50 protein-coding genes and 1 pseudogene (1 of these 51 running past the window's edge) are annotated in these 56,927 nt (G+C 63.4%); 28 read left to right on the top strand and 23 right to left on the bottom strand.

The genetic code is table 11. The annotated features are described in order from the left end of the window. Positions 1-324: the end of an EamA family transporter gene (locus ACX80E_RS10180; RefSeq protein WP_459301802.1), read on the top strand. Its footprint begins 711 nt before the window's first position; the window shows 324 of its 1,035 coding nt (coding positions 712-1,035); the start codon falls outside the window, past its left edge; its stop codon occupies positions 322-324. A gap of 66 nt (positions 325-390) precedes the next feature. On the opposite strand, the gene ACX80E_RS10175 is transcribed toward ACX80E_RS10180, so the two are convergent. The 3 genes from ACX80E_RS10175 to ACX80E_RS10165 are packed head-to-tail and all read right to left on the bottom strand — an operon-like array spanning position 391 to position 3,267. Then, positions 391-2,685, bottom strand: coding sequence for a heavy metal translocating P-type ATPase (locus ACX80E_RS10175; protein WP_459301801.1), 2,295 nt, complete (start codon positions 2,683-2,685; stop codon positions 391-393). A gap of 25 nt (positions 2,686-2,710) precedes the next feature. After that, on the bottom strand, positions 2,711-2,935 hold the full coding sequence (locus ACX80E_RS10170; protein ID WP_459301800.1) for a heavy-metal-associated domain-containing protein: 225 nt from the start codon (positions 2,933-2,935) through the stop codon (positions 2,711-2,713). 5 nt (positions 2,936-2,940) lie between these two features. After that, complete coding sequence (locus ACX80E_RS10165; protein WP_459301799.1) at positions 2,941-3,267, bottom strand: metal-sensitive transcriptional regulator; 327 nt, start codon at positions 3,265-3,267, stop codon at positions 2,941-2,943. 162 nt (positions 3,268-3,429) lie between these two features. Between ACX80E_RS10165 and ACX80E_RS10160 the strand changes: the two genes are divergently transcribed. Both ACX80E_RS10160 and ACX80E_RS10155 read left to right on the top strand, forming a co-directional pair. Then, the gene (locus ACX80E_RS10160) at positions 3,430-4,572 is read left to right on the top strand and encodes a WD40/YVTN/BNR-like repeat-containing protein (RefSeq protein WP_459301798.1); all 1,143 of its coding nucleotides are present in this window, start codon (positions 3,430-3,432) and stop codon (positions 4,570-4,572) included. A 12-nt stretch (positions 4,573-4,584) separates the two neighbouring features. Further along, positions 4,585-4,872, top strand: coding sequence for a MoaD/ThiS family protein (locus ACX80E_RS10155; protein WP_459301797.1), 288 nt, complete (start codon positions 4,585-4,587; stop codon positions 4,870-4,872). A 90-nt stretch (positions 4,873-4,962) separates the two neighbouring features. Here ACX80E_RS10155 and ACX80E_RS10150 read toward each other — a convergent pair whose 3' ends face one another. From ACX80E_RS10150 to ACX80E_RS10135, 4 genes are all read right to left on the bottom strand, one after another. Then, positions 4,963-6,003 (bottom strand): NAD(P)-dependent alcohol dehydrogenase, encoded by a 1,041-nt coding sequence (locus ACX80E_RS10150; RefSeq protein WP_459301796.1) that lies wholly within the window; start codon positions 6,001-6,003, stop codon positions 4,963-4,965. 3 nt (positions 6,004-6,006) lie between these two features. Next, positions 6,007-6,879 (bottom strand): carbohydrate ABC transporter permease, encoded by an 873-nt coding sequence (locus ACX80E_RS10145; RefSeq protein ID WP_459301795.1) that lies wholly within the window; start codon positions 6,877-6,879, stop codon positions 6,007-6,009. Positions 6,880-6,882: 3 nt separating this feature from the next. Continuing rightward, a complete protein-coding gene (locus tag ACX80E_RS10140; protein WP_459301821.1) occupies positions 6,883-7,758 on the bottom strand; it encodes a carbohydrate ABC transporter permease in 876 nt (291 codons plus the stop codon). A 71-nt stretch (positions 7,759-7,829) separates the two neighbouring features. After that, positions 7,830-9,218: an ABC transporter substrate-binding protein gene (locus tag ACX80E_RS10135; RefSeq protein WP_459301794.1), complete on the bottom strand. Its 1,389-nt coding sequence runs from the start codon at positions 9,216-9,218 to the stop codon at positions 7,830-7,832. A gap of 126 nt (positions 9,219-9,344) precedes the next feature. Between ACX80E_RS10135 and ACX80E_RS10130 the strand changes: the two genes are divergently transcribed. Beyond that, positions 9,345-10,298, top strand: coding sequence for a sugar-binding transcriptional regulator (locus ACX80E_RS10130; RefSeq protein WP_459301793.1), 954 nt, complete (start codon positions 9,345-9,347; stop codon positions 10,296-10,298). Then, a complete protein-coding gene (gene xylB, locus ACX80E_RS10125) occupies positions 10,295-11,701 on the top strand; it encodes a xylulokinase (protein ID WP_459301792.1) in 1,407 nt (468 codons plus the stop codon). The genes ACX80E_RS10130 and xylB overlap by 4 nt, the downstream gene beginning before the upstream one ends. Here xylB and ACX80E_RS10120 read toward each other — a convergent pair. Next, complete coding sequence (locus ACX80E_RS10120) at positions 11,625-13,154, bottom strand: mannitol dehydrogenase family protein (RefSeq protein ID WP_459301791.1); 1,530 nt, start codon at positions 13,152-13,154, stop codon at positions 11,625-11,627. The genes xylB and ACX80E_RS10120 overlap by 77 nt on opposite strands. Positions 13,155-13,301: 147 nt before the next feature. On the opposite strand from ACX80E_RS10120, the gene ACX80E_RS10115 reads away from it, so the two are divergent. The 3 genes from ACX80E_RS10115 (at position 13,302) to rlmN (ending at position 16,904) form a co-directional block, all read left to right on the top strand. Beyond that, positions 13,302-15,050 (top strand): pyruvate dehydrogenase, encoded by a 1,749-nt coding sequence (locus ACX80E_RS10115; protein ID WP_459301790.1) that lies wholly within the window; start codon positions 13,302-13,304, stop codon positions 15,048-15,050. 40 nt (positions 15,051-15,090) lie between these two features. After that, positions 15,091-15,555, top strand: a complete 465-nt coding sequence (locus ACX80E_RS10110) for a DUF1304 domain-containing protein (RefSeq protein WP_459301789.1) — start codon at positions 15,091-15,093, stop codon at positions 15,553-15,555. A gap of 89 nt (positions 15,556-15,644) precedes the next feature. Then, positions 15,645-16,904, top strand: a complete 1,260-nt coding sequence (gene rlmN / locus ACX80E_RS10105; RefSeq protein WP_459301788.1) for a 23S rRNA (adenine(2503)-C(2))-methyltransferase RlmN — start codon at positions 15,645-15,647, stop codon at positions 16,902-16,904. A 52-nt stretch (positions 16,905-16,956) separates the two neighbouring features. Here the strand turns inward: rlmN and ACX80E_RS10100 are convergent, their stop codons facing one another. Beyond that, positions 16,957-17,643, bottom strand: coding sequence for a peptidyl-tRNA hydrolase (locus tag ACX80E_RS10100; RefSeq protein ID WP_459301787.1), 687 nt, complete (start codon positions 17,641-17,643; stop codon positions 16,957-16,959). 100 nt (positions 17,644-17,743) lie between these two features. Here ACX80E_RS10100 and ACX80E_RS10095 point away from each other — a divergent pair. Next, a pseudogene (locus ACX80E_RS10095) lies at positions 17,744-18,954 on the top strand (aminotransferase class I/II-fold pyridoxal phosphate-dependent enzyme). 24 nt (positions 18,955-18,978) lie between these two features. On the opposite strand, the gene ACX80E_RS10090 reads toward ACX80E_RS10095, so the two are convergent. After that, complete coding sequence (locus ACX80E_RS10090) at positions 18,979-19,413, bottom strand: acyl-CoA thioesterase (RefSeq protein ID WP_459301786.1); 435 nt, start codon at positions 19,411-19,413, stop codon at positions 18,979-18,981. A 206-nt stretch (positions 19,414-19,619) separates the two neighbouring features. Here ACX80E_RS10090 and ACX80E_RS10085 point away from each other — a divergent pair, with 206 nt between their 5' ends. Further along, positions 19,620-20,069: a hypothetical protein gene (locus ACX80E_RS10085; RefSeq protein WP_459301785.1), complete on the top strand. Its 450-nt coding sequence runs from the start codon at positions 19,620-19,622 to the stop codon at positions 20,067-20,069. 112 nt (positions 20,070-20,181) lie between these two features. Then, positions 20,182-21,015, top strand: coding sequence for a nuclease-related domain-containing protein (locus ACX80E_RS10080; protein WP_459301784.1), 834 nt, complete (start codon positions 20,182-20,184; stop codon positions 21,013-21,015). A 137-nt stretch (positions 21,016-21,152) separates the two neighbouring features. On the opposite strand, the gene purB is transcribed toward ACX80E_RS10080, so the two are convergent. Further along, a complete protein-coding gene (purB, locus tag ACX80E_RS10075) occupies positions 21,153-22,595 on the bottom strand; it encodes an adenylosuccinate lyase (protein ID WP_459301783.1) in 1,443 nt (480 codons plus the stop codon). A gap of 138 nt (positions 22,596-22,733) precedes the next feature. Here purB and ACX80E_RS10070 point away from each other — a divergent pair, with 138 nt between their 5' ends. Both ACX80E_RS10070 and ACX80E_RS10065 read left to right on the top strand, forming a co-directional pair. Next, positions 22,734-23,069 carry a hypothetical protein gene (locus ACX80E_RS10070; protein ID WP_459301782.1) on the top strand — a complete coding sequence of 112 codons (336 nt, stop codon included), beginning with the start codon at positions 22,734-22,736 and terminating at the stop codon, positions 23,067-23,069. An 81-nt stretch (positions 23,070-23,150) separates the two neighbouring features. Further along, positions 23,151-24,746, top strand: coding sequence for a hypothetical protein (locus ACX80E_RS10065; protein ID WP_459301781.1), 1,596 nt, complete (start codon positions 23,151-23,153; stop codon positions 24,744-24,746). 35 nt (positions 24,747-24,781) lie between these two features. On the opposite strand, the gene ACX80E_RS10060 is transcribed toward ACX80E_RS10065, so the two are convergent. Continuing rightward, on the bottom strand, positions 24,782-25,186 hold the full coding sequence (locus tag ACX80E_RS10060; protein ID WP_459301780.1) for a phage holin family protein: 405 nt from the start codon (positions 25,184-25,186) through the stop codon (positions 24,782-24,784). Between the two features lie 66 nt (positions 25,187-25,252). Here ACX80E_RS10060 and ACX80E_RS10055 point away from each other — a divergent pair, with 66 nt between their 5' ends. The 5 genes from ACX80E_RS10055 (at position 25,253) to ACX80E_RS10035 (ending at position 32,283) form a co-directional block, all read left to right on the top strand. Further along, the gene (locus ACX80E_RS10055) at positions 25,253-26,374 is read left to right on the top strand and encodes a histidinol-phosphate transaminase (RefSeq protein WP_459301779.1); all 1,122 of its coding nucleotides are present in this window, start codon (positions 25,253-25,255) and stop codon (positions 26,372-26,374) included. A gap of 165 nt (positions 26,375-26,539) precedes the next feature. Continuing rightward, positions 26,540-27,709: a pyruvate dehydrogenase (acetyl-transferring) E1 component subunit alpha gene (pdhA, locus tag ACX80E_RS10050; RefSeq protein ID WP_459301778.1), complete on the top strand. Its 1,170-nt coding sequence runs from the start codon at positions 26,540-26,542 to the stop codon at positions 27,707-27,709. Continuing rightward, entirely contained in the window at positions 27,706-28,680 is a 975-nt protein-coding gene (locus ACX80E_RS10045) for an alpha-ketoacid dehydrogenase subunit beta (RefSeq protein ID WP_459301777.1), read from the top strand. Before pdhA ends, ACX80E_RS10045 begins: the two co-directional genes overlap by 4 nt. Before the next feature lie 13 nt (positions 28,681-28,693). After that, positions 28,694-30,052: a dihydrolipoamide acetyltransferase family protein gene (locus ACX80E_RS10040; protein WP_459301776.1), complete on the top strand. Its 1,359-nt coding sequence runs from the start codon at positions 28,694-28,696 to the stop codon at positions 30,050-30,052. Positions 30,053-30,255: 203 nt separating this feature from the next. After that, the gene (locus ACX80E_RS10035; RefSeq protein WP_459301775.1) at positions 30,256-32,283 is read left to right on the top strand and encodes a hypothetical protein; all 2,028 of its coding nucleotides are present in this window, start codon (positions 30,256-30,258) and stop codon (positions 32,281-32,283) included. Positions 32,284-32,319: 36 nt separating this feature from the next. Here the strand turns inward: ACX80E_RS10035 and ACX80E_RS10030 are convergent, their stop codons facing one another. The 3 genes from ACX80E_RS10030 to ald form a co-directional block, all read right to left on the bottom strand. After that, a complete protein-coding gene (locus ACX80E_RS10030) occupies positions 32,320-33,648 on the bottom strand; it encodes an aminotransferase-like domain-containing protein (protein ID WP_459301774.1) in 1,329 nt (442 codons plus the stop codon). A 59-nt stretch (positions 33,649-33,707) separates the two neighbouring features. Then, entirely contained in the window at positions 33,708-34,361 is a 654-nt protein-coding gene (locus ACX80E_RS10025) for a hypothetical protein (protein WP_459301773.1), read from the bottom strand. 250 nt (positions 34,362-34,611) lie between these two features. After that, the gene (gene ald / locus ACX80E_RS10020) at positions 34,612-35,724 is read right to left on the bottom strand and encodes an alanine dehydrogenase (protein WP_459301772.1); all 1,113 of its coding nucleotides are present in this window, start codon (positions 35,722-35,724) and stop codon (positions 34,612-34,614) included. A 220-nt stretch (positions 35,725-35,944) separates the two neighbouring features. Between ald and ACX80E_RS10015 the strand changes: the two genes are divergently transcribed. Continuing rightward, complete coding sequence (locus ACX80E_RS10015; protein ID WP_459301771.1) at positions 35,945-37,171, top strand: PucR family transcriptional regulator; 1,227 nt, start codon at positions 35,945-35,947, stop codon at positions 37,169-37,171. A gap of 20 nt (positions 37,172-37,191) precedes the next feature. Here ACX80E_RS10015 and ACX80E_RS10010 read toward each other — a convergent pair whose 3' ends face one another. Then, positions 37,192-37,560, bottom strand: coding sequence for a helix-turn-helix domain-containing protein (locus tag ACX80E_RS10010; RefSeq protein WP_459301770.1), 369 nt, complete (start codon positions 37,558-37,560; stop codon positions 37,192-37,194). 36 nt (positions 37,561-37,596) lie between these two features. On the opposite strand from ACX80E_RS10010, the gene ACX80E_RS10005 reads away from it, so the two are divergent. From ACX80E_RS10005 to ACX80E_RS09995, 3 genes are all read left to right on the top strand, one after another. Further along, positions 37,597-38,631, top strand: coding sequence for a Gfo/Idh/MocA family protein (locus ACX80E_RS10005; protein WP_459301769.1), 1,035 nt, complete (start codon positions 37,597-37,599; stop codon positions 38,629-38,631). Between the two features lie 80 nt (positions 38,632-38,711). Further along, positions 38,712-39,989: an MFS transporter gene (locus ACX80E_RS10000; protein WP_459301768.1), complete on the top strand. Its 1,278-nt coding sequence runs from the start codon at positions 38,712-38,714 to the stop codon at positions 39,987-39,989. A gap of 109 nt (positions 39,990-40,098) precedes the next feature. Then, complete coding sequence (locus ACX80E_RS09995; protein WP_459301767.1) at positions 40,099-40,785, top strand: biliverdin-producing heme oxygenase; 687 nt, start codon at positions 40,099-40,101, stop codon at positions 40,783-40,785. A 63-nt stretch (positions 40,786-40,848) separates the two neighbouring features. Here the strand turns inward: ACX80E_RS09995 and ACX80E_RS09990 are convergent, their stop codons facing one another. Next, a complete protein-coding gene (locus ACX80E_RS09990; protein WP_459301766.1) occupies positions 40,849-42,258 on the bottom strand; it encodes a DUF2079 domain-containing protein in 1,410 nt (469 codons plus the stop codon). A gap of 130 nt (positions 42,259-42,388) precedes the next feature. On the opposite strand from ACX80E_RS09990, the gene ACX80E_RS09985 reads away from it, so the two are divergent. Then, positions 42,389-42,889 (top strand): DUF456 domain-containing protein, encoded by a 501-nt coding sequence (locus ACX80E_RS09985; protein WP_459301765.1) that lies wholly within the window; start codon positions 42,389-42,391, stop codon positions 42,887-42,889. Between the two features lie 8 nt (positions 42,890-42,897). On the opposite strand, the gene ACX80E_RS09980 is transcribed toward ACX80E_RS09985, so the two are convergent. Next, complete coding sequence (locus tag ACX80E_RS09980) at positions 42,898-43,356, bottom strand: hypothetical protein (RefSeq protein WP_459301764.1); 459 nt, start codon at positions 43,354-43,356, stop codon at positions 42,898-42,900. Between the two features lie 157 nt (positions 43,357-43,513). On the opposite strand from ACX80E_RS09980, the gene ACX80E_RS09975 reads away from it, so the two are divergent. From ACX80E_RS09975 to ACX80E_RS09965, 3 genes are all read left to right on the top strand, one after another. Then, positions 43,514-44,098, top strand: a complete 585-nt coding sequence (locus ACX80E_RS09975; RefSeq protein WP_459301763.1) for a GNAT family N-acetyltransferase — start codon at positions 43,514-43,516, stop codon at positions 44,096-44,098. Positions 44,099-44,178: 80 nt separating this feature from the next. Next, entirely contained in the window at positions 44,179-44,670 is a 492-nt protein-coding gene (locus tag ACX80E_RS09970) for an acyl-CoA thioesterase (protein ID WP_459301762.1), read from the top strand. A gap of 97 nt (positions 44,671-44,767) precedes the next feature. Further along, entirely contained in the window at positions 44,768-45,223 is a 456-nt protein-coding gene (locus tag ACX80E_RS09965; protein ID WP_459301761.1) for a hypothetical protein, read from the top strand. A gap of 50 nt (positions 45,224-45,273) precedes the next feature. Here the strand turns inward: ACX80E_RS09965 and rraA are convergent, their stop codons facing one another. Next, on the bottom strand, positions 45,274-45,750 hold the full coding sequence (rraA, locus tag ACX80E_RS09960) for a ribonuclease E activity regulator RraA (RefSeq protein ID WP_459301760.1): 477 nt from the start codon (positions 45,748-45,750) through the stop codon (positions 45,274-45,276). Between the two features lie 534 nt (positions 45,751-46,284). Here rraA and ACX80E_RS09955 point away from each other — a divergent pair. Next, the gene (locus ACX80E_RS09955) at positions 46,285-46,710 is read left to right on the top strand and encodes a universal stress protein (RefSeq protein WP_459301759.1); all 426 of its coding nucleotides are present in this window, start codon (positions 46,285-46,287) and stop codon (positions 46,708-46,710) included. 408 nt (positions 46,711-47,118) lie between these two features. Here ACX80E_RS09955 and ACX80E_RS09950 read toward each other — a convergent pair whose 3' ends face one another. The 3 genes from ACX80E_RS09950 to ACX80E_RS09940 form a co-directional block, all read right to left on the bottom strand. Then, positions 47,119-49,071, bottom strand: a complete 1,953-nt coding sequence (locus ACX80E_RS09950) for an acyl-CoA dehydrogenase family protein (protein ID WP_459301758.1) — start codon at positions 49,069-49,071, stop codon at positions 47,119-47,121. Between the two features lie 201 nt (positions 49,072-49,272). Continuing rightward, complete coding sequence (locus ACX80E_RS09945) at positions 49,273-50,547, bottom strand: glycoside hydrolase 5 family protein (RefSeq protein WP_459301757.1); 1,275 nt, start codon at positions 50,545-50,547, stop codon at positions 49,273-49,275. Continuing rightward, entirely contained in the window at positions 50,544-53,684 is a 3,141-nt protein-coding gene (locus ACX80E_RS09940; protein ID WP_459301756.1) for an alpha-mannosidase, read from the bottom strand. The genes ACX80E_RS09945 and ACX80E_RS09940 overlap by 4 nt, the downstream gene beginning before the upstream one ends. A gap of 550 nt (positions 53,685-54,234) precedes the next feature. On the opposite strand from ACX80E_RS09940, the gene ACX80E_RS09935 reads away from it, so the two are divergent. Continuing rightward, positions 54,235-55,368, top strand: a complete 1,134-nt coding sequence (locus ACX80E_RS09935) for a serine hydrolase domain-containing protein (RefSeq protein WP_459301755.1) — start codon at positions 54,235-54,237, stop codon at positions 55,366-55,368. Between the two features lie 146 nt (positions 55,369-55,514). Here ACX80E_RS09935 and ACX80E_RS09930 read toward each other — a convergent pair whose 3' ends face one another. Continuing rightward, a complete protein-coding gene (locus ACX80E_RS09930) occupies positions 55,515-56,726 on the bottom strand; it encodes an IS4 family transposase (RefSeq protein ID WP_459301754.1) in 1,212 nt (403 codons plus the stop codon). Positions 56,727-56,927 lie beyond the last annotated feature (201 nt).

Genomic DNA, 56,927 nt, shown 5'->3' with positions numbered 1-56,927 from the left:
TGGTTTGTGCCGGTTTTGGGGCTGGTGCTGGTGACAACTGTGTTTGCCTATGTGGTGGGCATTATTTCCACGCGCGGGCTGGGGTCCAGGGTGGCGTCCTTTGTGGCGTTGTTCGAGGTCCTCTTTGCCGTCATTTGGGCGTGGATCTTGCTGGGGGAGTTGCCCCAGGTGATCCAGCTGCTGGGCGGACTGTTCATTATGTTTGGGGTGGTCATGGTCCGTCTTGACGAACTACGCGGGCCGTTCAGGCGCGGCGGCCGCTACGCCGTGGACCTTGCCGTGGCCGGTGCGCGGGGCCAAGATGCGCTGGCCACGCGCGACTAGCTAGCTGTCGTCAGGGGCAGGGAGGTCCGGCGGTATCCCGCCGGACCTCCCCTTATTACCCAGCAGCTATTTACCGAAGCGGCGCAGCCGCAACGAGTTCGCCACCACCAGCACGGAGCTGGCTGCCATGGCCGCGCCGGCGATCATCGGGTTCAGCAAGCCAAGCGCCGCCACCGGGATCCCAATCGCGTTGTAGAAGAACGCCCAGAACAGGTTCGTCTTGATGGTCCCGAGCGTCCTCCGTGACAGGGCAATGGCTGTGGCCACCTGACCCAAGTCGTTGCCCATGACTGTCAGGTCTGCCGCTTCAATGGCAACATCAGTTCCCGAGCCCATGGCGATGCCCAGATCGGCCTGGGCCAGGGCTGCAGCGTCATTGACGCCGTCGCCCGCCATGGCCACCGTGGCCCCGGCGGCCTGCAACGTTTTCACGGCCGTCACCTTGCCCTCGGGCAGGACGTCGGCAAACACATCCGCGGGCGCTATTCCCACGGTTGCTGCCACCTGGGCGGCCACGGCGGCGTTGTCACCGGTGAGCAGGATGGGCCGCAAGCCCAGTGCCTTGAGCGTGGCAATGGCCGCAATGGAGCCGGCCTTGATGGTGTCCTTCAGTGCAATCAAACCAGCAGCCTCGCCATCCACCGCCACCCAGATGGCTGTGGTGCCGCGCTGTTGTTGCTTTACCAGCGCTGCGCGGTCGGCGTCGGAAAGCTCGACGCCGTTTTCCTCTAGCCAGCCTGCCCGGCCGGCCAGTACAGTGCTGCCTTCGATCGTGGCACGCACGCCGCCGCCGGGGGCTGAACTGAAGTCCTTGACCTCAGGCAACTCGCCCCGGCTCCGGGCGTGCTCGGCAATGGCGTGCGCGATGGGGTGTTCGCTGTGGGATTCCACGGCCCCGGCCAGGCGCAGGACGGTGGCCTCGGGTACCCTGGCGAGAGTCACGACGTCGACCACGCTCAACTTGCCCTCGGTGACAGTGCCCGTCTTGTCCAGCAGGATGGTGTCCACCGTGCGGGTGTCCTCCAGGACCTGGGGGCCCTTGATCAGGATGCCCAGTTGGGCGGCCCGGCCGGTTCCCGTGAGCAGCCCAACGGGTGTGGCCAATCCCAGGGCGCAAGGGCACGCGATGATGAGAACGGCAACGGCGGCTGTGAACGCGGCCTGACTGTCGCCGCTAAAAATCAGCCACAGGGCAAAGGTGATGACGGCGATGACCAGCACGATCGGCACGAACACTGCACTGATCCTGTCCGCCAGGCGCGCGATCGGGGCCTTGCCGGCCTGTGCTGCGCTGACCAGCTTGCCCATCTGGGCCAGTGTCGTTTCTGCCCCGATCCGGGTGGCCCGCACCAACAGCCGGCCGGAGGTGTTGATGGTGGCACCCGTGACAGGGGTATCAACCGTGACATCCACCGGCAGGGACTCGCCGGTAATCAGGGACGTGTCCACTGCCGAGGTGCCGGCCGTGATGATGCCGTCCGTGGCGATCTTTTCGCCGGGGCGGACCACGAAGATCTCACCCACTGCCAGCTGGTCCGCGGCGATCTTCACCTCGACGCCGTCGCGCAGCACCGTGGCTTCCTTGGCGCCAAGGCTCAGCAGCGCCTTGAGGGCGTCGCCGGCCTTGGCTTTCGCCTTGGCCTCCAGGTAGCGGCCCAACAGCAGGAACGTCACCACCACCGCCGAGACCTCAAAGTACAGCGGGGCGTGCCCGCTCATGTGTGCGCCGTGCGCTGTAAGCATCGGCTCCATGAACAAGGTGACGGTGGAGAAAAGGAACGCCGCACTGACGCCAATGGAGACCAGGGTGTCCATGGTGGAGGCGAAGTGCCGGGCGTTGATGGCTGCGGCCCGGTGGAACGGCCAGGCCGACCACGTCACCACCGGCAGTGTCAGGGCGCCCACCACCCAGCCCCAGTGCGGGAATTGGAGTGCCGGGAACATAGAGATCAGGAAAACCGGGATGGTGAGAATGGCGGCCAGGATCAGCCGCGGACGCAAAGTTGCGGCGGTTCCGCCGTGCGCCATGTGGTCGCTGTGGTCCATGCCGTCGTGCCCGGCGCCGTGGTTCATGCCCTGGTGGGAGTCGTGCGAACCCGGCGCTGCGGCGTCGTGCTTGAGCCTGGCTGTGTAGCCGGTTGCGTTGACGGTGTCGATGATTTGTTGGTTGGAAATGCCGGCGGGGACCGTGACCTGGGCTGTTTCCAGCGGGAGGTTCACGGAAGCGCTGACGCCTTCGAGTTTGCCCAACTTGCGCTCAACCCGGCTGACGCATGAGGCACAGGTCATGCCTGCAATGTCGAGCTCGACCATGCGGGGGCCGGGTGTGGCGGTTTGGGTCAAAATGTCTGAGGCGCTCATGGCGCTCCTTTGCCTTGGTAGGTGGTTAGGCGTTGTTGGCGACCATGAGGTAGCCGGCCTCGGCGATGGCCTCGCTGATTTCCGCGGGGTCGAGCGTCAGGGTGGAGGTGATGGTGACTTCCGAGATGCCGCCTCCGTTGAGGTCCACAGAAACGGTCTCCACGCCCTTGAGTTCGGTTAGTTCTTCGGTGACGGAGCTGACGCAGTGCCCGCAGGTCATGCCTGAAACGTTGATGGTGGTGGTGTTCATGTTGGCTAGCTCCTGAGTAGGCGGGAAATGGCGGCGGTGGCTTCGGCAACCTTTTCGGAGACGATCTCCGGGTTGCCGCTTTCCTGCGATTCGTTGGCGGCGTTGACCACGCAATGGGCAATGTGGTCCTCGAGGAGGCCGATGCTCACCGCGTGTAGTGCCTTATTGACGGCGGCCATCTGGGTGAGGATGTCGATGCAGTACTTGTCCTCCTCAACCATCCGGGCGATGCCGCGAACCTGGCCCTCCGCGCGCTTGAGGCGGCGCAGGTAGGCCTGTTTATCCTCGCTGTAGCCGTGTGGGCCAGCGTGCTCTGTTTCTGTGGTTGTCATGACCCAAATTTATACCCCCATAGGGTATGTGTCAAGTACCCCATGGGGGTATGTCGGAGGCTTTCTTGACGTGGCCACGCCCGTCCCTGCTGGGTGTCGGATGCGGAAGTTACTGACCAGTAACCCTTGTTGCCACGGTGCATGGGTGGTCGAATTTAACCCATGACGAGCAATGAGACGCAGTCGAAGTCCGTGGAGGCACAGTCGCCAGCCCAGCCAATCACTACGCTGCTGGCTGTGGGAACCAAGAAGGGTCTATGGCTGGGAACCAGTGCGGACAGGTCAAACTTCACTTTTAGTGGTCCGCACTTTTTGATGCAGGAGATTCCTAGCATCGGGATCGACACCAGGGACGGCAAAACCCGAATCCTGGTGGGCCTGCGCAGCGAGCATTGGGGGCCAACAGTGGCCCACTCGGACGACTTTGGCGCCACCTGGCAGGAGCCCGATCATGGCGCCATCACGTTCCCCGCCGACACTGACGCCGCGCTGGAGCGTGTCTGGCAGATCCAGCCGGACAGTGCCGACCGCCCGGGAGTCGTGTGGGCCGGATGCGAGCCCATCTCGGTGTGGAAGTCCACCGACGGTGGCGAGCATTTTGAGCTCAACAGGGGGCTCTGGGACCATCCGCACCGCCCCGAATGGGGTGCCGGATTTGGCGGTGCGGCAGCACACACGGTTCTGCCAAGTCCCAGCGACCCCGGAACCATCCATGTTGCCATGAGTACCGGCGGGGTCTACAGGAGCACAGATGCCGGGGAGACGTGGGTGGCGCGGAACAAGGGCATTTCGGCATATTTCATGCCCGACCCGCTGCCCGAATTTGGCCAGTGCGTGCACAAGGTGGCCCGCGACCCCAACAATCCGGACACGCTCTACGCGCAGAACCATCACGGTGTGTACCGCAGCGACGACGCCGGCGACACCTGGACTTCCATTGCAGACGGGCTGCCCACAGACTTTGGTTTCACCATGCTGACCCACCCCAGCCGTTCCGGGACGGCATGGGTTGTCCCGATCATGGCCGACGGGGAACGGATTCCGCCAGGTGGCCAGCTTGCTGTCCACCGGACTGACGACGGCGGGTCGTCCTGGCGGCGGCTGGCCCAAGGGCTGGCCGAACCCGACTACAACGTGGTGCTCAGGGACGCCGCGGCCGTGGACAATGCGGAGCCGGCAGGCGTCTACTTTGGCACCCGCGGCGGCTCAGTGTATGCCAGCGCCAATGAGGGCGAGCACTTCGCCGAAGTCCTCGCGCACCTGCCCGATGTGCTGTGTGTCCGTGCAGCCGCCGTCGAACTTTAAGTGAGGGCCACCGTGGGTGAGGTGACAATGCTCGTGCCGCGGCTGCTGCAGCCACTAGTTGGCGGGAGCGAGGAATTGCGCCTTGACGTGGGGGAGGGTGCGCCCCTGTCGGAGCTGCTGGATGCCGTGGCGGGCGAATTCCCCATTTTTGGTCGGCGGATGCGTGATGAGACTGGTGCGCTGCGCCGTTTCGTGAACATTTACCTCGACGGGGACGAGGTGCGGCGGCTCGACGGGCTGAAAACACGTGTCGCCGCCGGCCAGGAACTGATGATCATCCAGTCCGTGGCCGGCGGCTGAGCGGGCACTGCGATAGCGTCGCCAAAAATCTAGCCAATACTGCGATAGCGTCGCCACGGGGTGCGCCGTCGCCTAGGGGCGCAGCGTCGCTTAGGGGTGCACCACTGCCTTCAGGGCACCCGGAATGGCTCCGGCGATCAGGGCTGCCTCCACGTCCTGAAGGCCGTGCGTCGAGGTGACCAGGCCGTCCAGATCGATCTGCCCCGAAGCGGCCAAGGCAATGGCCGTGGGCCACGTATTGGCGTATCGGAACGTCCCCGTGATCATGAGTTCCCGGCCCTGCACCAAGGGCACCGGAAGCGCAATGGTGTCTGCGCCCATGCCCACCAAAACGCAGCGCCCGCGCGGAGCCAACCGGGCCAGGCCGCCCAAGATGGCCTGCTCGGCGCCTGTGGCGTCAATGAAGACGTCAAAGACCGGCTCAACGGGTGGCTGCTCACCGGCCGTGAAAGTATGCGCTGCGCCGTATGTTTTGGCCGGGGCCAAACGCTCCGCCCGGACATCGGTGAGCGTAACCGTGGCGCCCGCCAACTGCGCCACCTTGGAGATGAGCAGGCCTATGGGGCCGGCGCCAGCTACCAGCACTGCATCGCCAATCTGGACCTTGCCCGCTGACCGGGCGGCCAGGGCCACGCTGAGCGGCTCCAACAGGGCCGCGGCGTCGTCCGAGACGGAGTCCGGGACTGGATGGCAAAACGCGCCGGGGTGGACAGCGTACTGGGAAAACACGCCGTCGATGGGGGGTGTGGCGAAGAATCGCACGCCAGGATCCAGGTTGTAACAACCGGCCAGTGTCTGTGCCGAGAGGGGGTCGGGGATGCCCGGTTCCAGGGAGACGCGCTGGCCCACGGAACGGTCCGTGACGCCTGCGCCAAGGGCCACAATGACGCCGGCCGGTTCGTGGCCAAGAATCAAGGGTGCCGCCACCACGTAGGGGCCAATGCGGCCTTCCTTGTAATAGTGGGTGTCCGATCCGCACACCCCCACCGAGGTGATCCGCACAAGAACTTCGCCCGGCCCGGGGGTCGGCACACGGCGTTGTTCGGTGCGTAGTTCGCCTTGGCGGACCAACACTGAAACGGTCATGGAATCGGGGAGCGAGGTGTTCGCCGAGCCTTGTAGAAGAGTCATTCTCTATTTCACCGCACCCATCGAAAGTCCACGAACCAATTGCTTTTGTGCCAACCAGCCGGCGATGACAACCGGCAGTGACGCCAGCACGGAGGCCGCCGACAGCTTGGCAAGGAACAAACCCTCGCTGGTCATTTGGGAGACAAGGAACACCGGCACCGTGGAGGCGTTGGCCGCTGTGAGGTTCAAGGCAAAGAAGAACTCGTTCCACGCAAAGATCACACAAATCAGTGCCGTGGCGGCCAGCCCGGGGGTGACCATGGGGATCAAAATGGTGCGCATGGTTTTGATGACTCCGGCGCCATCCATGGCTGCTGCCTCAAGGACCTCTGCGGGCACCTCCTGGAAGAAGGAACGCATCATCCACACGGCTATGGGCAGGTTCATGGCCGTGTACAGGACCACCAGGGTCCAAATATTGTCCAGCGCCTTGATCTGCCCGGCAATAACGTAGATCGGCATGATGACCGCCACCACTGGCAGCATCTTGGTGGAGATGAAGAAAAACAGGACGTCCTGGGTCTTCTTCACCGGACGAATGCTCACCGCGTAGGCGGCCGGTACCGCCAGCAGGATGACAAAAATCGTTGAAATGCCCGTGGCCATGAGCGAGTTGAGGAAGTAGGTACCGGCACCATTGCTGAGAACAGCCTCGAACTGCTCAAGGGTTGGCGTAAAAAAGAACACTGGTGGGGTGGAGGCGGCAAGCGATTCCGGCTTGAACGCCGTCATGACCAGCCAGATCACCGGTGCGAAGAAAACAAACGCGAGCAACCACGTCAGGGTGGTGAGGCTGGAGCCGGCAAACCGGCGTCGAGCTTCACGGGACTTCCGCTCGGTGGAAATAACGACGGGGGGAGTGATGGTGGTAGTCACGGCTTAGTCCTTTGCGTCAAAGCTGCGGAAGATCAGGCGCAGGGCGAAGGTGGCGATGATGATGGTGGCGATGACCACCACAACACCCATCGCTGCCGCCTGGCCAATGTCGAAGCCCAGAAAGGCCCGCTGGTAGATGTAAAACGGCAGGTTGGCGCTGGCAGTACCGGGGCCACCGGCCGTCATGAGGTAGATCTGGTCAAACGTGTTGACAACGTAGATGGTGCCGAGCAGAACACCCAGCTCAATGTAGCGGCGCAGTTGGGGCAGGGTGACCCAGATGAACGTCTTGGTCCAGCTGGCGCCGTCGATCTGCGCTGCCTCCAACACATCCTTGGGCTGGGACTGTAACCCGGCAAGCACCAGCAGCATGGTGAACGGTGTCCACTGCCAGACCAACGCCATGATGATGGAGATGACGGGGTGCTGGGCTGTCCAGTCCACGGGCGGGATACCCACCAAGGAGATCACCCAGTTCACCAGGCCGAAGCTCGGGTTCAGCATGGAGATGCTCCACAGGGTGGCGCCGGCCACCGGCATGATCAGGAACGGGGTGATGAGCATGGTGCGCACCACGCCCTGACCACGGAACTTGCGGTCCAAGAGAAGGGCGAAGATGATGCCCAGAATCATGGCAAGGAACACGCAGCCCAGGGTGATGACAATGCTGTTGAGCGCGGAACTGCGGAAGGTGGAGTCCATGAAGATGTCCACATAGTTTTGCAGCCCGGTGAACTGGTTGCCGTCAGGACGCAGCAGGTTCCAGTTCCGCAGCGAGTACCAAATGGTGACCAGGAACGGCAGCTGCGTGACGAGGATGGTGAAAATCAGGGCCGGCAACAATGGCCCGCGGCGGCGCCAGCCCTCAGCCTTGGACATGCCGGAGCTGTCCTTGGCGGTCTTGTTTTTGTATTCCTTTAGCTTGTGTCGCTCAACCAGCGTGGTAGCCATTACTTGCCTCCTTCTTGGTAGGACTTGGCAACAGGCTCGGCGTACTGCTGGGCTTGCTTCAATGCCTCATCAACTGATTGCTGCCCTGCAATGGCGGCCGATATTTGTTGGCTGACGCGGGTGCCTAAGTCTTGAAATTCGGGGATGCCCACGAACTGCAGGCCGGGGTAGGGGACGGAGTTGACCATGGACGTCTCTTGCTTGGCGCTGTACATGGCATCCAGGGTGGGCTTGGCGTAGGCCTCGGCCACGGCTGCATATTCGGGGATTTCATAAGTCGATTTGCGGCTGCCCGGCGGCACCCGCTCCCAGCCGAGCCGGTTGCCTGCCAGCAAAATGTAGTCCTTGTTGGTCATCCAGGACACGAAGTCCCAGGCGGCGGCCTTGTGCTTGCTGGTGGTGGGGATGGCCAGTGACCAGCTGTACAACCAGCCAGCGGACTTGGTCTTCTGCACGGGGGCCGGGGCGTACTTTGACTTCCCCGCAACGAGGGAGGAGGCCGGGTCTTCAATGCTGGAGACCATGGCGGTGGCGTCGTACCACATGGCAGCCTTGCCCTGGCTGTACCGGGTGATGCAGTCACCGTAGCCGCTGGTAGCGGCACCCGGCTGGCCGGCGTCGTGCAGGAGGTCCAGATAGTCGGTGACGGCCGCCTTGGTTTCGGGGCTGTCCAACTTTGCGTTCCAGTCAGTGTCAAACCATTGACCCCCGTAGGTGTTGATGACGGTGTTCAGCGGGGCCATCACCTCGCCCCAGCCGGCCAGTCCGCGCAGGCAGATGCCGGCAAAATCCTTGGCCGGATCATTGAGTTTGCGCGCAATCTCCCCGATCTGCTCCCAGGTGGGGTTGGCCGGCATGGTGATCCCGGCTTCCTTGAACAAGTCCTCCCGGTACACCAGGAAGGAGGACTCGCCGTAGAAGGGAACCGAATGCATGTCCCCCTTGTAGCTGAGCGCGTCCTTGATGGTGGGGATGAAATCGTCGGTGTCGTAGCCGTCCGTGGCGTCCGCGAGGGGCTGGAGGTTCTCGATCCACCCGTTCTTCGCCCACATTTCGGTCTCATAGTTGGAGATCATGACGACGTCGAACTCGCCGCCGCCGGTGGCCACCGAGGCGGTGATCTTGGCTCTGGCCTCATTCTCGGGCAGCGTCACGAACTTGACGTTGACGTTGGGGTGTTTGCTCTTGAAGTCGTCCTGGAGTGAGACGGCGTCCTTCATCTGCGGGTTTGCCACAATGGCCACCACGATGGTGTCCTGGGCGGGGCCGGCCGGCGCGCAGCCGCCCAGGGCAAGGGCGGCAACTGCCGCAACGGCCAGCAGGGTGGCCGCTCGGCTGCCGGTGCGGCTACGGGGCACCTTGGGGGTGCGGAAAGGGGGGAACTTCATTGGTCACTCTCAATCTGGTCGCTCATTTGAGAATACGATCTTGCTCATTTGTTAAGTGACTCTAGTCATATATACTCATTTGAGCAAGAGCAGCGGCTCAAATGTTTCAATTTAGGAGGGTGCACAGTGCCGGAGATTTCTCATGAGGAGCTGCTTGCCCGCATTGGGCAGGCCTATTACTTGGACAATCAGTCAAAGGTTGAAATCGCCACGGAGCACGGAATTTCTCGGTTTCAGGTGGCACGTTTCCTCGACGAGGCGCGCGCCGAAGGCATTGTCCGCATTGAAATTCGGCGCCGAACCGGTGAGGTAGAGATCGACGCCGACGCTCTCGCAGCAGCACTGGGGTTGCGCCGGATTGTTGTGGTCAGAACTGTGGCGGATGACCTCCAGTTGCGAGACCTGCAGGCCCATGCCGTGGCCGAGGAGCTCATGCAGGAGGCGCGGACGGGTATGACCGTGGGCATTTCGTGGTCGCGAACCCTGGACCTCGCCGCCCGGCACGTGGCGGAGCTGCCCAAGTGCAACATTGTCCAGCTTGCCGGGGCGTTGCCCGTGCCCGGAGGTGGCAACCCGCTGGAACTTATCCAGCGGCTGGGGCGTGTGGGTGGCGGCTCGACATGGCCCCTGTGGGCGCCGCTGGTGGTGGACAGTGCGGCCACGGCATCCGGCCTGCGCCGCCAACCGGAAATTGCCGACGCCATGCGCATGGCGGACGCCCTTGACTTGGCCGTTGTTGCCATCGGTGCCTGGGCGCCGAACCTGTCCACCGTCTGGGATCGGGTGGACAACGCCGTGCGCCAGGACGGCATCACCAAGGGTGCGGTTGCCGAATGCTCCGGCAGGCTGATTGCCGCCGATGGAACTGCCGTGGAGGCCGAACTCGACGCCCGCATTCTCTCCGTGACGGTTGCGCAGCTGCAGCGCACCCCCAAGGTCATTGCCGTGGCCCAGGGCAGTGAGCGTACCGACGCGGTGCGGGCCTGCCTTGCGGCAGGTATCGTCCACACCCTGGTGGCTGATGAATCGCTGGCGCTGGCGCTGGCGGCCTTTGTTGGCGCCCGCGAGGTAGCTGAGTGAGCGCCAAGCTGGTGGTGGGTATCGATTCCTCCACCCAGTCCTGCAAGGTTGTTGCGGTTGATCTGGCCACGGGCGTGCGCATTGCCGAGGGCTCCGCCGCGCACCCGGATGGCACCAGCATTGACCCGCAACTCTGGACTGTGGCGTTGCAGAATGCCTGGCAGGCGGCGGGCATTGACGCTCTGGGGGACCGGGTTGCCGCAGTGGCCGTTGCCGCGCAGCAGCACGGCATGGTGGCCGTTGACGGGGACAATGTGCCAGTTCATGAGGCGCTGTTGTGGAACGATGTGCGCAGTGCCGGTGAGGCTTGCGCCATGGTGGCCGAGCAGGGCGCCAAGTTCTGGGTTGATGCTGTCAACGTGATTCCGGTGGCTTCCTTCACGCTGACCAAACTGGCCTGGTTGGCCCGCAACCAGCCCGATGCTGCGGCCCGGTTGAAAACCGTGGGCCTGCCGCACGACTGGCTGAACCTCCAACTCACGGGAGCCTGGACCACTGACCGCAGTGACGCCGCGGGCACCGCCTATTTTGACCCGCTGGCCAACGAATACCGTACCGAACTGCTCGAACAGTTCTTTGGCAGCGTTCCGGTGCTACCGGAGGTGCTCGCCCCCAACGCAAGTGCCGGCACGTTGTTGGCGTGCTGGGGCGCAAGTGCCGCCGTCGTCGGAGCGGGCATGGGCGACAATGCCGGTGCTGCGCTGGGGTTGGAACTGGCGCCCGGGGAAATTGTTGTCTCCATCGGCACCTCCGGCACAGTTTTCGCCGTCTCGGAGGAGCCCGTGTCTGACATTTCGGGGCAGCTGGCCGGCTTTGCCGACGCCACGGGACGGCACCTGCCGCTGCTGGCAACCATCAATGCCGCGCGGGTCATGGCGGCCGGTGCGGCCATGCTCGATGTGGACCTGGCCGAATTCGACAGGCTGGCGCTCGCGGGCGCACCAGATGCCGGCGGCCTGACACTGCTGCCCTACCTCGACGGCGAACGCACGCCCAACCTGCCCGACGCGACCGGGACGCTGCTGGGGCTGACCCGGGCCAACATGACCCCCGAAAACCTGGCCCGCGCATCTGTCCTTGCCGTCCTGAACTCCCTGGCTGACGCCTTGTCGGCGCTGGCCTCCTTCGGTGTGCCGGTGGAACGGGTGCTGCTCATTGGTGGCGGCGCGAAGTCGCGGGCCCTGCGCGAGGCGGCCGCGACGGTGTTTGGCGTGCCGGTGGACGTGCCCGAACCTCGCGAATATGTGGCCCTGGGGGCTGCGCGGCAGGCTGCGTGGGCGGCCACCGGGAAGCTGCCGGTGTGGGGGCGCCGGATCGAGGAGTCCTTCACGCCCGACGGCGTGTGGGGAGGTCTCGTGCGCGAGCGGTACGTGGCCGCCCGCAAGGCACTGTACGGGCAGTAAAGCCGTCCCGGGCACCGCGGGAATGCAGGGTGTCCAGGGTGCGCAGATACGCGTCGGTGAAGCGGGAATTGTCCACCAGATCACCGAAGACGTCGCGGTTGCGCAGGAACGCCAGCGCATCCTCCCGCTGCCGTGCGGCGGCCGCCATGAGGGGCTCCTTGAGCCGGTCCACCACAGTCAGCGGGCGCCCGGATTCGTCCGTCCCCTCGGCATACCGGGCCCAGGAGGCGACGATTCCGGCGGAACGGGCGATCCCGCCGTCGTTCGCCAGATTGAGCCAAATGACAGGTACCAGCCATTTGGGAATTCTGTCCGAGCTCTCGGCGCACAACCGGGCCAGGGTGTCTTGGACGTGTTCATTGGCGAAGCGTTCTATGAGCGTGCGCTTGTACAGCGGCAGGTCCACGCCCGGCAGCTGCGCCAGCGTGGGGGTGCCCTCAAGATCCATGTAGTCCAGCAGGAACTGCACAAACAGCGGATCCTGGCAGACCTCATGCGCGTACTGGTAGCCCGCCAGCGTGCCGAAGTAGCACATGGCCTGGTGGCTGGCGTTGAGTAGGCGCAGTTTCATGAGCTCGTACGGCTCGACGTCGTCCACCAACTGCACGCCGGCGTCCTCAAGGGGAGGGCGGCCCAGCGTGAAATGGTCCTCCAGTACCCACTGTTCGAAGGGCTCACACACCACCGGCCACTGGTCCACGACGCCGAATTCCTTGGCAAGGGCGCTGCGATCGGCGTCCGTGGTGACGGGCGTGATCCGGTCAACCATCGAGTTCGGGAACAGCACATTGGCGCGTATCCAGGCCGCCAACTCGGGATCGCGCAGCTCCGCGAAAGCAGTGAACATCTTCTTGGCGACGTCACCGTTGCCCTGAATGTTGTCGCAGGACATGAGCGTGAACGGGGCAAGTCCCCTGGCGCGACGCCGGGCAAGCGCCTCCGTGACGAGGGCGAAGGTGGTGCGCGGGGCTGCGTTGGGTGCGAGGTCGTGGACCACGTCGGGGTTTTGGGCGTCGAACTCGCCGGTGACGTGGTGGAAGTTGTAGCCGCCCTCCGTCACCGTCAGCGAGACGATTCTGGTGGTGGGGGCTGCCATCTTTTCAATGACGGCTTCGGGATCTGCCGGCGCAAAGAGGTATTCGGTCATGGAGCCGATGACGCGGGCCTCGCGCCGGCCGTCGGGGTGCTTCAGGAGCATGGTGAACAGGCGGTCTTGATCCGCCATGACCTGGGCCATCGTCGCATCGTGTGCCAGCACGCCGACCCCGCAAATGCCCCAATCAAGTGCCTTGCCGGCGTTCATCAAGCGGTCAAGGTACATGGCCTGGTGGGCGCGGTGGAAACCGCCGACGCCAAAGTGCACAATCCCGGTGGTGACCTTGCTGCGGTCATAGGCGGGAACAGCGACGGACTCGGGCAGGTGGGCAAGGCTCTCAGCGTTGAGTTGCGGCATGGTGGCGCTCCTTTGTGGCGTGATCTTCATCCCACTCTATCAAATGAGCGCAAGTGTAAGCTCATCTGAGCAACGGGAGTTGATGAGTGCCGGGGATATATTGGCCTAAAGCATTCTTGAGGAACATCAACCACAGGAGAGTCAAGTATGGCCAAGGAACTTGCCACCCAACTGATCGAGCAACTTCAGGCCGCAGGGGTGCGGCGCATCTACGGAATTGTTGGTGACAGCCTGAACCCGCTGGTGGACGCCGTGCGGAAAACAGGAGGATCCGGCAACGGAGGTATTGATTGGATCCATGTCAGGCATGAGGAGGCCGCCGCATTTGCCGCAGGAGCCGAGGCGCAGTTGACGGGCCAGCTGGCCGTCTGCGCCGGATCCTGCGGGCCAGGCAATCTACACTTGATGAACGGCCTCTTTGACGCCAACCGCAGTGGTGCCCCCGTCCTGGCCATCGCGTCCCACATACCCACCAAGCAAATCGGCAGCGATTTCTTTCATGAAACGCATCCCGACAGGATTTTTGACGAGTGTTCGGTGTATTCGGAGCTGGTCAGCTCCACGGATCAAGCACCGCGGGTGCTCCACAACGCCATTCAACACGCCGTGGGGTTGCGCGGAGTTGCCGTGGTGACACTTCCTGGTGATGTGGCCAGCCTGCCTTCCTCGGCGCCGTCACCGATTCAGCGCCCCCTTCGGGTCGCCGCCTTGGTGCCGGCCGCCGAAAGTATCCAGGAATTGGCGGCGGCCATCAATGCAGCCGAGAAGGTAGCCATCTTTGCCGGTGCCGGGGTGCAAGGCGCCCATGACGAGGTGGTGGCCCTGGCCGAAAGAATTAAGGCCCCCATCGGGCACAGCCTGCGTGGCAAGGACTTCATTCAATACAACAACCCCTTCGACATCGGCATGACGGGCCTGTTGGGATACGGTGCCGCCGCTGAGGGAATCGAGGACGCGGAGCTGCTGATCTTATTGGGCACCGACTTCCCCTACGACCAGTTCCTGCCTGACACGCGAACGGCCCAGGTGGACAGCGCGCCGCAGCATCTTGGCCGCCGCACGGATGTCGACATCGCCGTCCATGGTGACGTCCTGCCAACCCTTCAGGCGTTGTTGCCCCTGGTTGAGGTGAAGGAGAAGTCCAGATTCCTCGAGGCGATCCTGAAAAAACATGATCGACTCATGAACAAGGCTGTCGGTGCGTACACGCGCAAGGCTGACAAAATTATGCCCATCCATCCGGAATATGCGGCGTCCCTGTTGGATGAAATTGCCGCCACCGATGCCGTCTTCACGGCGGATACGGGCATGTGCAACGTCTGGACGGCACGCTACATCAACCCGCTGGGCACGCGCAGGCTCATCGGCTCCTATCTTCACGGCTCCATGGCCAACGCCTTGCCCCAAGCACTCGGGGCACAGGTGGCCTACCCGGACCGGCAGGTCATATCGGTCTCCGGTGACGGCGGCTTGTCCATGCTTTTGGGTGAATTGATCACAGTCGCCACGCACAAGCTGCCCATCAAGGTGGTGGTTTTCAACAACTCGACCTTGGGCATGGTGAAACTGGAAATGCTGGTGGAGGGGTTGGCAGATTTTGGCGTGGACGTGCCCGACGTCAACTATGCCGGCGTCGCCGCCGCGCTGGGTTTCCATGCTGTTCGGGTCAGCGACCCGGCTAAGATTGCTGACGCCTACCGTGCCGCTTTTGCCCACCATGGCCCCGCCCTGGTGGAGTTGATCACCGACCCCAACGCCTTGTCGATTCCACCCAAGATCAAGGGTGGACAGGTCATCGGCTTTGCCACGGCCATGTCCAAGATTGTGCTCAACAAGGGTGCGGGCGAGGTTGTCAGCATGGCGCGCAGCAACCTTCGCAATATTCCCCGCAGCTAAGCAGTTCAGCTAAGAAGCCGCCTTCAACAACGGAAATGCCATGCTCATCACTGCCTTAATTTTCGCCGTACTGGCGGCCCTGATTCATGTTTACATCTTTGTCCTTGAATCAGTGCGCTGGACGGCCCCCGCCACGCGCAAGACCTTTGGCATCAGCGAGGCCGAGGCGTTGGCCACCAAGGAGCTGGCCTTCAACCAGGGCTTCTACAACTTGTTTCTGGCCGCGGTGACTGTGGTGGGTGTTGGTGCGGTGGCGGCGGGGCATGAAAGCGTGGGTATTGCGCTGGTCCTGGCTGGCTGCGGCTCCATGGTGCTGGCGGGGCTTGTTTTGCTCATTTCGTCCCCCCCAGAAGGCCAAGGCGGCGCTGGTGCAGCTGACCATGCCACTGCTTGCCGTGGCGTTCGCGATCGTCTGGCTCGCCGCCTGATCTTGCGGGAAGCCAGTTCGGCGCCCACGCGCCGGTCCTCAACCACGGCCGGAACTGCCCGTAGGCACACGGCCTAGGTGCCGCCGTCGTGCATGCGAGAACGCAAAAATGTGATCTTAGCGGCCAAGACGGGACAGGCTGGGGGAAGTGAGGGATAATGGAAAGGATGACTTCCCCCAAAAGCACCCCCAGCCCTGCTGTCGCCGCCCCCGCCGCGGCAGCTCCCAAGACACGTCCTGCCGGCCGTCCGGCTCAGGTCATGCCTGCCACCGAGGGGTGGAAGCAGGCCAAGGACCCGGGAGGGCGGCCGCTGCTGCAGTTTAAGTCTCCGCGCGTGTCCCAGCCGCCGGTGCATTTGGCCGATTTAACGCTGCCCGAGCGTGAGGCGAAGTTCAAGGAGATGGGCCTGCCGGCGTTCCGTGCCAAGCAGCTTTCGGTGCACTATTTTCAGCATTTCACCACCGATCCCGAGCGTATGAGCGACCTCCCCAAGGACCGCCGCGCCGAGATTGTGGCCACCATGTTCCCGCCGCTCCTGACAGAGGTCAAGCGCCTCACCACTGACAACGGCGACACCATCAAATTCCTGTGGCGCCTCTTCGACGGCTCACTCGTGGAGTCCGTGCTGATGCGCTACCCGGGCCGGGTGACCCTGTGCGTGTCCAGCCAGTGCGGCTGCGGCATGAACTGCCCGTTCTGCGCCACCGGCCAGGCAGGGCTGACCCGCAACATGTCCACCGCGGAGATCCTTGACCAGATTGTTCAGGCCAACCGGGTCATCGCCGAGGGTGGCCTGGGCAATCTGCGCCGCGACGGCGGGCACGACGCCGAACGTGTAACGAACATTGTCTTCATGGGCATGGGTGAGCCGTTGGCCAACTACAAGCGCGTCATGAACGCCGTGCACAGGATGGTGGCCGAGGCCCCCGAGGGGCTGGGTATGAGTGCCCGCGGCATCACGGTCTCCACCGTTGGCCTTGTCCCGGCCATCAACAAACTGGCCGAAGAGGGCCTAGCCATCACGTTCGCGCTGTCGTTGCACGCTCCCGATGATGAGCTGCGCGATGAACTCATTCCGGTGAACTCCCAGTGGAAGGTTGATGAGGCGCTCGACGCCGCCTACAACTACTACAAGGTCACCGGCCGCCGCGTGTCCATCGAGTACGCGCTGATCAAGGACATGAACGATCACCCGTGGCGTGCCGAGCTGCTGGCCAAGAAGCTCAATGCCCGCGGCCGCGGCTGGGTCCATGTGAACCCGATCCCGCTGAACCCGACACCGGGCTCCATCTGGACCTGCTCGGAGCCGGAGGTCATGGCGGAGTTCATCAACCGCCTCGTCGACGCCGGGGTGCCCACCAACTTGCGCGACACCCGCGGCAAGGAAATCGACGGTGCGTGCGGCCAGCTCGCCGCTACCGAGTAGAACTTAACGCAAAGAACGACGCCGGGACGTTAGCTCCGGCGTCGTTCTCGTCTTAAGCGCTCGTCTTCTTCCACCACGGCCGGGGCTTGTCCTTGGCCACAGCCACATAGGCGGTGGTGGAGCCGGGCTCAATCTCGGTGCGGCCGGCGTCCTGGATGAGCGGTCCGGCGGACTTGCGCGCACCCTTGCGGAACTCCTTGGCCGGCAGTTCAAGGATGCCCACGGGGAAGCCGCTGGCTGCCCAGGCCTCAACGGTGGCCGGTTTGCTCTGAAGCACCCACGCGAAAAGGGCATGGGCGGCCTGTGCTGCGGCCTTGCCCGTGGACATCTCCAGGGACGCGTTCAAGACAATGCTGAGCGGCTGCGCCGGGAGTGGTACGCCACTGGGCAGTTGGGTGCCCGAGACTTGAAGTTTTGCCAGCAGTTTGGGCAGGTTCGCGGCAGGCATGGGCGGCAGGCCCACGGCACTTGCCTCGCCAACCGTTGCCAGGACGTGCTCGGGGAACGCCGTGAGGACCTTGGCGAACATTTTGGCGTCGGCCCGTCGCACGGATTTTGCAAACGCGCCCTCAGCCCAGATCCGCCAGTCGGGGTTTTCCGGGTTCCGCAGATACGCCCGTGCGGACGCCAACGCTGCCGCGGCAATGCCGTGCTGCGCACTGGCGGGTTCCGCACGGTCAACTAGCAAAATGATGGGTTGGACCAGTTCCTGGGTGCTGCTTTCGGGGTATTCGCTCACCCCTTAAGCGTATGGGTATCCGCGGGGGCATGTGACAAGCTGGAGCCTGGACCGTATCCCTTGCACCTTGCGTGCAAACAGAATCTGCCCGGGAGTTCACATGCGCAAGCCCCTCACTGTTGCCGCCCGCGCGAACGTGCGACCCTTTGCCGTCATGGACATCCTGCAGCGGGTGGCTGACCTCCGCGCGCAGGGCCGCTCAGTCATCTCACTGTGCGCGGGCGAGCCCAGTGGTGGGGCGCCCCTTGCCGTCTCGGCCCGGGCGGCAGCACTGCACACCTCCTCCATGCCACTGACGTACACGCCACCACTGGGCATTGCGGCGCTGCGCCACGCCATTGCCGGCCACTACAAGCGCTGGTACGGGATGGAGATCCCCGCCAAGAACGTGGCCGTCACGACGGGTTCCTCCGGCGCGTTCATGCTGGTTTTTTGGGCGGCGTTCAACCCGGGGACAAGGTGGCGCTGGCCCGCCCGGGCTACCCGGCGTACAAGAACATCTTGACGGCCCTGGGTGTTGAGGTGATAGAGCTCGACGCCGGAGCGGACACCCGCTTCCAGCCCACCCCGGAGATTCTGGACGCCGCCGTGGCGGTGCATGGCCCGTTGGCCGGCCTTGTCCTGGCCTCGCCGGCCAACCCCACAGGCACCATGGTGTCCCGGGCAGAGCTTTCAGCCCTGACCGGCTGGTGTGCCGAGAATGCCGTCCGGCTGGTCAGTGACGAGATTTACCACGGCATCACCTACCCGGCGCCCGGAGCCGCCGATCCGCAGGGCGTGTGCGCCTGGGAACTGGACCGCACCGGGGTGGTGATCTCCAGCTTTTCCAAATACTGGGGGATGACAGGCTGGCGCCTTGGCTGGGCCATTGTGCCAGATGACTTGATCCGAGCCGTTGACGCCCTGGCCGGCAACGTTGCGCTCTGCCCGCCTGCGCCGGCCCAGATGGCGGCATTGGAGGCGTTCAGTGAGCAGTCCTATGCCGAGGCGGGGGCGGCCGTAGCGGAGTTCTCCCGGACCCGCGACTACGTTCTGAGCAAGGTGGCGGCGCTGGGCTGGGTGGATGCCGCCCCGGCCGACGGCGCCTTTTACTTCTACGCAAATCTGGGGCCCGCGCTCGCAGGCTACACCGATTCGGCCGACTACTGTGCAGCCCTTTTGGAGCGTGAGGCTGTGGCGTTGGTGCCGGGCACCGACTTTGACGGGGTGGGTGGGCTTGAGACGGTGCGGCTGAGCTTTGCTGCCGGGTACGACGCCGTCCGCGAGGCCTTGGTGCGCATCGAAAAGTTCCAGCGTTCACGGCGGCCCTGACGTGGGTGGGGCCGGGGGCTTTGGTCAGTCCTGGGGTTCGAAATGCCCTAAATGCTTGGTGGGCACCCGGTCCCGGCTGTAGGTGATGGAGTCGTAGCCGTGGGGCGCCGGTTTGCCGTCAGCACCCAGATTCACAAACACGATCTTCTCGATGGTGAGAATCGATTCGCGGGTGAACATATTGCGCACCTCGGCGCGCATGGTCAGCGAGGTCCGGCCAAAATGGGTGGCCGTCAGGCCCATCTCCACCAGGTCGCCCTGCCCCGCCGAGGAGACAAAGTTGATCTCGGACATGTACTTGGTGACGGCCCGGCCATTTCCAAGCTGGACGATCGCGTAAATGGCGGCTTCCTCATCGATCCAGCGCAACAAGCTGCCACCAAAGAGGGTGCCGTTTGCGTTGAGGTCCTCGGGGCGGACCCATTTGCGGGTGTGGAATGTGATGTCACCAAGGCTCATAACCGTAAATTTACTCTCGAGGCGTTGGTGTGCGGGCTGGAATGTTCGATATGACACACCATGTTTTACGCCACACACCGGCGTGCCTGCCGCGGTGTTCGTTCCCCCAGAGGCGGGGCGGGGCGCTGACTTATCCACAAAACGGGCCGGCGCCCTTCATGCCGTCGCCGGAGTCTGGGACATTGAAACCATGGAAAGGAAAAACCATGGATCATCAGAGTGCCGCAGCGGGGGATGGTTCCCGGGGCGCGGAGACGGAAATTGAGCAACGTTTCAGGGAATTGACTGACACCTTCTTGGTGCCGGAGCCCAATGAGTGCCTCATCTGCTTTCTCAGGCGGACCATGGCACGCCTGTTGCCCACCGGTTTTGCCATGACAGCAGCATTTCAGCGGCACAATGCGCCGCGGGCCACCCACCTGGTCAAACGGCTCATGAGGATGGATGTTTACAGCGACTGTCAGCTGCTTCAGTCCGGCGTAGTGGTCAACCAGGCCATTTGGGCGGCAGTGTGCTGCCCGGACTGCGGCATACCGTACGCCGCGCCAGACTGCCTGGAAGTTCGCCGCGGCTCAACACAGCCGTGCAAACTCTGGCGGTGGCGGGCCGATGTTGTGCGGGAAGACTTTCAGGCGTGGCTGGACCCCCGGTACTAGCCGCCATGAAATCTGCCTCCGCAGCGGGGCCTGTGCCGTAGGGTGGCAACCATCAGGCAAGGCGTGGCCGCCACAACGGTGTGGCGTTCCTCGCGCCGGACAGGAGGAAAACGTGGGACTCTATGGCGGCGGCCCAGCAGTTCACGGCGAGGAGATGCCGGGGGACCTGCGCAGGCGGATGCCGGGACAATCGGTCATCGCAGAATTGCTGCGCAGGCAGGCGCAAGTGCAGCCGCGGCGATTGTGGGGCAGGCTCTTTGGTATCAGCCCACTGGCCCCCGAAGCAGAGGCTTGGTACAAAGGTGCTCTGGGTGAGATTCAGGTGGCGCGGCTGCTGGCCCGGTTGGATCCCGGCTATGTGGTGCTGCATGCCGTCCCGGTGGGCGCAGGAGGCTCCGACATCGACCACGTGGTCATTGGGCCAGCCGGGGTGTTCACGCTCAACACCAAGAATCATTCGGGGAAGAAGGTTTGGGTGGCTGGTGGGACGTTTATGGTCAACGGGAGCAAGCATCCGCACATTCGCAAGTCGGTGTTCGAGGGAAAGCGGGCGGCCCGACTTCTTAGCCAGGCAGCGGGGCTTCCCATCGCCGTGACCCCGCTAGTGGTGGTTGTTGATCCCCTGAGGCTAGTCGTGAAAACCCCGCCCAACGGTGTCCAGGTGCTGGCCAGCCACAGCCTGCAGCAATGGTTCGCCCACCAGCCGAGGAAGTACTCCAATGAACAGCTGGCGCAAATAGTTCCAGTTGCCTGCCAGCCCGGTCTCTGGCACCAGGATCCGCCAGTTGAGGGCGACCCCATGCAGTTGAATGACCACTTTGACTCACTACACCGGAGCGTTCGGACGGCCCGGCTTCGCCGCATTCTGTGGGCGCTGGCGATGATGGGCGGGTTGCTTGTTGCCGTTCCCACTGTGTACTTCGCCTACCTCGGCACGCTCCGGTAGCGATGCCGAAACGGAAACGGACCCAAGGGGCGGCTGCAGCGCAAGCCAAGGTGCCGCCGTCGTCCCTTAAAAATCGAACGGGCAGCAGTCGTTGATGTTTTTGCCCAACATCAGCCACTACTGCCCGTTCGAGGGGGTTACTTCTGCAGGTGATCCACCAAGGATTCGGCAATACCAATGTACTTGCCCGGGGTCAGGTCCAGCAGGCGCGCCCGGGCGTCGGCGGACAGGCCCAAACCGGAGACGAACTCCTGCATGCGGTTCGCGTCGACGCGTTGGCCACGGGTCAGGTCCTTGAGGCGCTCGTAAGGATCCTCCATGCCGTCAACACCGGCAATGGCTTCGGCGCGCATCACCATTTGGATGGCCTCGGCGAGAACCTCCCAGTTGTGGTCCAGGTCCGCAGCCAGCACAGCCTCGGCAGTGTCCAGGCGGCCCAGGCCACCCAAGACGTTGTTGATGGCCAGCAGGGAGTGGCCGAACGCCACGCCAATGTTGCGCTGGCTGGACGAGTCCGTCAGGTCGCGCTGCCAGCGGCTGGTGACAAGGGTTGCGCCGAGCGTGTCCAGCAGGGCGTTGGAGATTTCCAGGTTGGCTTCGGCGTTTTCGAAGCGGATCGGATTGACCTTGTGCGGCATGGTCGAGGAGCCCGTGGCGCCGGGAACCGGGACCTGCGCAAAGTAGCCGATGGAGATGTAGCTCCACACATCGGTGCACAGGTTGTGCAGGATGCGGTTGAAGCGGGCCATGTCGGCGTAAAGCTCGGCCTGCCAGTCGTGGGATTCGATCTGCGTGGTCAACGGGTTCCAGCTCAGGCCCAGGGCCTCGACGAAGCCCTGGGCAACGGCCTGCCAGTCGGCGGCCGGGACGGAGGCGTAGTGGGCGGCGTAGGTGCCTGTGGCGCCGTTGATTTTGCCCAGGAATTCGGTCTTCGCCACGCGGTCCAGCTGACGGGTCAGGCGGTGAGCCGTGACGGCCAGTTCCTTGCCCAAGGTGGTGGGGGTGGCAGGCTGCCCATGGGTGCGCGAAAGCATGGGGACGGCGCGGTTCTCCTGGGCCATGGCGGCGATCTTTGCCACGAGCGCGTGCGCTGCCGGCAGCCACACGTCCTCCACTGCACCTTTGACGCCCACAGCATAGGAAAGATTGTTGATGTCTTCACTGGTGCAACCAAAGTGAACCAGCGGCTTCAAACGCTCCAGGCCCAGAGCGGCCAGGCGGTTGCCGATGAAGTACTCGACAGCCTTGACATCGTGGACTGTGACTTTTTCAATGTCAGCCAGTTCCTGCACGGAGGCGGCGTCAAACTCGGTCACGATGGTGCGCAGCCCGGCCTGCTGCTCCGCTGTCAACGGCTCCGTGCCGGGCAGCACGTTGTTATTTGTCAGGTGGATGAACCACTCAACTTCCACCCCGACACGGTCACGGTTCAGGGCTGCCTCGGAGAGGTAGTCCACCAACGGTGCAACGGCGCCGGAGTAGCGGCCATCGAGGGGCCCCAGGGCGATGCGCTCGGAGGAATCGGCCAGGGACTTCCGGCCGGAAGGGATGCGGGCTGTGGCGTTTGCGGATTCAGACATGGCCCAATTCTTTCATGAACGGCCAATTCCTCCACAGCGGCTCCTAGCGTTAAGGTTGTCCACATTTTCGTGGCCGGGTGTAGCGCCGCGCAGCGATGCTTCCTAGCGTTGAGGTATCGAGCTTCTCAAGGAGGTTTCATGAACACTCCAATGAGTGCCATTTCTGGTCTGAGCGGGGCTGCTGCCAGGGCTGGGCCCACTGCCGAGGCGGTGGCTGTGGTGGCGCAGCGGCTGGCCGGCATTGGTCAGGAGCTGGAAGGTTTACGGTTGCAGCTTGGCCAACTCAATGCCATGGACTGGCGCTCTCCCGCGGCTGCTGCCTACCGCGATTCCCTCGCCGAACGCAATCTTGCGTTGGCGGTTGTGGCGCAGGAAATTCTGGCAGCAGTGGCAGCTTTGGGTAGCTATGGCCTCTGTCTAGAGTCGCCACCCGGTGACGGCGTCGGCTTGGGGATGCAGTGGCCGTTGCCTTAGGACATCAACGCCCCGGCGGTGCAAGCTGCGCCACAGACCGTGAGCCGGGCTGGGCCGCCGGGGTAGGACAGGGAGTGCGCGATGGCCAATCATGACAAGGGCGGAACAACGTTTTCCGTCGACGGTGGAGCCGGTTCCATCAGTTACACCTTGGCGGAGATTGCCGAATCGGGAGTCAAGCTTGGGCGGCTGGCACAACTCATGGAGCCCTTGGCTGATCGTTTGGCAGGGGAGTGGGTGTGGTTGTGCCAAGCCGCAGCCGGCACTGCGCCGTATCCGTTTGCGGCGTCGGACGCCATGCGTGATGCGATGTGGTCGTTCCGCAGGGCACAGGCGGACACGGCCGCCCTTGCCGCCAAAGCCACCCAGGCGGGCGCAAACTATGCCGCCACCGAGGCCCGCAACGCTGCCATCGGGGCCCAACTTGGCGGCCTTGGCGGGCTCCGGGACGGCCTAAATGCGTGGGCGCTGGGGCCGCTCATGTCATGGAGAGTCGCGTTGGACGTTGCCGGGCAGCTGGGGAGGGCCAGCAGCCATGGGGCCCGCGATGTCACGGAGGGAGTCTTGAACAAAGGGCCGTCCTATGCGGCGGGCCTGTTGGGCCCTGGCCCGGCAGCGCTCCACTTCCTGGCCCTGCTGCGTCGCCAGGATGTCCGGAACTCAGGTGTTGCGCAAGCGCATGCGCTGCGGACATTCTTTGACGCAACGGGGCTGGCTACTCCTGGTCAACTTCAAGTTCGCCGGGTGCCTGTCCAAGAGTGGCGCCCGCGTCCCGGCGTGCAGCCACAGCGCCCCGGCGCCCCGCCACCGGGGCAGGGCCCGCCTGCGCTAGCGGAGCCGCACGAAATGGCGGCGAGCATCCGCGGCGTGCTGGACGGCAGCAAGGACGCCTATGGCTACCCGCCCGGCTCCATCTCGGTGGTGCAGGTGGGGCGCCCCGATGGCACCATTGCGTGGGTGGTCCACCTGCCCGGCACTGAGGACTGGTCAACCATTGACAGTGTCAATCCCTTTGACATGGAGGGCAACGTGGAGGCGCTCACTGCTGCGGGGCAACAACAGTTCCAGCAGGAGCGAATCCTGGTCCAGGAACTCATCCGGGCCGCCCTGAAAACGGCCGGCGCAACCCCTGCGCAGGAGGTCCTGATCACGGGGCACAGCGGCGGTGGCATCCACGCGGCGGCAGCCGCAGCAAGCCCGGCATTTTTGGTCGACGTCAACGTCAAGATGGTGGTCATTGCCGGTGCCCCCGCCAAGAACCAACACGTGCAACCGGGCATTGCTGTGTTGGATCTACAAAACGAGCATGACATTGTCACGGCGGCGGACTTCGGTGCGCCGCCGGCCGAGCCGAACTGGGTCACTGTGACATCTCACCGCCCCAATGCCCTCGAAGGCGAGGATCTTGGCTCAGTCCTTGCCCAGGCTCACTCCGTGGAGAACTACGTTGAGGACGCTGCCGCCTTGGATTCGAGCCAGGACCGGGCCATTGTGGACATGCGCGAGAGGTTGGCGGTGTTTCTGGGTGTGGGAGCCGGGGTCGGGGCAACAGTCCAGGGGGTGAAAACTGTTTACCAAGGCCGTGACGTCAACAACCCGCCCGCGACGGTTCCCCGTACAGGCAACGGCCCCGCGAAACCCAAGCCCGGCGTCGACTATTCGCCAGGTGCACGGTGACAACACCAGCTCGCACGAAAGAGAGTGACGCCGGCTCAGCTGCGGTCAGCGGTCTTAGTCAAACCGCCGGCCAACATGGAGACAAGGCTGATGATCAAGGCGGCCAAAATGGCTGTCCAGAAGAACTCGTCAATGGTGAACTGGACGGGCGAATACGTGCTCAACCACGCCGTCAGCCACAACATGGCCGCATTGATCACAATGGTGAACAGCCCCAAGGTCAGGATGGTCACAGGCAATGACAACAGCTTCACGATGGGTTTGACCAGGGCGTTGACCACACCAAAAATCAGGCCAACAAACAAGTACGCCAGGATGGTGTTGAAGGTGGTCTCGGTCCCTGCGGACGAGCTGGCTGCGATGTGCATGCCGGGCAGAATCCAGCCGGCAATCCACAGCGCAACGGCATTGATGCCTACTTGAATCACGAAATTTCTCATGTTTCCATAGTTCCACAATCCCCAGCCCAACAGTTGGGTGGCCGGGCTCTCAACTAGGCTTGGGGCATGACCGAGACAAACAGCACCAACACTGACGGCGTCCAGCCCCGCCCGGTAGTGGGCCGCCTGCCCAAATATGCTGCAGGGAAACCGCCGGAAGGCGTCACAGGGCTGGAGAGTTTCAAGCTGTCCTCCAATGAAAACCCGCTCGGTCCGGTCCCGGCCGTGTTGGAGGTCCTGCGCGGCAGTGTTGACGTCCACCGCTACCCAGATCCCAGCTGCACGCTGCTGCGCAATGCCCTGAGCACGTTCCTGGGTGTCCCCGCCGATGACATTGTCACAGGAGGCGGCAGCCTAGGGGCGCTCAACCAGATTCTGGCGGCCTTCGCGGGCCAGAACGAGGACGGCATCCCCGACGAGGTGGTGTATGCGTGGCGATCCTTCGAGGCGTACCCGATCTGCGTGGGCCTGGCAGGTGCCAAGAGCGTCCAAGTTCCCGTGCGCGCCGACGGCAGCCATGACCTTGCCGCCATGGCCGTTGCCGTCACCGAACACACCAAAGTGGTGCTGCTGTGCACGCCCAACAACCCCACCGGAACCGTCCTGCGCTCGCAGGAAACCGAGGACTTCATTCGCCAGATCCCCAGCAGTGTGGTGGTGGTGGTTGATGAGGCGTACCAGGAGTTTGTCCGGGCCGACGACGCCGTCAACGGGGTGGACATCTACCGGAACCACCCCAACGTGGTGGTATTGCGAACGTTCTCCAAGGCGCACGGGCTTGCCGGCCTGCGTGTTGGTTATTCGGTGTCCCCGCCGGAGATCACCCAGTACCTGAGGGCGGCGGCCACCCCGTTCGCCGTGTCAGGCATTGCCGAGCAGGCCGCCGTCGCATCCTTGGAAAACTACAACGAAGTTCTCGAAAGAGTCCAAAGCCTTGTCAACGAGCGTGCCCGAGTCGTGGCCGGGCTTCAGGCCCTGGGCTGGGACCTTCCAGACGCCCAAGGAAACTTCGTGTGGCTGGCGCTGGGCGACAACACCCAGGAGTTTGCTGCCCTGGCCCAAAGCCATGCGCTCTCCGTCCGCGCCTTCGGCGATGAAGGGGTGCGGGTCAGCATCGGGGAGACCGAGGCCAACACCCGATTCCTAGCAATCTGTGCGTCCTATACAAAAGCGCCACGGCGTTCCTAGCGGTTAACAAAGGCATCATTTGTCAGCCCGTACGGATACAGTGGTAAATCGAAAACGTATATATATGCACACGACGGAATACATTCCCGATAAGGCATATATCAACCCCAACGAGTCGAGGCAGGGTGCTCTGTGCCCCTGAGATTCGGCAGACGAGGAGACAGCATGGGCGCCGCCCAGCCAGCAGGAGAGTCCGCAGGAGTTTTGCGGAGCAACGAAGTAGGCCCGCATGAGGCGCTCCAGCTCCTTGACGAGCACGGAACAGTCCACCAGGACGACACTTTCAGCCCCTACATCAAGGCGTTGAGCGTAGAAACCCTGTGCGGGTTCTACGCTGACATGGCTCTTGTTCGACGTTTTGACACCGAGGCCACAGCCCTGCAACGCCAGGGCGAACTGGCCCTGTGGGTGCCCATGGTGGGACAGGAAGCGGCCCAGATTGGTTCGGGCCGGGCCATGAACAAGGCCGACTACGCGTTCCCCACCTACCGTGAGCACGGTGTTGCGCTCACTCGCGGCCTGGATTTGGCTGATCTGCTCAAGCTGTTCCGCGGCATTTCCAACGGTGGTTGGGATCCCCGTGAGACGAACTTCCACCTTTACACGCTGGTCCTTGCCGCTCAGACCCTGCATGCTGTGGGCTATGCCATGGGCATTGCGCGCGACCGGGCCGCCGACCCCGCCATCGAAGCTGCCGCCGTCGTCGCCTACTTTGGTGACGGTGCCAGCTCCGAGGGTGACGTCCATGAATCCATGGTCTTCGCCGCCTCCTACAACGCCCCTGTTGTTTTCTTCTGCCAGAACAACAACTGGGCCATCTCGGTTCCCTTTGAGGTCCAGTCCAAGATTCCTTTGGTCAACCGTGCCGGCGGGTACGGGATTCCCGGCATTCGGGTGGACGGCAACGACGTTCTGGCCGTCTATGCCGCAACCCAATGGGCCCTGGATCATGCCCGCAACGGTCATGGTCCCGTTCTGATCGAGGCCTCCACCTACCGGGTGGGCGCCCACACCACGGCCGATGACCCCACCAAGTACCGCATGCTTGCCGAAGAGGAGCTGTGGAAGACCAAGGATCCGCTGGCGCGCCTGGAAACGTACTTGCGGGCCGAAGGTTTGGCCGACGACGCGTTCTTTGAGCAAGTGAAGAACGACGGCGACGAACTGGCTGCCCACGTCCGCAAGGTCACGCTGGCGATGGGTGGGGCGGATATTCGGCAAAAGTTTGCCACCGTCTATGCCCAGGCTCACCCCTTGGTGGCCGAGGAGCTGGCGTGGTTTGAAAACTATGAGGCGTCCTTTGGCGATGCCGGAACGCAGGACGGCCCAGCATGACCACAATGACTATTGCCAAGGCCATCAATGAGGGTCTGCGCGCCACCCTGGCCCAGGATCCCAAGAGTTTCCTCATGGGCGAAGACATTGGCGCGCTCGGCGGGGTTTACCGTGTCACCGAAGGCTTGAAGAAGGAATTCGGCGACCACCGCGTCATGGACACGCCGTTGGCCGAATCAGGCATCATCGGAACAGCCATCGGCATGGCCCTGCGAGGGCACCGACCCATCTGCGAGATCCAGTTCGACGGCTTTGTGTTCCCGGCCTTCAACCAGATCACCACGCAGCTGGCCAAGATCCACACCCGCTCCGACGGCCAGCTCAGCGCACCTGTTGTTATCAGGATTCCCTACGGTGGCGGCATCGGTTCCATTGAGCACCACTCCGAATCGCCCGAAGCGTTGTTCGCCCACACGCCGGGCCTGCGCATCATCACCCCGTCCAACGCCAACGACGCCTACTGGATGATCCAGCAGGCTGTTGAATGCAAGGACCCCGTGATTGTTTTTGAGCCCAAACGCCGCTACTGGCTCAAGGGCGAGGTGGACACCGAGACCTCCCCGGGGGACCCGTTCAAGGCCCACGTGGTGCGGGAAGGAACCGACGCGACGCTCGTGGTCTACGGCCCGCTGGTCCCCGTCGCCCTCGCCGCTGCCAATGCCGCAGCGGAGGACGGGCACAGTGTTGAGGTCATCGACCTGCGCTCCATTTCCCCCATTGACTTTGACACGGTTGAAGCCTCCGTCAACAAGACCGGGAGGTTGGTGGTTGCCCACGAAGCTCCCACCTTTGGCGGCATTGGCGGGGAAATTGCCTCCCGTATTAGCGAACGCTGCTTCTACTCCATGGAATCCCCGGCCATTCGGGTAGGCGGCTTCCACATGCCCTACCCCGTGGCACGCGTTGAAGAACACTATCTGCCGGACATCGACCGCATGATGGAGGCGTTGGACCGCGCCTTCGCATTCTAGGAAGGCAAACACCATGTCGAACCTGTTCCTTTTCAATCTGCCCGACGTCGGCGAAGGCCTCACCGAGGCCGAAATTGTCTCCTGGAAGGTCAAGCTCGGAGACATTGTTGCCGTCAACGATGTGATCGTGGAGATTGAAACAGCCAAGTCCATTGTGGAACTACCGTCCCCTTACGCCGGGATGGTGGCCCAACTGATGGTGGCCGAGGGTGACACGGTGGATGTGGGCACACCCATCATCGCCATCGGGTCGGAGGTTTCGGCCCCGGCGGTTGCCCCGGTTGTTGCTTCTGCTCCGCCAGCGTCTGAGGCCGAGGTCATGAAGCCGCTGGTCGGTTCCGGACCCAAGGCCGACGCCGTGAAGCGCCGCCCCAGGGCTGGCTCGGCTCCCGCTGTGGCCGCCACTGTCCCGGCGCCTGCCGCGGAGCAGGCACCTGCCCAGCCTCCGGCGTCGAGCATCCCGCTGTCCGTGGCCGCGCGACCCAACCGCGTGTTGGCCAAGCCGCCCGTGCGCAAGGCTGCGAAGGACCTGGGCATCGACCTGAGCGAAGTGTCACCCACGGGTGTGCGCGGCGAAGTGACCAAAAAGGATCTGCGCAGCTACCAGGATCAGCGCACGGCCGAACAGGACGGCGCCGGCACTTTCTGGGCGCCTGCCACAGGGACGGGCCTGGCTGACGATCCTCGCATAGAACGCATCAAGGTCAGGGGCGTCCGTAAGGCGACAGCAAAGGCCATGGTGGAGAGCGCCTTCTCGGCCCCGCATGTGAGCATTTTTGTGGACGTTGATGCCTCACGCACCATGGAGTTCGTCAAACGCCTGAAGGTTTCACGCGACTTTGAAGGCATCAAGGTCTCGCCGCTGCTGATTCTGGCGAAGGCTGTCATCTGGGCTGCCGCGCGCAACCCGTCCGTGAATGCCACCTGGACCGGCGACGAAATCATCATTAAGCACTTCATGAACCTTGGCATTGCCGCCGCAACCCCGCGCGGGCTCATGGTGCCGAACATCAAGGACGCCCAGAACCTGTCCTTGAAGGAGCTGGCCATTGCGCTGAACTCCCTTGCGACCACAGCGCGTGCCGGTAAGACGCAGCCGGCCGACATGCAGGGCGGCTCGTTGACTGTCACCAACATTGGTGCCTTGGGCATCGACACCGGAACGCCCATCATCAACCCGGGCGAGGTGGCCATCGTGGCGTTTGGCACCATCAAGCAAAAGCCGTGGGTGCTGGACGGGGAAGTCATTCCGCGTTGGATCACCACCTTGGGCGGATCCTTCGACCACCGTGTGGTTGACGGCGACCTTTCGGCCCGCTTTATGGCAGATGTTGCGGCCATCATGGAGGAACCGGCGCTGCTCCTGGACTAGCCTTTTGCAACTGACCCGCAGAAAACGCCGAAAATCGCGCTAAAAGCGCGGATTTTCGGCGTTTTCTGCGGGTCAGTTGCAAAAGTGGGGGGTGCGGTGGTTGGACTTGGCGGAGCCCCGAATGTAACAGCATGACCAATGTCACCGCCACCCCTTAGTATTGTCTCGATCGGGCTCGCCGATCCGGTACTTGGGGGACAAACTTGACATCAACCACAGTGGGTCGCGCACAACGTGTGCGGCATCGAATGACGGCAGTCGGTGCCGCAACCGGCGTTGCCGTTCTGCTTGCCGGCCTGTTGGTCGGCCCGGCTGCTTTTGCAGACCAGCCGGAAACGATCCCGACGCCATCGGCCAGCGCCGATACTGCCGCTGTTGCCGGAATCGCCGTGCCCGTGATTGCGGGTGATCCGGTGGTGGGTGGCACGCTCACCTCGACGGGCGGGGAGTGGGGCGGTGCCGCTTGGCTCCGCTATTCATGGGACGCCAATGATGAAACCGTGCGTTCTGAATCGTTGCCCGTGGGCACGCCGTCCACCCTTCAGCTGGACAACAGCCTGGCGGGCGCAACGATCCGCCTGACCGTTGTGGCATCCGTGGACAAGGGTGGTCCCGGCATTGATGCCGCCGCCGCCGATGTCACCGTTGGCGCTGGCACGTTCGGAAACGTTGCCTGGACAGGCTTGGTGGGCGGCACGCCCAAGGTTGGGCAGACCGTCTCCGTGCCGGAGCCTCTCTGGCAGGGCCCGTTCGGCATGAAGGCGCTCACCAGTTACCAGTGGTACCGCGGATCGTCGGCAATTTCCGGCGCCACAGCAAGCAGCTACACCGCCGCTGCGGCAGACTCCGGCCAGCTGCTCTCGGCCAGGGCCACGCTCTCGCTTTCGGGCTACGAGCCGCTGGTGCTGGTGTCGAAGCAGGCTGAAGTGGCCCAGGGCACCTTTACCGCGGCGCCGGTGCCCACTATTGCGGGAACGGCGCGGGTTGGCCAGGTTCAAAGCGCAAACGCCGGCAACTGGGCGCCCACCGGTGCTGCATTGTCCTACCAGTGGTACCGAGGCGCGGCCGCGATTGCCGGCGCCACGGGACGCAGCTACACAACTGACGCTGCGGACAATGGAAAATTGCTCAAGGTACGCGTCAGGGCCACCAAGGCCGGATTTGCGACGGCCGAGAAGTTCTCCGCAGCGCGGACCATTTCCGCCGGAATCTTTACCCCCACCAAGTCCGTTACTGTCACCGGCGTCTACAGGTTTGGCCAGACGTTGAGGATTTCGCAAGCCTGGTCCCCGGCCCCGACGTCCACCGCATACCAGTGGTACCGCAATGGCGTGGCCATTAAGGGCGCAACGGGTTCATCACTGAAACTAAGCTCCAGCTACATCGGGGCGAATATTTCGGTCAAGCTCACGCTGCGCAAGGACGGCTTCACTTCACGGTCCACAACAACAGTCCGCAACCTGGTCCGCAACGCCACCGTGGCGACGGTCTCGGCACCGAGAATTACCGGTACCTTGAAGGCCGGTTCGGCCCTGACCGCCACCAACGGCAGCTACTCGCCGGCACCGACGTCTGTGACCTTCCAGTGGTACCGCAACGGCGCTGCCATTGCCGGGGCCAGGAACCGCGCCTACAAGCTTGCAACCGCGGACAACGGCAAGTCGATCACGGTGCGTGTGCGAACCTACCAGCGGTTCTATGACTCCAAGGTTGTCGCGAGTCCTGCCGTCAATGTGCCTATGCCGCCGGTCACCGTGATCGGCCGCGACGGCACCTACCGCGTGGGTTCGGGCCTCAAGCCCGGGCTCTACAAGGCAACCGGCGGCGGGCAGGGCTGCTACTGGGCACGCCTGAATGGGTTCTCGGGGAGCCTCGAGCACGTCAATGAGAATTACTTTGGCCCGGCCCGCACCTACGTGCAGATCTCTGCCAGCGACGTAGGTTTCAACACCCAGGGGTGCGGTGCCTGGACCACGGTTCTTCCAACCGGGGCCCGGGCGTCCAAGATCACGGCAGATGGCACCTACCGGGTGGGCGTCGACATTCTGCCCGGAACCTACTACGCTACCGGCCGCGGGGACTCCTGCTATTGGGAAACTCTCAGCGGCTTCGGAGGGTCGTTCGGCGAAATCACGGAGAACTACTACGGCCCGGCAAACACCATCGTGGAGATTCCGGCGTCAACGAAAGGCCTCATCGTTCGGGGCTGTGGCACGCTGACCCGCTTCTAGGGAGGGCGCGAGGATCGTCAGTTGCAAAGGTGGGGGCTAGTGTGCGGCGACGGCAGCGGCCAGGACCGGTGCCAATCGCTTGACCCCTTCGCGCAGTGTTTCCGGCGGGACGGCGCTAAAGGCCAGTCGCAGCTTGTTGCTGGGGCCGGGGGACGCCGAGAAGGCAGCTCCGGGAACGAAGACCACCCCGGCATCGATCCCCTGATACAGCAGCGGGTACGTGTCGATGCCTTCGGGCATGGTCAGCCAGACGAAGAAGCCGCCCTCGGGGCGGGTCCAGGTCACTTCCGCGGGCATGAACTCCTCGAGGGCTGCCAGGAGGGCCGCGCAGCGCTCGGCGTACAGTTCACGGTAGGTGCCGATCTGGCCCTGCCAGTCGTAGTTGCGCAGGTAGTCGCTGACAAGGAGCTGGTTAAACGTGGGCGGGCACAGCGTGACAGCCTCGCTGGCCAAGTAGTAGCGCTGCTTGAGGTGTGCCGGCACCAGGGCCCAGCCAATGCGCAGGCCGGGAGCGAAGATTTTCGAGAAGGAGCCCAGGTACAGCACGTCCTCGGGATTTGCCGCACGCAGCGGCTCAGGCAGGACGCCGTCGAACTTCAACAGGCCGTACGGGTTGTCCTCCAGCACGAGAATATTCGCTTCACGGCATATATCAACGATTTCTTGGCGACGCTCAGGTGCCAACATGACCCCGGAGGGGTTGTTGAAATTGGGGATGGTGTAGAGCAACTTGATGCGCTTGCCCGCTGCCTGCTGCTCCGCGATGATGCTGCGCAGGGCTGCTGGAATGAGGCCGTGCTCGTCTCCTGGAACTGCCTGGACGTCCACCTCGTATGCCTCAAAGGTGTTCAGGGCGCCCACATAGGTGGGGTCCTCGAGGAGGATTACATCTCCTGGATCGCAGAAGACCTTGGCGGCAACATCCTGAGCCGATTGGGAGCCGGCGGTGATGACCACATTATCCGGGTCCGCGTCCAGAATCCCTTCGGCCGCCATGACGGCACAGATTTGGGTGCGCAACTCCAAGGTGCCCTGCCCGCCGCCGTACTGCAATGCTTCGAGCCCGTGTTCGGCAATGATGGACGCTGCCGTGCCGGCCAGGCGCTCCAGCGGCAGGGACTGCAAGTACGGATTGCCTCCGGCGAGTGACACGAGGCCAGCTTGCATCGAAATCTCAAACACATCACGCACGGCTGATTGCTTGATGTTGGCCGCTCGGGACGAGAGTAACTCCTCGTGCCTGTGCGCGGGCGTGGCGGCGACGGTAGCCGTGGCGGCACCACTTTGGGCACGGGTCAGAGCGTCGACGGCTTCTTCGGACAGTGTTTCGGCGGCAGCGTTGGCGCCGGAGCTTGAAGTGTTCACGTGCTCAGGATATAACCATTGTTGCTAAATAGGCATCAAAAGTTTTTCAACCGTGCATATTATTTCAGGCTCAAGGCATCACTCAACGTTTTCCCGTTGACGAATATCGCTACGGGGGCTCCGGCTGCCTGCGCGGCAGTGCGCAGCAGCTGCTGATCCACGCGGGGAATGTCGCATTCACCGCCCAGTGTGAGGGTCCCGCTCAGCTGCGCCGTGATGGTGTTGGTGGACCTGTCCACCGAGTCCACACGCAGCTGCGATTGCCACAGGGCGTTGCTCAGCCCCGACTGTCCAATCGTCGCGGAGTGATTCGCCAGCAGGGTGCGCAGCGCCCCTTCCACCGGGTCGGTGAAGGTGACTGTCTGACTTGTCACGGCCACCGCGCTGTCCCCGCAGCCAAGAGTGGATTCGGCAGTCCCGGCGTCGCCCTGTGCAATGTAGAAGACTGTCACCGATGCCGAGGTGGTCATCACTGTCGGGTCATTTCCGCCCGTCGCAGACGTAGCTTCGCGGGTCGACGCCGCGCCGGGGCTCGACGTCGCGGCACGGGTGGCGCTGACCTCGCCAGCGGGGGTGGGGGCGCCCGCAGGCGACTGGGTTGTTACCGTGTCGGTTGATTCGAGTGCCGCCGGGAGGCCACCCGTGCAACCGGTGAGCAACAGGACCATGCCGCACGTGAGTACCGCTGCTGACGTTTTTCCGCCCTCACGCATGACGCCTCCCTGAAATCCATGGGGACCTTAGATCCCCATGAAACCACCGTATGCCTGTGGCGCGGCAAGGGATAGCGCGCAGCCACAAAGGGCGTCGAACCGCAATGTCATTGCGGTCCTATCACGGCAGTGTCGAGGATGCTTCCCGAGGGCAGCAAAACGCCGACGGCGTGTCAGGCTGGTGCGGGCGGATGAAATTTCACCCGCCCCACCATCCTGGTACGCCGTCGGCGTCAGGGGCGGGGTCGGCCTAGACCAGTTGGCGCCAGTCTGCCGCCAGGGGCAGCTCGTGGGCGTTGGACACCGAGTGGTGGGTCACCTGGCCGCCGGCCACGTTCAGGCCTGCAGCCAACGCCGGATCTGCTTCCAGGGCGGCGACAACACCCAAATTCGCGAGGGCGAGGGCGTGGCGCAGGGTTACATTGGTCAGTGCGTAGGTTGACGTGTTCGGGACGGCGCCGGGCATGTTAGCGACGCAGTAGAACACCGAGTTGTGGACCCTGAAGGTGGGGTCGGCGTGCGTGGTGGCGTGCGTGTCCTCGAAGCAGCCGCCCTGGTCCACCGCGATGTCCACCAGCACCGAACCGGGCTTCATCTTGGCTACGAGTGCGTTGGTGACCAGCTTGGGTGCCTTGGCGCCGGGGATCAGCACCGAACCAATGACCAGGTCCGCTGCGAGCAGGGAGCGCTCAATTTCCAGGGTGTTGGAGGCAACTGTCTTCAAGCGGCCCTGGTACAGGGCGTCAAGTTCTTGCAGGCGGCCGATGTTGATGTCCAGAATGGTCACATCGGCCCCGGCGCCGATGGCCATGGCCGCTGCGTTGGTGCCGGACACGCCGGCGCCCAAAATGACGACGTTGGCCGGCCGGACGCCCGGGACCCCGCCGAGCAGGATGCCCTTTCCGCCAGCCGGTGCCGTGAGGCACTGGGCGCCGACCTGAACTGAGAGTCGGCCGGCAACCTCGGACATGGGTGCCAGCAACGGCAGGGTGCGCCCGATCTGCACCGTCTCGTAGGCAATGGCCGTCACGCCGGAGTCCATGAGCGCCTTCGTCAGTTCCGCCTCGGCAGCCAGGTGCAGGTAGGTGAACAGGATCAAGCCCTTACGGAAATGCGTGTACTCGACGCTGATGGGTTCCTTGACCTTGACCACCATGTCGGCCCGGCCCCACACCTCGGCTGCGTCATCGACCAGTTCGGCGCCGGAGGCTACATATTCCTCATCGGCAATACTTGAGCCAATGCCCGCGCCGCGTTCAATCAGGACTGTGTGCCCGTGGCGGGTGAGCTCGTGGACGCCCGATGCCGTCATGGCCACGCGGAACTCGTTGTTCTTGATCTCTTTGGGAACGCCAATAATCATGATTTTGTCCTTCAATTCGGTACGGTGGGCCTGCGCCCGGACGCTATTGCTCTACTGACAACACTAAGGCCCGCCTGTGAACTAGTTCATAGCCTCTCAGCGTCGCCGGTGGCACAAAATCCCGTAATGGCGGGGATTTTCCTCACATCGTCTCGACAGATGTCGAGGGCTGCGGGTTCAAGTGTCGCCTACTGTCGTGTTGCTCCGTTACGCTGACTTCATGCCCAATCCGGAGATCGATGTCCTCGTGGAGCAACTGGCCCTCCAGCTCGGTCGCGGACTGTCCCTGGAGGACCTTGATGGCCTCCTGCTGGCGTACAGCGCCAACCAGTCTCATGCCGACAGGGTGCGGGTGAACTTCCTGCTGAGCAAGCGTGTGCCGGCAGACGTCAGTGCCTGGCAGCTTTCCCATGGCATTGCCAGCGCCGTCCGGCCCGTGGTGATCCCCGCCAATGAGGGCCTGGGCATGTTGGGCCGGGTCTGTGTGCCCCTGTTGGTCCGCGGATTCCGGGTGGGCTACCTGTGGGTCCAGCAGGATGTGCAGGAACCAAGTGCGACCGCGATCCTGGCGCAATTGCCGCAGTTCAGGGACTCACTGGAGCTGCTGGCCACACTGTTGTTGGACTCCAACACGGCCGAATCCAGTGTCCGTCAGCTGCGCGAACAACAATTTCTGGCCGCCGTCGCCGGGGACAAGCGCGCCATAGACGTCCTGGGCGAGTGGCCCGAAATTCGCCAAAACGGCCCCTGGCAAGTGGCCACCATCTACGCGGCGCCGGGCTCCCCGGGGCCGTCCGCCGCGCCCAGGGCCGCGGACCCCTTGGCCGCGGCATTGATCCACCGCAGCGCGGGCCTGCAGGGCACCGTTGGTGTGGACGAGGCCTTGTTCAGTGCCGGGCTGGCCACGCATTCGGCGCTGTTGTTTCGCCACACACCGGGACGCAGCAGCCACGCCGCGGTGCTGTCGCGCTACGCGGCGGAACTGACCAAGCGGACAGGTGTCCCGCCGTCGCACGTGGTGATGGGTATCAGCGAACCCCTCGTGTCCCTGCGAGCCCTGCCGGCGGCCAATACGGAGTCGCACATTGCCGCCCAGGCGGCCATGGTGGACCCGGCCCTTGGCGACATTCTCGATGTTCGCGGCGCAGGCGTCTATGAGGTTCTCGCCGGCGGCGCCGCCGACCCCGAGGACAGTGTGTACTACCGGTTGCTGCGTGATCGCGACGGCGCCAGGGAGCTGTTCCCCGTGTTGGAATTGCTGTACGACAGCGACGGCGCCGTGGCTAGGATCGCCGAGCAGCTTCACCTGCACCGCTCAAGTGTCTACAACAGGCTGGCGCGGGTGCGCGGCATCATCGGGGCTGACCCGTTGTCCGGGCGGGTGCGCCTGGAGCTGCACCTGGCGTTGAAGGCTGCCCGCTGGGCCAGCCGGCCCCGCCTCACCTGAGGTGGAGCGTTAGGGCTGTGTCATAGCATTTTTTGGCGCTCCAGCCACGCCATGATGTCCTGGCGGCGAATCCGCCGGTGCGAGCCGCGATACTGCACGGGAATCTCGCCCCTGTCGGTCATATTGCGCAAGAAGGTGTTGGATATGCCAGCCAGCTCGGCTGCCTGCGAGGTGGTCAGCAGTTCGGCAACGCTCGCCACCGTCACAGCATCGCCGCGCGAGAGCCTAGCCAGCAAGTCCACAACGGCGTCCCGCACCTCGGGTGCCAGGCGGTGCGCGGTGCCGTCGACAAACACTGTGACGTCGTCGCTGTCGGCCAAGGCGCGGGCCAGTGAAAGTTGCTCCGAAGCGGCAAGGCCGGAGCTGATGCGGGGTGCGTCGAGGGTCATGGGTCATACTTTAGCGCGCCCGGTAGGGTATGAGCCATGACGCAGAGAATTCGCACCGCCCTGCTGGGGTTCGGCCATGCTGGCAGTGTTTTTCATGCCCCGGCCATAGCCTCGCTTCACGACTTCACCCTCGAGGTCGTGGTCACCTCAGATCCGGAGCGCCAGGCCCGGGCCCGCGCAGCCTATCCCCAAGCCCGCGTCGTTGGCTGGGAAGCATGGGCAGCACCGGGAAGTCACCACGGTATTGACCTGGTGGTGGTGGGTACCCCGCCGGCAACACATGCGGACCTGAGCCTTGCCGCACTGGAGGCAGGGTGCGCGGTGGTGGTGGACAAGCCGTTCACCGTGACTAGCGCCGAGGGCGAGGACCTGATTGCCCTGGCTCAGAAGCGCGGCCTGGTGTTGACGACATACCAAAACCGCCGCTGGGACGCGGAAATTTTGACCTTGAAAAAGCTGCTGGCGCAGGGACGGTTGGGTCAGGTCCGCCGCTTCGAGTCGCGGCTGGAGCGCTGGCAGCCAAGCATCACCAAGGAATGGAAGGCCAAGGCTGACGTTGCCGCCGGCGGTGGCGTCCTCTTTGACCTTGGCATACACCTGATCGACCAAGCCCTGGAACTTTTTGGTCCCGCCAAGCGCGTCTATGGCGAGGTGGCGGCCCGCCGGTCAGAAGAACCGGCCGACGACGACGTCTTTGTTGCGCTGGAACATGGTGGCGGGGTCATTTCCCATCTGTGGATGAGCCTCAACGCTCCCCAACCGGGCCCGCGCCTGCGCGTGGTGGGATCCGAAGCCACCTACACGAAACGCCACGCCGACGTTCAAGAGTCCCAGCTCCTGGCCGGCATCCTGCCGGGTGACCCGCGCTACGGGGTGGATCCGAGCGAGAACTGGGGTGTTCTGGGTCGGGACGGGGCACTGGAGCCGGTACCTACCGAGCAGGCCAGCTTTGGACGCTTCTACGAACTCTTGGCGGACGCACTGCTCCGTGGTGGAGACGTCCCCGTCAACCCCGCGGACTCCGTGGCTGCGCTGCGGGTCATAGAGGAAGTTCGGGCGCAACTCGGGTAAAGCCACGTAAGCTGTTGCGAAGCTAAACCACTGGTGCGTCATACTGGCGCCACACAAAGGACCTGCGAAAGCTGGGGGACATGACCACATCCAAGGGGACCGGAACCTCTTCCGGCTCGACGGCGGCCAAGGCGGCGTTTGCCGAGCCCACCGACGACGTGGGCAAGAAGTGGATTTTCGCCGTCATTTTAGTCAACGTCGGCATCAACACCTCCTTTTTTGGTCCCATCCAAGTGCTGTTGGGGCAACAGGCCATAGCCATTGACGAGGCGGGCAAGGAAGGCATCCTTGCCCTTGTTACGGGGGCCGGAGCCGCCGTCTCCCTGGTGGCGAACCCGCTCTTTGGCACGTTCAGTGACAGGTCCGTCTCCCGCTTTGGCCGACGTGTTCCGTGGGTTTTCATCGGGGCCCTACTGGGGACCATAGGCCTGTTGGGGCTGACAGTTGCCCCGAGCGTTGCCGCCATGATGCTGCTGTGGTGCCTGGTCCAACTGGGCTGCAACGGCGCCCTCGCTGCGATTACTGCCGCCGTTCCCGACCAGGCCCCCGTCCATCAGCGGGGAACCATTGGCGGGCTGGCCTCCATGGGCACGGTGATTGGCATCTTGCTGGGCGCCGCGGTGGGTGCCGTGGTGGCCGGGAACTTCGCGCTCGGCTACGTCCTGTGCGCCGTTGCCCTGGTGGCCGGGATGGTGCCGTACCTGTTCTACTCCAATGACATTGTGCTGCCACGGGGGGAAAGGGTGCCGTTCACCTGGGCGGCCTTCATCAAGGGATTCTGGATTTCCCCGCGGCGTTACCCGGACTTTGCCTGGGCCTGGATCACCCGCTTCCTGGTCAACGTGGGCAACCACATGGTCACCTTGTATCTGCTGTTCTTCCTGCGCGACGCAGTTGGTTTTGCGAACCCCGAATTTGGTGTCCTGATCCTCACCGGCGTCTACGCGGTCTTGACCCTTGTCACCGCCGTGATTGGCGGACGCTGGTCCGACAAAGTGGGCCGGCGCAAGCCATTTGTTATCGGGTCCTCGGCGGTCATTGCCTTGGCGGCCCTGATTCTGGCCTTTGCGCCCACCTGGACGGGCGCGTTGATTGGAGCCGCCGTTCTGGGAGTTGGCTACGGGGCCTATTTGGCCGTCGACTTTGCTCTTCTGACACAGGTATTGCCCCATCCCGAGAGCCGGGGCAAGGATCTTGGCGTGATCAATGTTGCCAATTCACTGCCGCAGGTCATTGCCCCGCTCATCGCCTGGCCCTTGGTCACAGTCCTGGGCGGCTATGTGACGTTGTATGTGGCGGCGGCCCTGATCGGCTTGTTGGGTGCCGTCTTCGTGGTGAAGATCAAGGGCGTTGACTGACGGGGCTGCCCTACTGCCGCTTCCACTGACACCGTGTCGGCAATCCCTTGACACAATGTCAGTAAAGCTGATTGGCTAAGGGTACCTTTACCTAACTACGGAGTCCGTTTTGTCAGCACCAGATGTTCATGCTGTCCCGCCCGGCTCCTGCGAGACGCTGTCGCAGGAACTCAAAAACCACACCGCAGCAGCCCACCAGGCGGCCGAGGAATCGACCTTTGTGGCGGAGTTGATGGCTGGCGGCCTGGATGCGCCGGCCCTGGTGAGCCTGCTGGACCAAAGCTTGATCATTTACCGTGCCCTGGAAGAAGCCCTGGCCGCCCATGCGGACCACCCGCAACTGGGTGCGTTCATCGACCCGAAACTGGCGCGGGTTGCCGCCCTGGAGGCCGACATGAGCTACCATCATGGCGACGATTGGGAAGCCCAGCTGGTGGACGGTCGGATTGCCGTTGTCCCCGCCACGGCCGCCTACGCAGCAACCCTGACGGCTTTGGGTGGGCAGTCCGTTGAATTCCTGATGGCCCACCACTATGTGCGCTACATGGGCGATCTGTCCGGCGGTGTGATCATCTCGCGCATGGTTCAGCGCCACTACGGGATCGCCGATGAAGGGCTGAACTTTTACGCATTCAACGAGATCGCCAAGCCCAAACCGTACAAGGATGGCTACCGCGAACGCCTGGACAGCACTGACTTCAGCCGTGCCCAGAAGGACGCCATCGTGGCCTTCGCCGCGGAATCCTTTGAGCTGAACCGGGCAGTCTTTGTTGACCTTGCTGCTGCCCGCGCCTAGCTAGCGGACGACGGCGGGACTCACGTTCCGGCGTCGTCCTCGGGCCGTGGGAGGCAACGGTGGCTATTGTTGTTTCGCCACCTGGTAGCGGCCGTCAGCATACACAGTGGCAAAGCGGGTGCCGGGGAAGCGGGCTTCAGCCTCAGCGGCGGTAGCCGTGGGGGACAGGCCGGGGCGGCCGGAGACGTCCATCAAAACATAGTCCGGGGCGGGATTCTTGTTCCCGATCCAATACACTTCCGTGCGGTCAGCCAGGTAGCTCATCAGGGAAATATCTGTTTCAACTGTGACACCGTCGGGCACGGCCGCCAGCGCACTGTGCGAGGACGCGACGGCTGTGAGCGGGAAGTGTTTGGCCGGATCGGCCAGTTTTCCCAAGGCGTATTGGCTGGTCAGCACCACGGCAATCAGCGCAAGGGTGGCTCCCATGAGCAGCCGCAGCCGGGCCGAGTTGAGCACCGTGCGGCGGGACAGGGCGTCGATGGCGGCGCAGAAAACCACCGGCATCAGGACAGCACTGTACTGCCACTCCTGGCCCCAATAAACGGGCAGCTCCGAGAGGAAACGCCAGGCCAGGGTGGGCAATACGATGAGCGTCAACGGCGAGAACAGGCACAGGCCCGCGGTGATGACAATCAGCAACAGGACGGTGGCGACCTTGTCCGGGTGGAACAGTGACGCCGGGTCGCTGAGCAGCCCGGCAATGTTGAGTTGGCTTTGGTAAGCCCACTCAGCTCCGGGGTTCATGGCCGGCAAGATGACTTTGGTGGCCAGAATAAACCAGCCCACACCCCAGACGGAAAGCCACAAACCGGCCGCCGTGCGGGCCCGCCATGCCATGACCAGGCCAATGACAAAGACAGTCAGGCCCAAGTCTTCCTTGACAAAGACCAGGAGTGAAGCCCAAACCCAGGCTGAACGCCACCGCTCCTCCAGGAGCGCCACGAGCGACAGGGCCAACAGCGGAACGGCGAAGGCAATTTCATGGAACTGTGCGTCAACGGCCGACTGCAAGCCCCAGCTGAGGGCGTAGGCAACACCAAGGCAAACACCCGTCATGGCGCCGAACCGCTTGATCGCAAAGTGGCACATGACAACAACCGAGATGGCCAGCAGCACGTTCTGCACAACAAGCAAGGTGTAAGCGTTGGGGAACAGGCGGTACACGGGCCCCAGCAGCACCAGCAAGGGGTGGAAGTGGTCGCCCAGAAGATTGAAGCCTTCGCCCTTCAGGCTCACCACGGGAGGCCTGAAGTCGGCGTACGCCTTGGCCAGCTGGGTGAAGATACCCAAGTCCCAGGAGCGGATGGTGAAGCTTTGCCACTGCAGCCAGGAGTAGGCCGAATACACCGCCATGGCCAGGGCCCCCACCAGTGCCGAAAGAGCCGCAGGTGTTGTTGCGGCACGCTGAACGACTGTCCGCCGGCGCGGATTGGCCGGTGCGGGCGGAAGGTTTTTTTGCACAGTGGTCACTGTGAAAGTCTAGGCTGAGGGTGCGCGATCCCGGGCATTGTGAACCGTTAAGCCATCGCCGGAACCGGTGCAGGAGACTGCGGGGCGTGCGTGGAGCGTGGCGGACATCAATGAGTGACACTATTGCAGGATGGACGCACAGATCATCTGGACAATTGTTTGTGGCTTAGTTATTGCCGTGGGAGCTGCCGGAGTCATTGTTCCGGTCCTCCCTGGCAGCCTGCTCATTGGCGTCAGTGTGCTGGTGTGGGCGCTGGTACTTGGTTCGCCGCTGGGCTGGATAGTTTTCAGCATCGCTATACTCTTTGTTGCCGTCGGAATGGTGTCCAGTGCCGTCTTGACGGGGCGGGCCATGAAACGGCGCGCCATTCCGGGCAGGTCTGTGGTGATCGGGTTGGTGCTGGGGGTGGTGGGCTTCTTCGTGATCCCTGTGGTGGGTCTGCTGGTGGGCTTCGCTGTGGGCTTGTTTCTTTCAGAATTTGCCCGGCAGAAGGAGGTGCGCCCGGCCGTCTCTTCCTCTGTGGCCGCCCTCAAAGCCACCGGGGTGGGTATCTTGGTCGAGTTCGGGTGCGCCTCGTTGGCGGCGGGAACATGGGCCGCAGGGGTGTTGATTCACTTCCTGAACCGGTAACAGGGGCCTTACGGGACGTTCAAGCCCATCTTGATCTCCGCCATGCGGCCACCGCAGCGTTCATTGCCGGTCACGCGCGTCCAATTCAGTGCTGTTGATTGTGCGGCGAGCACATTGCCGGCCCGATCGAAAACCCTGAAACTGATGGCTGTGGGCGGTTGCGATCCCACATTGAGCCGCCAGGAACCGTCCTCTTGATGGGCCAGCAGCCGGGTACTTCCCGTGGCGCCCTGGGCAAAAGTGGGGGCCATGGGGACGCAGTCGCTGCCGGAGCAAGCCGTGACGCTTGCGGCCTTGGCGGACTCGCTCAAGGTAAGGGTGAGGTGGTTTTCCCAATTGGGTGCCGAGCAAGGGCGGACATCCCGATCAAGCACAATGGCGCCAATGATCAAGGACATGCAGAAGGCAGCCACCAGTGGAACCAGGACAAGTTCCACACGGCGTCGAGTAGTTGAAGCAACAGGCATGGGCTCATGCTACCGAAGGACTCTGACTGTTTCCCGCGAAAATGCCCGGATAATCCCGGGCGGGGCCCAAGGCCCAGATTCTCCGATTGTTGGGTGGCGTGCGCGGGGCGTGGGTGGGCCTGGGTACGGAATATGGATTGCCCACTAGGATCTGAACATGTCCTTAGTTGCTGACACCGTCCCGGTGCAACCGCCCTACCCATTCCCAGCACAGGGCGCACGCCTGCGTCCTGTCACCATGGCGGATGTGCCGGCAATCAACGACTATAGATCTCTTGCGCCGGTGGCCCGCTACCTGCCTCACCCACCGCATACAGTGGCCGACACCGAACTGACGCTGTCCGCCATGGTGGCCCAAAGGGCGTTGCGTATCCCGGGGCAGTGGCTGGACCTAGCCGTTGAATACGGGCCCTCTCATGAGGTTGTTGGGGAAGTTTTGTTGAAGTGGGACGCTGCCAATCCGCTCCGGGGCGAGATTGGATTTGTTTTTAGCCCCGCCGTGCAGGGCCGTGGCATTGCGTTTGCCGCGTGCACCGCCGCGTTGGAGATTGCCTTCAACCACTTTGGCTGGCACCGGGTGGAGGGCATCTGTGATGACCGCAATGAAAAATCGGCCGCTCTGATGACTCGGCTGGGCATGCGTTTGGAAGCACAATTCGTGGAAGCCGATTGGTGCAAGGGCGAGTGGATCACGCTGCGTCACTACGCCATCTTGAACCGGGAATGGCCCGTGCACCAGTGACGACGCGCAAGCCTTCACACGACACCAAGGCGTCCGGGCAGGCACACGTGCCGGCAGCTACGTCAAGGGAAGGGGACTAGATGGCGGCTAACGATCACGAGGTCGACGGCGTCAGCCGGCTGACGCTGCAGGTGCCCATGCGCTGGGGAGACATGGACGCCTATGGGCACATCAACAATGTTGAGGTCTTGCGGATCCTGGAGGAGGCGCGGGTGCATGCCTTCGGCCCGCCGGCAGGCACGGGCCTTCACGGTGTTGCCGTGGCCCGGCCCGTGTTTGCTGACCTGCCCGAAAACACTCAGGCGCTGGTGGCCGAACACCGGGTGAAGTATTTGACGCCGCTCAATTACCGCAATATTCCCGCCAGGGTGGAGGTGTGGATCAGTGCCATCAAGGGCGCAAGTTTCACGGTTGCCTACGCCATTTTTGATCCCGTCACGGCCGCCCAATGTGTTGTTGCCGAAACGGTGCTGGTCTTCCTTGATGCGACGAACGGTACGCTGGTAAGGATTTCTGCGGCGAAGCGGGCCCAGCTGCGGCCACTTCTGGGGCCCGGACACTTTCGCAGTTAGTACTTGTGAAATGTTTCTCGAGAAACCGCGTCACAGTCTCTTGACTTGGTGCTCCCTTTAAAAGTGGAGCTAGGGATTCCTTGTAAGGAGAGTTGGCGTGGATCGAGAAGGCATGTTGAAGCAACCCGAACCGTACGTCGGTCAGGCGCAGCCGCCTGAGGTCATGCCGCGCAGGGGGCTGACCCTGCTGCACACGACGTGCTCGGCGGTGGCAGGTTTGGGCCAGCTTGTCACCTTCACCAGCTATGTCATCAACGAAGGGTCCGAACCGCTAGAACACGTGCGCCTGGTGCTGATGTCGCTGAGCAACGCCAATATGGCACACTTGCGCTACAGTAGTTCGCCTGCCATCGAAGAGTTGAAGGTGGGCGCCCTTGCCCCGGCCGGCTACGCGAAGTGGCAATCCCAGTACACAGTCACCCAACTGGACGTTGCCGGCGGGGGTCCGGTGGTCAGTGCCATGGCCGTCATGGCCGTCGCCCAGGACGGAACGGAACTGCGTGATGAAGGTGATGTGGTCCTTGAGGTGGCATGGGGCGTCGATGCCGACTAGACCCCGGCACCAACGCAGGCGCCAGTACTTGGCGGCTGCGCCAGCGTCACCTAGGTGGAGGCTTTCGTGACAAGTATTCCGTCGGGGTCGGCATAGACCATGTCTCCGGGGGTGATGGTCACGCGGCCCAAATGCACGGGGACATCTTGACGGCCAATGCCGTGCTTGGCGCTCTTGGCCGGGTTGGTGCCGAGGGCCTTCACCCCCAGCGGAAGCGTCCGAATCACTTCACTGTCGCGGATAGCGCCGTAAATAATCACCCCGGACCAGCCATGATCCACCGCCGACTGGGCGATGATGTCCCCCAAGAGGGCGTTCTCTAGGGAGCCGCCGCCGTCGACCACCAGGACGGCGCCCCGGCCGGGGGTCGCCAACATTGTCTTGATGAGCGCGTTGTCCGCCGAGCATCGGATGGTGCGTGCCGGTCCGCTAAAGGCGGTTACGGCACCAAAATCCCGAAATTGTACTGACACGGAGGCCAGCTCCGGTCCTCGTTCGTCATAGAGATCTGCTGTGGAGATAGTCATGGGGCTCCCAACGCCGTTGTTAGTGATTCGCTCAGCATAAAGCGCGGGACCCTTGCAAAGCGAGGACCCGCCGATGTTGCGTTGCGCCGGGGTGCCCATAAGACTGGTCCTGAACGTGCCTCACGCCATCGCCCGACGCACCTGCACGAACTAGCTATTGATGATGGTGGGGCAAAGATGTCGGTGCAGGCCAGTCACATTGTGGGGGCACGCGGGCCTTGACGGGGCAGTTGCTGCGGGACGTCACGGGCGCCATGGGTGCCACTGAACAAACCCGGACCAGGGGTGGGGATGACGCGGGCCACCGGCGAAAACTACCGCCACGTGTTGGAGATTCTTGCCGATGCTGTGGATGGGCACGGTGGGCGGAAAGAGAGCGCTTTGGCGTCATTTGCCAAAAATCCAAGTAATAGGCGGGTAAGTTCGCCCACGTTCAGGCCTACTAGCGAGCTTTTGTGGCTAAAGTGGGGGACAAGAATTCCGCCGGTGCGCAAAGCACTGGTGTTGTGGAGAGTAATACTTTAAGGATGAATAATGGCTGGAATCATCATTGTCGGCGTAGACGGCAACTCAACGTCCATGAAGGCTGCCCGCGTTGCCGCTAACCTGGCCAAGGCTTTGGGTCACACCTTGCGTGTCGTGACAGCCTTCGGCGAGGACAAGACCGAAAAGGTTGCCATCGGCAATGACGAATGGTTCCTGTCCACAGCCGACGAGGCCGAGCGTGTTGCACAGCGTGTCGCCGAGGAACTGAAGATTTCCGGTGTCAAGACTGAGTACTCCTCGGCCCTGGGCAAGCCGGCAGACGTGCTGCTCGAAGAGGCCACCAAGCTCAATGCCGAATTGATTGTTGTGGGCAACGTCCGCATGCAGGGCCTGGCCCGCGTCCTTGGCTCAGTAGCCAACGCCGTGTCCCACAACGCCCCGTGCGACGTCTACATCGTCAAGACCGACGGCTAGACACACCCTTGCAAAACCCCTGCAGCGTTCAACGCTGCGGGGGTTTTGCGCTTTCTAGGCTCCGGGTGCTGGGGAATTCAGGATTCGCAGACGGTTCTGGTTAACATTTCTGCGTGCCAGGACGAACAAGATGCCCAAGTAGGCGAACATGAGGATCGGGCTCGCCCAGTTCGCGAAGGTGGAAAATTCATCGTTGCCGAGCAACGGCCCAAATAGCAGTGCCAGAAGCGTAAGGCAAAAGCCGTAGACAAGCACAGTAAGTGTTAGGAATTTTGTTCTCCACGCGAGGCGCCGGATTTCGCTTGAAACAGACATCATGATTTGTTCCCCCTTTTAATAGCCCAGCTTTCCGGCAAGTCTAGGGCACAGCGGATTCCGTATCCGCGCCGAGGGCGCCGGCAGCAGTTGTCAGCGGTATTTGCGGTGCTGGTTTTCGTGGGTGGACGGCCCGGGGGCGGCATCGGCGATCCAGGGGCCGGTGCCTTCCGAGGGGTCAAGGACTCCCTCCTCCAGCCAGGTGAACGTCCCCGCCAGCAGTTCCTCACTCAACGACGTATCCGAATCGTCGGTGTTGTGCCAGAGATCGCTGAACAGCGCCTCGACGCGAAGCCTGGACTGCCACGCGAAGGCGTCTGCCAGGTGCGCCGCCGAGCGGCCTTGGGTGGTGTCCTTGAGCCGGAGCATCTCGGCACGGGAGCAGCAGGCGGCGATGGCGAAAAGTTCCGCACCAATATCCACTATCCGCGCCAGAAACGCTTGCTTGTACTCAAGCTTTCCCTGCCAGCGGCCCATGGCGTAAAACGTTTGCCGGGCCAGTTTCCGTGACTCACGTTCCACAAAACGCAGATGCTTGGCGAGCGGGCCAAAATCGCTATAGGACCGCGGATCCATACCCTTTCCCACCACCAACTGCGGTAACCATTTGGCATAGAAGCCGCTGGCTCCGATGGCCGCCTTGCCCTTTTCCGCCAGGCTTGCGGTGGTTGACGCCAGATCGCCCGCTGCGGCCAGGTGCGCGTCAACTGCCTCACGGGCGATGAGCAGGTGCATGATCTCCGTGGAGCCTTCAAAAATCCTGTTGATGCGCAGATCGCGTAAGAGCTGTTCGGCAGGAACCGCACGTTCGCCGCGGGCCGCCAGGGATGCCGCAGTCTCATAGCCGCGGCCGCCACGAATCTGGACCAGCTCGTCGGCGCACTTGTAGGAGAACTCGGAGGACCACAGTTTGGCCAGCGCCGCCTCAATGCGCACATCCTTCATGCCGGTGTCGGCCAAGGCAGCCGACAGCTCAAAAACGGCTTCCAGGGCGAAAGCGGTGGCAGCCATGAAAGCCAGTTTCTTGCCGACAGCCTCATGCCGGCCCACGGGGAGCCCCCACTGTGTGCGGGCACCGGACCATTCCCTGGCGATCTTCAGCGACCATTTAGCCGCACCGGCTGCCATTGCCGGGATGGACAGGCGCCCCGTATTCAAGGTTGTCAGGGCGATCTTCAGGCCCTGGCCTTCGCGGCCCAAGCGATTCTCGGCCGGGACGCGCACCTGGTGGAAGCGCGTCACGCCATTTTCGATGCCGCGCAAACCCATGAACTCGTTGCGGTTTTCCACCGTGATGCCGGGGGAGTCGGCCTCAACCACAAAGGCCGTGATCCCCCCGGTCGGCCGCCCTGCCGCATCCGGCCCCCGGGAGGGGACAAGGGCCATGACCACCACAAGCTCGGCAATGACGCCGTTGGTGGTCCACAGCTTCACGCCGTCCACAATGTACTCCGAGCCGTCTTGTGACGGAACAGCGAGGCAGCCCATGCGGGCCGGGTCGGAGCCCACGTCCGGTTCCGTCAACAGAAAGGCTGTGACGGCCCCGGCCGCACAGCGGGGAAGGTACCTTTGTTTTTGTTCAGCCGTGCCAAATACTTTGACGGGCTCCGGCACGCCAATGGATTGGTGTGCCGAAACGAGCGCACCGAAGGCGGGGTGGACACTGCCAAGGATGGCCAGCGCCCTGCCGTAGTACGTCAGATTCAGGCCCAGACCACCGTATTCAACCGGGATTTTCATGCCGAACACGCCCAGCTCCGCTAGGCCGGCCAGATACTCGTTGGGGATCTTTGCATCCCGTTCGATCCGGGTGCCATCCATGGTCCTGGCATAGGCTTCCACCTGCTCCAGGAATGCTTCTCCACGTACGGTATCGGCGGCCGAGGAGACTGGGTGGGGGTGGATGAGGCCAACATTAAAGTCGCCAAGGTACAGGCCCTTGGCAAAACTGGGGCGCTCCCACGCGGTTTCTCGTGCAGCCTCTGCGGCCTTTCTTGCATCCTCGGCAGTGACCTGCGCTCCGGCGGCATCAATGTCTGCGCTCATGGCTTCCTCTCTTCCGCCAGCGGCGCGATAACCGCAGGCCGGTGGATCCGGGACATCGCTTCGTTTCATGAGAGCCTACTCCCCGGTAGGCGCGGGGGCTAGGGCTCCCAGTGGGAGGGTCCGAGCCCAGGGCCGCGGGGTGCCAGGGCGCAAGGAGCCCCGGCACACACGTGTATGCCGGGGCTGTTGAATTGTTGGAGGTTAGCGGCGTACCTCGGTGATCCCGCGGGCGGCGAGGTATCCGGCGTCGGAGGTCTTGGCGGAACGCACCAGGGCGGGTTTCGCCCCCGTGGCGGCCACGTCTAACCAGGCTGCGAAAAGCTCTTCGGCGGGGTCGGCCACTGAGCGGCCAACGCCCGTGGCTTCATTGCCCGGGTCGAAGGAGAGCGCCGAGGTGCGCGGCGAGATGGCTGTGGGATTGGTTTTTTCTGCGGCGATCAGCTCGGCCAGGCGCAGCCCGGCAGGCTTGGGGCGGCGCTGCGAATCCAGCAAGCCCAGGGTGTATTCCAGCTCCGGGAAGTCGGCCAGCTTGCGGCTGACATCGTGCGAGCACCACCAGGTGACACCCCACAGATTGGGCGTGTCTAGTACGGGGCGCAGGCTCTGCTCGAGGAAGTCGCCCGCGCCGTCGAACGGAACGGCGGGGTACGGGGCACCAATTTCCTGCAACCAGATGGGCCGGGCGGGGTCATCGGCATAGGCGTCGGCCAGCTGGATCAGGTAGTCGGCAAAGAGGGTGCGGGCCGGGTGGCCTTGCGGGAAGAGGTGCGCCACGGCCACAAACACCCAGGAGTGCACAGTGGTGACGTCGCCCAGGGTGGCTGCGTGGTGTGGCGTGACCGGGCAGCTGTCCACAAACCAGGCGTTGTCATCAAAGCTGTGCTGGTGCATGCCCGTGGGCCAGGCCTTGCGGGCCGCAGCCAGCAGGGTGTTGAACCATTCGCGCATTTCATCCGGCGAGGTGAGCTGCTGGTCCGGGTGCCGTGCCACAGCGAACTGGTTGGTCTCATTGCCCACAGTCATGCCCAGCACATTGGGGCGGGAGGTGACCTCGGCGGCCAGCGCCGTGATGAGCGCAGTCTCCGCTTCGACCACCAACGCGTCGGTGTAGATGTTGCGGCGGTGCCAGCTGGTCACCCAGGCAGGCAGGAAATCGTAGCTGGAGAGGTGACCTTGCAGGCCGTCCACCGATACGTCTAGCCCGAATTCGCCGGCGGCGTCCACCACCTTGCCCACATCGGCGATGCCGGCCGGGCGGATCAATGAGCGGTTCGGTTGCAGCAGCGGCCACAGCGGGAAAATGCGCACGTGGTCCAGACCAAGGGCGGCAATCGACTCAAAGTCAGCCCGCACGGCGTCCAGGTCAAAGTCCTGCCACGAGTGGAACCAGCCTTCACTGGGGGTGTAGTTCACACCCCAGCGCAGGGGATTGGCCCGGGCGGACCGTGAAGGGGTTGCGGCATTGGCGGGTGTCATTTACTGCCCCTCTGCACACGCAAAGTCAGAATTTGGAAGGGACGCAGGGCAAGCCGGATCGTGCCGGCGCCGGACGCTGAAACGGTGAGGGAGCCGGCGTCGTAGGGCTGTTCCAGCAAGTTGTTCTCCGCAACGGCGGCCACCGGGAAGGACGTATTCAGCGTCACCGAGGCGCGGGCACCGAGGGGCTCGTACAGCCGCACAATGACGTCGCCGCTGCCATCGTCGGCCAGCTTCACGGCCTCAATCAGCGCGGCCTGCGTATCGGTGCTGACCAGGGGTTCGACGGCGGCACCATCGGCTGGCACGCCGCGCCACGGCAAGTTCAGCTCATAACCGGCCGCCACGGCATCGTCGACGTCTGCGCCCACCACGAGCCCGTAGCTGAAGGAATGAGGGCCCTGATCCGTCTCCGGATCGGGAAAACGCGGCCCGCGCAGCAGGGAGAGGCGAACGGTGGTGAAGCTTGAGCCGTTGGCGCCGGGATGGCGGGAAACGTCGTGCCCGTAGGTGGAATCGTTGATGACGGCCGCGCCAAAACCTGGCTCGCCCACATGCACCCAGCGGTGTGCGCACACCTCAAAGCGGGCGTTGTCCCAGGACGTGTTTTCGTGCGTGGCGCGCTGGATGTGCCCGTACTGCGTCTCAAAACGGGCATGGTCGGCGTGCACATCAAGCGGGAACGCGGCCTTCAGCAGCGTCTCCTGCTCGTGCCAGTCGACGTCGGTGAAGACCGTGATGACCTTCGAATCCGGGGAAATGCGCACCCGCTGGGCGATGTGCGACTTCCGGAAACTGCGCTTGATGGTGATCTCGGGCTGGTCGCCCAGCATCGTGACCTCCATCGAATCCAGTTCGCGAAGGTCCGTCACAGTGTTCTTGTAGAACTCGTCAATGTCCCAGGCGTCCCACATATTGGGGAAGTCGGCGTGCAGCTGCAGCAGGTTGGCGCCCTGCCCGGCCGGCACCAGCTCGCGGTCCGCCGCAACGTCCAGGATGGAGCTGATGACGCCGTCCGCCCCGAAGCGGACGCTGATGAGCCCGTTATGTACGACGACGTCACTTCCGTCGCGTTCCACCGTCACCTTCGTTGTGGGTGGCGCCGCGACGCCTGCGCTGAGCGGGGCGATGCCGCGGCGCGGATAGGGGGAGGCGTTGAAAAGCGTGGCATTGTCGAAACGCTGGACCTGGGGCCCCGAGCGCGAGGGGCCCCCAACCGAGCTTGCGAGGTCGGGGAGCGCTTGGGGATCGACCCACGGCGCCAGCGCGAGCAGCGCCGGGCCGATGATGTCCTCGAGCTCGGCAGCGATCGTCGCGTACTGTGCGGCGGCCTCGCGGTGCACCCACGCGATCGAGGAGCCGGGGAGGATGTCGTGGAACTGGTTCAGCAACACCAGCTTCCAGAGCCTGTCCAATTCGGCGTAGGGATAGTCGAGCAGGCCGCGCACGGCGGCCGTGGCGCACCACAGCTCGGCCTCACGAAGCAGATGTTCGCTGCGGCGGTTCCCCTGTTTAGTCAGCGCCTGTGACGTGTAGGTGCCGCGGTGCAATTCCAGGTACAGCTCGCCCTTCCACACCGGCGCGTGGGGGTATTCGGCCTGCGCCGCCGTGAAGAATTCCGCGGGTGTAGCAATCGTGACCTGTGCGGAGCCCTCAAGGTTCTTGGTGCGCTTGGCGCGGGCCAGCATTTCGCGCGTGGGCCCGCCTCCGCCGTCGCCCCAGCCAAAGGGCACCAGCGAAGTCTTTGCCGCCCCCTTGTCGCGGAAATTGTTGACCGCGTGCGCCAGTTCCGCGCCGGATAGCTGGGCGTTGTACGTGTCCACGGGCGGGAAGTGGGTGAATACCCGGGTCCCGTCAATGCCCTCCCAATTAAAAGTGTGGTGCGGGAACTTGTTGACGGTGTTCCAGGAGATTTTCTGCGTCAGGAACCACTTGGCGCCCGCCTGCTTCACAATTTGCGGTAGTGCGGCGGAGTAGCCAAAGGAGTCCGGCAGCCACACCTCCTGGCACTCGATGCCAAAGTTCTCCCGGAAGAACCTCTGCCCGAACGTGAATTGGCGGGCCATGGCCTCACCGCCCACCATGTTGGTGTCCGACTCCACCCACATGCCGCCCACAGGGATAAAACGGCCCTGCGCCACGGCGTCCCTCACCTTGGCGAACACCTCTGGCCGATGCTCCTTGAGCCACTCGTATTGTTGCGCGGAGGACATGGCGAATTGGAACTCGGGGTTCTCCTCCAGCAGGTTCACCATATTGGAGGCCGTGCGGGCCACCTTGCGCACCGTTTCCCGCACGGGCCACAGCCACGCCGAGTCAATGTGTGCGTGCCCGATGGCTGTGAGCTGGTGGGCGCTGGCGTTGGCTGGCTGGGCCAGCACCTCGGCAAGCTGTCCGCGGGCCGCGGCGGCCGTGCCGGGTATGTCTGACAGTGCGACGGCGTCGAGCGCACGTTCGATCGCATACAAAATGTCCCAGCGGCGCGGGTTGCCCAGATCCAGCTCGGCCTGGAGCTGGTCCAGGACCTCAAGATCGGCCACCAGCTCCCACACCTCGGTGTTGAAAATGTTGATGTCGGCCCGGCTCATGGTGTAGCGCGGGGCGTCGCCGGCAGTGGACTTCTCGCCCAGCGCGGTGGGGATGAAGGGGTTGTCGGTGAACACAAAAGGATTCGCCGCCGCCTCAACAAACATGTCGATGGTCTCCCCGCCCTGGGCCTGCTGTGAGACAGGAATCCAGGTGTTGAGCGGGTTCAGTGCCTTGACTGTTGTGCCGTCCGGGCGGTACACCAGCCCCTCCGCCTGAAAACCCGGCCACGCCTGGCTGAAACCCAGATCCACCACGAGTTCCACCTTGTGGCCGCGGGCCTGCGGCGGCACCGTGCCGGTGACGTGGATCCAGCTGGTGCCCCACGCCGGGCCCCACTGCTGGCCCACGGCGAACGGCTGATAGTCCACACCGTCGGCAGGTCCTGCGGGGGGCAGCGCAACTGAAGGAGCAACCGGTTCGCCCTGGCCACCTTCCACATGCCAGGCACTCAGCTCCAACGGGGCAACGGGGGTGTGGATCGCGGGGATGATCCGTTCCGTGAGGACTCGCTTGAGCCGGTTTTGGATCAGGCCGTGTTTGTCATGCATGTGCGTCAAACCTTCCAGGGGCGGGCAGCGGAGCCGCTGAAATGTCAGTCTAGTGCGGGCAGTCTCTCCGGGTGCGAATATGCTGTTGTGTTCCATCAGCTGAGGAGAAACCGAACTGGCCAGCATCTTCCATGAGGGCGTGCGCAACACACTGAGCTGCTCCGTGAAACCCTGCAACGTGGTGGCAGGGGGCCGGGGCGTGGCGTCAAGGGCATGACCTGGGCGGACTTCCGGCCCAGCGATGACGCCGAGCTCGCCGCCGACGCTGCCGCCGACGGGTGGGATCGACCCGGGCGACCCGTACTACCTTGCCGCCCGTGCCTTCATTCTCAGCCCAGAGAACCCGTTTTTGCTTTAAGCGCACCCACGCAGCCGGGATAGGGAGCCCGCATACGCCGCCGGGCTACATCTGGCTTATTGCCCTGGTTCTCCTGGGCCAACTCCATGTTTGCCGCATTGCTGCTGGACTATTGTGAACTGGGCCGCTGAAATGCCGTGTCGGCAGCGGGGCGGAATGCGCAGCGGCCCGCGCGTTCCTTAGAGTGGGTGCATGACGTCAACAGAGCAGCCAGTATCCACTACGTCCCGTGGCTTGACCACCGAACCATTTGCCCCCGTTCGGGAGCTTTTTGATTCCATGCTCAGCTCCGATCCCGGCTACAGTGCGCAACTGGCCGTCTACCTCAACGGTGCCAAGGTGGTTGACCTGGTGGGCGGGCCGGACTCCGCAGCTGATTCGCTGACCGGCGTGTTTTCCTGCTCAAAGGGTGTTGCGGCGCTCGCGTTCAGCCTGCTGGTTCAGGACGGCTTGATCGATCTGGACGCCGCGGTGGCCACGTACTGGCCTGAGTTTAGCCAAAACGGCAAGCACCAGGTGACTGTGCGCCAGCTGCTCTCACACCAAGCCGGTCTGGTGGGTGTGCAGGGCGGCTTTGCCATGGAGGAGTACAACGATTTGCCGGCGGTGGCGGCCCGGCTGGCTGCATTGGCGTCCATGTGGCGCCCCGGAAGCGGCACCTTTGGCTACCACGCCCTCACCATGGGTGTATTCCTCGAAGAACTGTGCCGCCGTGTCACCGGTGAGCGGCTGCAAGATCTGTACGAAGAACGTATCAGGGCGCCCTTTGCCGCGGATATGTTCCTGGGCCTGCCTGAATCCGAGGAGCCGCGGTTCCGGCCGGTGCTCTATACTAAGGAGTCGCCTGCCAGTTTTACGGATCCGGGCTCCATTGCTGGGGTTTCTGGCAATGTGCAGGCCGGAAACTTGCTGGAATTGCCCAATATTCGTAGCATCCGCGCCGCGGGTAGTTCTAGCGGTGCCGGAGTGGGCTCTGCCGACGGCCTGGCCCGTGTCTACGCCGGCGCCATCACCGGGATCGAGGGACGGGACGCGTATCTCACGCCGGAGACCATTGCCCTCATGAGCGAGGAGCAGGTGTGGGGTGTGGACAGGGTTTTTTGCGACACGGGCGCTTTCGCCATCACCTTTATGAAGTCGCACCCGCGCATGGACTTCGGCAGCGCTCAAGCCTTTGGGCACGACGGCGCCAACGCGGCTTTAGGATTGGCGGACCCCCTGTACGGGGTTGGCTTTGGCTACGTTCCGGCGTGGAACGAGGAAGGCGGCACGGGCGGCCGAGCCATGCAACTCAGTGCGGCTGTGCGGAAAGCAATTCTGGGCTAACTGCAATGCCGTTTACTTAGCCCGTTTTGGGTATGCGTTTGAGTGGCCATCCGGACATTTTGCGTTTGACGTCGCGTGGATTGATGCGGGGCCGGCGTGGTGGTAGTAGTTCGTGGAGGACTTCTTGGCAGAAGTTCGCGAAGGCTTCAGTTAGCTTTTGAGGGGGAAAAAGCCGGGCGCTCGGCGAGTGATCGCCGGGCAGCCCGGAGGGTGCGTGTGAAGGAAAACCCTAGGGGGTCCTCGTCGAAGTCCTGGGCGATGGCGCCAATGAGGGACCGGATGGCGTAATGCACGCATAGGTAGCCGTAGATTTCCTGGAGGACGCCGTCAGGGGTTTTTGACCGCAGCACCATGCCAGGGCCTCGTTGGTGGGTTTTGAGTTCATCGAAGCAAGACTCAATTTCCCAGCGCTGGGCGTAGGCTTCGGCGAGGTCCTGGGCGCTGGCCGCGGTGGGATCCAAAACGGTGGTGATGAGCCGAAACTCGCTCAGATGCTCCCCCGTGGCAACGGTGTATTCGATGACCCGAACCCGGATCGGATCCGTAGTATTGCGCCGGGCCTTGGCATCGGCATAAAGGGTTGAAAGGTAGGAGCCATCCGGCAGTTCCGCTTCCACGGGAAGGACGCTGTTCTTCTTCATCCGCCATAACAGCGCAGCCCCCGTTGCGGCACTGTCCACCCAGGCTCGGTAGCTGAAGAAGCCACGATCAGCCATGAGTAGCATGGTCGAATCAAGTTCCGCGTGCAGGCCCGGATACATGTCCTGCTCGGCCGTGGAGTAGCCGGAGACCACGGCGCCAATCACGGCATGCGTTCCACACTCCACCAAGCCCAGCACACGGGCCTGCGGGAAGGCGCTCTTGATCTCCGTTTTCGTGCCCGGACGCCCATAGAACCGTTCATTGACGGGCGAATCGGCGATATCCAGGCAAGTCCCGTCAACGCTGACCAACCGCCACGAGGACAGGAATCCCGGGCCGCCGCGGACAGCCAGGGGATTGGCAACTTCGGCAAACAACTCAATCATCACCTTGGAGCCCAACCGGGTGCGAGCCTTGAAGATCGCCGCCTTCGTCGGCACCTGCCACGGCCGGAACCGGCCCGTCACCCACTTCAGCCCAGCCAGCAAGGACCGCATGACTTCCTCATAGGAACCAGAGGAAAATAGCGCTAGGGCCATCACGTAATAGACCATCAACCGCGACGGCAACAAGCGGCTGCGCTGTTCACCAGCCCCGGCCCGCTCGATCACAGCATCCACAACACCAGGAGTAAAAACTCTCGTCAAAACACCCAATGAGACATGATCACTCAACCGTTCAGGACCCTCCGGGGTTGCCCATCCACTACGCGCCATGCAAAAATATTAACACAACTGCGCTAAGTAAACGGTATTGGGGCTAACTGCCAGAAATCTGTGTCGCAGTTGTTGGATTCGCCGTCGGAATGGGCGAGTTACAGGGATCGTTGCAACACTCCATACCTTTTGGAGTTGCGATACCGATGGAGTCTTCATCAATTAATGAAGCTTTTTTAGAGAAAATGTCATCGCCGGAAG

Source organism: Arthrobacter sp. TMN-49, assembly GCF_054511095.1.
Note: the sequence above shows the minus strand (reverse complement) of the source record. Positions and strands in the feature narration are given on the sequence as shown.

What these genes read in the sequence shown, in the direction of transcription:
- ACX80E_RS10160 (WP_459301798.1), top strand. Translation starts at nt 3,430, where the DNA reads ATGACGAGCAATGAGACGCAGTCGAAGTCCGTGGAGGCACAGTCGCCA.
- rraA (WP_459301760.1), bottom strand. Translation starts at nt 45,750, where the DNA reads ATGACTATCTCCACAGCAGATCTCTATGACGAACGAGGACCGGAGCTG.
- ACX80E_RS10150 (WP_459301796.1), bottom strand. Translation starts at nt 6,003, where the DNA reads ATGACTCTTCTACAAGGCTCGGCGAACACCTCGCTCCCCGATTCCATG.
- ACX80E_RS10070 (WP_459301782.1), top strand. Translation starts at nt 22,734, where the DNA reads ATGAACACTCCAATGAGTGCCATTTCTGGTCTGAGCGGGGCTGCTGCC.
- ACX80E_RS09940 (WP_459301756.1), bottom strand. Translation starts at nt 53,684, where the DNA reads ATGCATGACAAACACGGCCTGATCCAAAACCGGCTCAAGCGAGTCCTC.
- ACX80E_RS10140 (WP_459301821.1), bottom strand. Translation starts at nt 7,758, where the DNA reads ATGTCCAAGGCTGAGGGCTGGCGCCGCCGCGGGCCATTGTTGCCGGCC.
- ACX80E_RS10055 (WP_459301779.1), top strand. Translation starts at nt 25,253, where the DNA reads ATGACCGAGACAAACAGCACCAACACTGACGGCGTCCAGCCCCGCCCG.
- purB (WP_459301783.1), bottom strand. Translation starts at nt 22,595, where the DNA reads ATGTCTGAATCCGCAAACGCCACAGCCCGCATCCCTTCCGGCCGGAAG.
- ACX80E_RS09930 (WP_459301754.1), bottom strand. Translation starts at nt 56,726, where the DNA reads ATGGCGCGTAGTGGATGGGCAACCCCGGAGGGTCCTGAACGGTTGAGT.
- ACX80E_RS09950 (WP_459301758.1), bottom strand. Translation starts at nt 49,071, where the DNA reads ATGAGCGCAGACATTGATGCCGCCGGAGCGCAGGTCACTGCCGAGGAT.
- ACX80E_RS09955 (WP_459301759.1), top strand. Translation starts at nt 46,285, where the DNA reads ATGGCTGGAATCATCATTGTCGGCGTAGACGGCAACTCAACGTCCATG.
- ACX80E_RS10120 (WP_459301791.1), bottom strand. Translation starts at nt 13,154, where the DNA reads ATGCCGCAACTCAACGCTGAGAGCCTTGCCCACCTGCCCGAGTCCGTC.
- ACX80E_RS10060 (WP_459301780.1), bottom strand. Translation starts at nt 25,186, where the DNA reads ATGAGAAATTTCGTGATTCAAGTAGGCATCAATGCCGTTGCGCTGTGG.
- ACX80E_RS10000 (WP_459301768.1), top strand. Translation starts at nt 38,712, where the DNA reads ATGACCACATCCAAGGGGACCGGAACCTCTTCCGGCTCGACGGCGGCC.
- ACX80E_RS10045 (WP_459301777.1), top strand. Translation starts at nt 27,706, where the DNA reads ATGACCACAATGACTATTGCCAAGGCCATCAATGAGGGTCTGCGCGCC.
- ACX80E_RS09970 (WP_459301762.1), top strand. Translation starts at nt 44,179, where the DNA reads ATGGCGGCTAACGATCACGAGGTCGACGGCGTCAGCCGGCTGACGCTG.
- ACX80E_RS09980 (WP_459301764.1), bottom strand. Translation starts at nt 43,356, where the DNA reads ATGCCTGTTGCTTCAACTACTCGACGCCGTGTGGAACTTGTCCTGGTT.
- pdhA (WP_459301778.1), top strand. Translation starts at nt 26,540, where the DNA reads ATGGGCGCCGCCCAGCCAGCAGGAGAGTCCGCAGGAGTTTTGCGGAGC.
- ACX80E_RS09935 (WP_459301755.1), top strand. Translation starts at nt 54,235, where the DNA reads ATGACGTCAACAGAGCAGCCAGTATCCACTACGTCCCGTGGCTTGACC.
- ACX80E_RS10170 (WP_459301800.1), bottom strand. Translation starts at nt 2,935, where the DNA reads ATGAACACCACCACCATCAACGTTTCAGGCATGACCTGCGGGCACTGC.
- ACX80E_RS10040 (WP_459301776.1), top strand. Translation starts at nt 28,694, where the DNA reads ATGTCGAACCTGTTCCTTTTCAATCTGCCCGACGTCGGCGAAGGCCTC.
- ACX80E_RS10135 (WP_459301794.1), bottom strand. Translation starts at nt 9,218, where the DNA reads ATGAAGTTCCCCCCTTTCCGCACCCCCAAGGTGCCCCGTAGCCGCACC.
- ACX80E_RS10010 (WP_459301770.1), bottom strand. Translation starts at nt 37,560, where the DNA reads ATGACCCTCGACGCACCCCGCATCAGCTCCGGCCTTGCCGCTTCGGAG.
- ACX80E_RS10115 (WP_459301790.1), top strand. Translation starts at nt 13,302, where the DNA reads ATGGCCAAGGAACTTGCCACCCAACTGATCGAGCAACTTCAGGCCGCA.
- ACX80E_RS09985 (WP_459301765.1), top strand. Translation starts at nt 42,389, where the DNA reads ATGGACGCACAGATCATCTGGACAATTGTTTGTGGCTTAGTTATTGCC.
- ACX80E_RS10015 (WP_459301771.1), top strand. Translation starts at nt 35,945, where the DNA reads ATGCCCAATCCGGAGATCGATGTCCTCGTGGAGCAACTGGCCCTCCAG.
- ACX80E_RS10085 (WP_459301785.1), top strand. Translation starts at nt 19,620, where the DNA reads ATGGATCATCAGAGTGCCGCAGCGGGGGATGGTTCCCGGGGCGCGGAG.
- ACX80E_RS10090 (WP_459301786.1), bottom strand. Translation starts at nt 19,413, where the DNA reads ATGAGCCTTGGTGACATCACATTCCACACCCGCAAATGGGTCCGCCCC.
- ACX80E_RS10065 (WP_459301781.1), top strand. Translation starts at nt 23,151, where the DNA reads ATGGCCAATCATGACAAGGGCGGAACAACGTTTTCCGTCGACGGTGGA.
- ACX80E_RS10165 (WP_459301799.1), bottom strand. Translation starts at nt 3,267, where the DNA reads ATGACAACCACAGAAACAGAGCACGCTGGCCCACACGGCTACAGCGAG.
- ACX80E_RS09975 (WP_459301763.1), top strand. Translation starts at nt 43,514, where the DNA reads ATGTCCTTAGTTGCTGACACCGTCCCGGTGCAACCGCCCTACCCATTC.
- ACX80E_RS10025 (WP_459301773.1), bottom strand. Translation starts at nt 34,361, where the DNA reads ATGCGTGAGGGCGGAAAAACGTCAGCAGCGGTACTCACGTGCGGCATG.
- ACX80E_RS10110 (WP_459301789.1), top strand. Translation starts at nt 15,091, where the DNA reads ATGCTCATCACTGCCTTAATTTTCGCCGTACTGGCGGCCCTGATTCAT.
- ald (WP_459301772.1), bottom strand. Translation starts at nt 35,724, where the DNA reads ATGATTATTGGCGTTCCCAAAGAGATCAAGAACAACGAGTTCCGCGTG.
- ACX80E_RS10005 (WP_459301769.1), top strand. Translation starts at nt 37,597, where the DNA reads ATGACGCAGAGAATTCGCACCGCCCTGCTGGGGTTCGGCCATGCTGGC.
- rlmN (WP_459301788.1), top strand. Translation starts at nt 15,645, where the DNA reads ATGACTTCCCCCAAAAGCACCCCCAGCCCTGCTGTCGCCGCCCCCGCC.
- ACX80E_RS10175 (WP_459301801.1), bottom strand. Translation starts at nt 2,685, where the DNA reads ATGAGCGCCTCAGACATTTTGACCCAAACCGCCACACCCGGCCCCCGC.
- ACX80E_RS09945 (WP_459301757.1), bottom strand. Translation starts at nt 50,547, where the DNA reads ATGACACCCGCCAATGCCGCAACCCCTTCACGGTCCGCCCGGGCCAAT.